Here is a 57,671-nt window from a genome sequence, read left to right on the forward strand (position 1 = left end):
TTTTCTATGTTCTTGTTCTTATAAGTTCCTAGTAAGTAAACTATTTTATTTGATGTTTCAGGCTAAAAAATTTGCCCCATTTTACGCTAAAGTTTATTGCCCTCGAACAATTTTACATGCATTTCCTTTGCATTACCTTAAATAACTTGCGAAAAACAAGTAATATATTGCGTTTTTATCTTTAACAGATGTATAATACAGGTAAATTTATGCGTTTTATTGTAGTTCTCTATTTTTGAACATATGGAATTCTATACAGTCCACAGGATATGAAATTTTTTCTCGGGAGGTTTGGCATGCAGATCATAACCAATCAGTTTCAAAAAGAATTAAAACAGCACGGCAATGAACAGTTTCCATTCCTGGTCAGCTACCAGAAACTTTCAGAATATGAGTCTGGTTCCTTTATGTGGCACTGGCACCCGGAAATAGAGATTACTTATGTGCAAAAAGGCACTATGTGCTACAAGGTCAACCATATGGTTTACCACTTAAAAGAAGGAGATATTGTATTTAACAACTCCGGTGCCCTTCACTCTGGCACAATGGAAAATCAGAAGGACTGCGCTTATATTCCTGTAACCTTTGATTCCAGGCTGATTTATGGATTTTTCCAAAGCACTGTCAACAGCAAATATGTAGATCCTGTCATTCAGGATTCTATGCTCCCTGCCATCTGTATCGACCAGAGTGAGCCCTGGCACAAGCCTTTTCGCGAATATCTTCTCCGCATTATTGATCTGGATGAAAAGAAACCGGATTTTTATGAGCTGGACATTACCATCTGCCTGCAATCCATGTGGCGGCTTCTTCTGGAGCATATTACCTACGAACCCCAGGCTTCCAGGGAAAACTCTCTGGAATACGACCGAATCAAGAAGATTCTGTCCTACATAGAAGAAAATTATCAAAATAAGATCACCTTAAATGACATCGCCGGACACATCCACCTGTGTGAAAGCGAATGTACCCGGCTTTTTAAACGTCATATGAATACTACCTTGTTTGCCTTTTTGCAGGAATATCGGATCGAGCGCAGCCTGGAGTTTTTGCAGGATGACCAGCCTGTCAGCGCGGTAGCTGACAAGGCTGGATTTTCAGACCCCAATTATTATTCCAAAGTTTTTGCCAAAATAAAGGGATGCAGTCCCCGGGAATATCGAAATCATAGATTTTAAGTTGAACTGGTGGTTGCTAACTTATTTTCCAATTATTGCACTAATATCTGATATAATATGATCGGTGAACCGTCGGTGGGGATTCCGGATGCCCAGGCGGTTCCGGATTTAACCCTCTGTCTGTTAAAGCAGTACATTTCTTTAATACCGTAATTTACATAAGCAACATACCATATAAAAATTCCCATCCAGATAACAGGAAAATCTGAATGGGAATTTTTTATAGCATATTCTCTTTTTCTTCCGGATAAGCCACTCCCTCTGGAAGAGGATCCCACTCGTTCAGACCAAGCTCTGTTTGAATTTCGCCTGTTCCAATGTAAGCTTCGGGGTATCCTCCTGCAGATATTCCATCAACTCATCAATTCCCTCTCTGGTCACATTATTCACCATAAAAATGCGTTCACATCCAGCGTTGATCAGCCATTGTCTCACCATAGGGATATTGGCATATGGTGAATCAATTTTTGTGATAATGCCAATAAGAGGACGAAGGATAAAAGAGCGGCAGCTTGCACCAAACAGATTAAATGGCTCATCTGCAGCCTGCACAATTGCCACCACATCTGCCTCAAAGGAAAAACATGCAAGTCCTACACTGAATCTTTTTGACTCTGCATACTCCCCCGGAGAGTCAATGGTATCGTCATTGGAATTGGTATATTGTGTTTTTATATAATGAAGCTCCTCGCCTTTTAGTGCCTGCGTCAGTGAGGTCTTGCCGGCCTCACTTCTTCCCATCAAAAAAATTTTCTTCATCGAATTGTATTTCCCCTGTTTTCAATAAACCTTACTTGTAAAAATACAGCAGTGCAGTATTTTTACATTTGCATATCATAATATCGTATCCATAAGCTGCTATTCCCGCAGCCATAAGGTATCTGTCAGCTTCTGTGAACCGCACATGTTTTAAAGCCTAACTCTCTGTCAAAGAAACGTACGACCTCTTCCACAGCAGTCTGCACCTGGGACAATCCTCCTGTAATGATCAGAGAACCGCAAAAACGATCCATAAACCCGATCTGTACATCTGCACTCTTCATGGCAACATCTGCAGCTACCACAACCGCTTCCCAGGGAGTAAAACGGATCAGACCAATGGATTCTCCTGTGTGGTCTTCCCCCTCATGAACTCCAATATGCAGTCCCAGATTTTCATAAATACAAGATTGGGAAGGACTGATCACATGGGCAAGACAAACTTCCTTTCCCGGTACACGCACACGAGTCATACGAAGCTTCTTCCCCTTCAGATGTTCATAATCATCATGGAATAGCATTTCCAGCAGCTCTTCCTTCGTTATTCGCTCCATGCTTCTACTTCCTATCGTTTCGTAATATTGCAGACCACATATCCCAGAGAATCCCGGAAATAATTTACGATCTCAGTCATTGCAGACATTACATCAGAAATCTCTCCTGTAATGATCAAAGTCCCTGTAAACCGGTCTGCAAATCCAAGATAAACATTACCGCTCTTCACCGCAATATCAGAAGCGATAACTGCGGATTCCGGAGGTGTCATATTCATGATTCCAATTGCAGAGGAACGATAATCCAGCTGCGGATTCAACCCAAGCTTCTGATAAATGATCGGTGCCGGTCCTCCCATTACATGGGCAAAAGTAATCTCCTTACCAGCCACAGTCTCCTGCACGATTCTGATCTGTTCTCCATGTTCATTCGCCATTTATATGAATGCCTCTCTTTCAAAAAAATATCTTCACGTTATATTTGATTTTACCATTTATGAGAGCAAATAGCAAGCAAAACCAACATATCAGTCAAAATTCCTAAACATTTTTCGAGAAAAAGTGTGGTTTCTTGAACATTATGGCATTAAATGCCTTTAAAATAGTCAAAAATAAAATAGTGACAGATAATCCGCAGTGTGATAAAATAATTTTCGCTTCCAGAGTATGTAAAAAAATGCAATCTGCAAAATGTGCGTTATATTTTGTGGGAATGATTTTTCAAACAGACTCTGACACACTCTAATATGTAAGTAATTTAGTAACACTTTTTATTTACGATTTCTATATTTCTCAATAAGGAGTTTTTTATGGAAAAAGATATGACAAAAGGCCGGCCTTTGCCGGTAATCCTGAAATTTATGCTTCCTCTTATTATTGGAAACATTTTTCAGCAGCTCTATAATATGGCAGATACGATTATTGTAGGACGCTATGTAGGCGCGGATGCCCTTGCGGCAGTCGGATCCACCGGAACGATCATGTTTCTTACTGTGGGCTTCTCGCAGGGAATCACAGCTGGTTTCTCCGTACTCACCGCTCAGCGCTTCGGAGCCAAAGATACCGAAGGGGTAAAGATCAGTGTAGCTAACGGAATTCTTCTTTCCCTGATTTTTACCGTAATCATCAGTTCTTTAAGTTTGCTGGGCATGCGCCCTCTTCTGAAGCTGATGAACACACCTGACAACATTTTTCAGGATGCATATACCTACATTATGATCATCAGCGCCGGAATCATCGCCACTATTTTTTACAACCTGTTTTCCTCTTACCTGCGTGCAGTTGGAAACAGTAAGATTCCGCTGGTATTTCTTGTATTTTCCGCAGCTTTAAATGTAATTCTGGATCTGGTACTGATTATCAATTTTAAAATGGGCGTTGCCGGAGCAGCATGGGCAACCATTATTTCTCAGGGCGTTTCCGCAATACTCTGTTTGGTCTACATCTATATACGTATGCCTTCTCTTGCCCCAAACAGAAGACATTGGAGGCTTCACGGCCAGGAGAGCCGTAACCAGCTGGCTATGGGAATTCCTATGGCATTGCAGTTTGCAATTACAGCTTCCGGTACTATGGTCATGCAATCTGCCATCAATCTTTTCGGTTCCGATGCCGTTGCCTCTTTTACGGCAGCCAGCAAGGTGCAGAACCTGGTAACCCAGGGAATGATGGCTATGGGACAGACTATGGCGACATATAGTGGACAGAACTTCGGAAAGGGTGATATCAAGAGAATCCGCCAGGGTGTTAAAGCGTCTCTGGAAGCTTCTGTTGTATATGCTCTTGCAGCAGCCGTGCTGGTTTGTATTCTTCTGAAACCAGCTCTTGGACTTTTCTTCACTGGAAATGTGGATATGAACAGCATGCTTCCATGGGCAAAAACTTACATTTATATGAGTGTGATCTTTTACATTCCTTTAAGCAGTATTTTCGTATTCCGAAATACCATGCAGGGCTGCGGATATGGATTCCTGCCTATGATGGGTGGTGTTTCTGAATTGGTTGCACGTCTGGTTGTAGCAATGATTTCCATGGCGGTAGGAAGTTATGCACTTGCATGCTTCTGTGACCCGGCAGCGTGGGTTACAGCAGCAGTATTTACCGGTGTTTCCTATCTTTTTGTCATGAAAGATATCCGCAGGAAATACGAAAGACCGGAAACTGCTACTTCCGAAAAATAATCATTTCGGATGCGCATGGCAATCTTCTATGCGTTTCGTAAACGCCAAAAAACAAATCATATACTAAAAGGAGATGTTTCGATTATTTCGGACATCTCCTTTTATGGTTACCGGCCAGCTTTCTCCGGTAATTATTTTACAAAAGCTCACCTGCAAACAATAACATTTAATTGTCTAATGAAAATATATATTCCAATGGAAGCAAATGTATTTCCTCATATACTGCCTTTTTATCCTCTTCAACGCCTCTTCCATTTCCGCTTTGAGCTGGTACTTTAATACGAAATGCCGGCTGTTTTTTCGTTTGAATATAGTATTGTTCCGGGGTTCCCATTCCCTTAAATTTTTCCCTGGCCGATTCGGTCATCTGTTCCCTTTCCAGATGATAGGAAGAAGATTTCTGCATATGTCTTGCCAGCCGGTAGGATTTCGGAAGACTTCCCACTCCCTGCTGACAGTGATAATAAATGATTTCCCTTCCGGATTGAGCAAACGTCAAAAGTCCTCTTCCATCATATTCCTGAATGATCCGGATCAATGCCTTTGTCTCATTCTCGCTGGCTGGTTCCTCTCCCATACGTGAACGGATATAATGAACCGTTGGAAAATTATGTGAAATATCCATTCCACGGGCATTATATCCAAAATCCTCAGCAGGAATGCTTTGCATACGAAGCATTTGACGGTAAACTGGATTTCGAATAGCACCAAAGCCATTCTGGCGGATTTCATAACCATCCGGGTTTAAAATCGGAATCAGACAGATCCTTATTTTATCAAGGAGTTTTTTCACTTCATAAAATTCATCCAGCTTCCAGCCGCATTCGTAGGCCCTGCAGTATTCTCCTGCCATTTTCAGAAGAAGTTCCGGCAAAAGAGCCTGAGTTCCATTAATTCCAGCCACACAGAAGATCATCTGTGCGCCGGTGCCAACTTCCAGCATTGGGATCATTCTCTCGTCATGACTGTTTCCAATCACGCGAAACTGGCAAAAGCTGCTGTAGCGTCCAGCTATTTCCCATAAAGAATAATATATGTTTTCAAATGACAGCGATGTTTGTACCATATCTGCATCTGTCGGTTGTACTTTCTTTTGTATATTTACTTTCGGCATGTCACTGACAGCCGTTTTATTCTGTGGGAACAATTCTTTTCTGACTGACAATACGCTTTCTGACAACATATTTTACCTCCTGCAGCAGGAAAAAACTCAGGCGGCATTTCATCTCTAGAGCGTGTTTGAAAAATCATTCCAACAAAGTGTAACGTACATCTTGCAGAAGGCCTTTTTTTACACGCTATAGCCTGTCCCCCCGCTGCCTGTATTATTATATGCAAAAAGGCAGGTCAAAAGACCTGCCTAATGTATGTTTCTTATTATTTTGCTGTCAGAAAAACTTCTGATCAAAATGCATGGTTATTCATATGCCATAGATTTTCTTAGATTTCTTTTTTTCTCTTTCTGACGATAACATAACCTCCAGCTACCAGAGAAAGACTTGCAAGCATCATCATAGTGGCAATCGGAGAGTTATCGGCTGTTCTCGCGTTTGTTGCAGATGTAGAACCGGTATCGCTGTCTGTTCCGTCATGGTTCTCTGCATCATCGCCATCTGTTCCATCTCCATCGCCGCTACCTGTTCCGTTATAATCATAACCGCCGGAACCAGAACCGGCTGTTGCAGTTGGCGTGATTGTGCCGGATGGAGTTACTGTGAAGTCGATTGCCTTGGACTTAAATTCTGTAGGGAGAGCTTCCTTCACGCCGGTAGCTTCCCATTCGGATCCATTGTATATGTACTTCTGGAAGAAGATATACATTCTAAAGGTCTTCGCCTGCTTGATACCATTTACATTTCCGATAGACCAGCTCTTCTGATATCCGGTGTCAATGTTCTTCGCGGACATGCTCCAGCCATACGGGATCCACTTGGTATCACCTTTGATCGGGTTTGTATTGTCAGTTCCGGCGCCAGTTACTGTGAAATTGTACATCTGCTTCGGGTAGAATGCCAGTGCTTTTTCAAGACCTGTTACCTTGCTTTCGCTGACAGACGGGTTAATGGTTGCACGAGTAGTTGGCGTCGGTGTAGTAGTAATCGGAGTTTCTGTGGGAGTGCTTGCTTTCGCCTTTAATGTAAGTACAAGTGGCGCAACTGCTTCAAGTCCCTTGGAATCCTCAGCATATACAACTACTTTAATGGCTGTATCATAAGCTACATCTGTCAACTGTACACTTGCAGAGCTTGCAATATCTCCAGAGCTCTTATAATTGCTCTTTACTGCTTCGAATCCAGGTGTAGAATCAGATTTCTTCACCCAGGTCACATAATATCTTCCTCCAACACCAGCATCATTGGTATGGAAGGTCAGATCAACAGTATGCTCATACGCCTTATTCCAGGAAATAGAATCTGCGGTCAGCGTCATAGTACTAACAGGAGCTGTAACAGACTCAAGTGCTCCAGTCTGGTTGTTAATGGTATACTCTGTAGTGTCCAGATAATGAACATGTGCCAGAATATTCTCCATAGTAGTAAGTGCAGTACCATTCGCATCCGTACCGACCTTTACAATAATCTTTCCGGCAGCTGCGTCACTTCTTCTTACCTGAAGGTCTGCTGTTTCAGCAAGCTGGCCAATTGCTGCGATACATGCGTTATCACCGCCTAAAACAATACTGTTATCATTAAGACCATCGTCCTTGTTATCCTTTACAATTACGGCGCCGGAAACACGGATCTCGCCCAGACTGTAAATAGCTCCACCTGTAATTTCAGCAGCTTCATTTACAATACCTTCAGACTGGTTTCCTGTGATAGTACCACCTGCCAGTCCGATGCTTCCGCCAGAATTACAGATTGCAGCTCCCGGCGCACTGGTTCTGTTTCCTGTCAGGGTTACACCATCGGACAATCCGAAGTAACCGCCCTCCACAGAAATAATGGAGCCTGTTGCATCCCCCTGGTCAAGTGCTCCTGTTACAGTCAGACTTAAAACAGTCTCACCCTCCTTGCCTGTACCAAACTGGAAAGAAGTGGACTCATCTTTTACTTTAAACATATCTCCTAAAAATCCGGCTGCACGTTTAATAGTAGTTCCATCCGCAGCTGCTGCAATAGAGATATTCTTATTCTGATCGATCACAACAGTCTCACTGATCTCTACAGTTCCGGTTACAAGGATCTGGGTAACTTCACCATCCTTGCCAATATTAACCGGGGCTGCCGCAATTGCCTCTGCTAATGTGGAATAGGATGTCTGGGTTCCATCTGCTGCCTTCAGGATAATCTGACCAGTGGTCTCAGGAGTAGGGGTAGCACTCTCCTCTTCCTCCAAAGTCAGCTCAGCAGTATCTCCGCTGTTAAAGCCATCATCCACAACCGCATCCGCTGCCTGAGCTGGTTCTGCTGCCGGTGTGTCTGCAGCTGCCTGGGTTGGTTCTGCTGCCGGTGTATCTGCAGCTGCCTGGGTTGGTTCTGCAGTCGGCGTATCTGCTGCCTGTGCAGGTTCTTCCACAGGTGTATCTGCTGCGGCATCTGAAATATCCTGCACTGGTTCAGCTGCTGCTTCTCCTTCTTCTGACTCTGCGGCAACAGCTACTGTGTCCTCTATTGTCACGGTCTGGGTATCTGCCTCTGCAAATGCCATTGTCACCGGAGACATTCCGGCTGCAAGGCTTCCCGCCATAATGAATACCAAAAGTTGCTTTTTCTTCATTTTAAAAAGTCCTCCTTATAAATGAGTCCCCCATATTAAATATTAACATCGAAGTCTAGTATAACATATCTCGGTTCAAAAATCAAACCTAAGGACGAATCTGTCCGTTTCCATAAATGATATATTTTGTGGAAGTAAGTGCCAGAAGTCCCATGGGGCCACGGGCATGAAGCTTCTGGGTGCTGATTCCGATCTCGGCACCAAAACCAAACTCAAAACCATCCGTAAATCTTGTAGAAGCATTCACATATACAGCAGCTGCATCTACTTCATCCAGGAATTTCTGGGCATTGTTGTAATCTCTGGTAATAATTGCCTCTGAATGGCCTGTATTGTAGCGATTGATGTGGCGAATCGCTTCATCTGCAGATCCAACTACTTTTATAGAAAGTATATAGTCCAGATATTCTGTACCCCAGTCTTCCTCAGTGGCAGTGACTGCGTCTGGGATCAAAGCCTTCGCTTCCTCGTCAGCACGCATCTCCACATTCTTTGTCCGAAGGCGCTCTGCAAGAACCGGAAGGAAAGCATCCTTCACTTTCTCATGCACCAGAAGAGACTCACAGGCATTGCAGACACCCACCCGCTGTGTCTTGGCATTCATCACAATGTCTGCCGCCATCTGAAGATCTGCGCTCTCATCCACATAAATATGGCAGTTTCCGGTACCAGTTTCGATTACAGGAATCGTGCTGTTATTTACTACTGCTTTAATAAGACCTTTGCCTCCTCGTGGAATCAGTACATCCACATATTCATTCATCTTCATGAATTCTCCGGCAGTCTCTCTTGAAGTATCAGAGATCAGCTGGATCGCATCTTTCGTAATTCCATTCTCATCCAGGGTTCTGCGGATGCAATCCACAATAGCAGTATTGGAATGGATGGCATCACTACCACCCTTTAAGATCACCACGTTGCCAGTTTTAAAGCAAAGGGCAAAAGCATCTGCTGTCACATTTGGTCTTGCCTCGTAGATGATTCCGATCACTCCAAGAGGGACTCTCTTCTGTCCAATGAGAAGTCCGTTGGGACGTTTTTTCATCCCGGTCACTTCCCCGATAGGATCTTCCAGTGCCACAACCTGACGAAGCCCCTCTGCCATGCTTGCAATTCTGGCTTCTGTCAACATCAGACGGTCCACCAGTCCTTCTGGCATCTGATTCTTCCAGCCATTCTCTACATCAATGGCATTTGCTGTAAGAAGTGCTTTCGAATCTGCAACAAGGCTGTCTGCAACAGCCTCCAGAACCTGATTTTTCTTAGCTGTATCAAGGTTTCGAAGAACGATTTCTGCCTCTTTGGCATTCCTGCCAAGAGTTTCCAGCATTTCATTCATTTATAAGTCCTCCCTCCGGTAAACTTTACTCTGTGTCACAATGATCTGAGGACAAATGTCCGTAGGTTCTGTGGGCACCAGATCAAGGATCTGAAAATCAAAAGCCACTGCCAGTCTGGTAATATCAGGATGTTTTTCTAAAAAGCGGTCATAAAAGCCGCCGCCATATCCCACTCTGTTGTTCTCAGGATCAAAAGCTACACCAGGCATGACCATAAGAGCATCCTCCCACTTCACGATCTCGCCTCTGACAGGCTCCGGAATTCCAAAATATCCAGGCTCTAGCTGAGAAAAATCAGTAAGGCGGTAAAAAACCATATCCTTTCCCACAACCTTCGGGACTGCCACTTCTTTTCCTGCTTTCCAGGCTTCCTCAATGATATATCTGGTCATTACTTCATGATTGTAATCTGCATAAGCCAGAATATGCTTAGCCTTCACAAACTCTGAGAGTTTCAGCACCTGATCTGTAATCTGATGGCTCCATTCTTCTACCTGCGCATCGCTGCACTGCTTTCTGGCTGCAAAAATCTGCTTTCTAATGAGTCTTTTTTCTTCCATATCTTTCTCCAAGATTCACAACCGTACCATCGGCTTCCTTTACATCAATATTATCCAGCTGATTTCTAAGGTTCATCTTAATGGTGGCAATATACTCCTTGCGCAGCTCTGCCTGTTCTTTTTTCTCTTCTTCTGTAAGGCCTACACTCTGTGCCTTATGGTGAAGGGTGTTGATTCTGTCGATTTTTGTGCTGTCCATAATATACTCCTCCTGAGAATGTTCTGTGTAATTTTAATTTATACAAAAACTTAAAGCAATTGTAACTGTGAAGATACTGAACAGTTACAGCAATTTTTCAATATAATCGATCAGGAAAAACTCTTCCTTTTTCTTTCCAACAAACAATGTACCGCAGGGGTCGCCCTCCACAATGCGGTGAATATTATGAAAATCGCCGCCATTGGCAATTACCATGTCGGTACCGGCAGCTGTGGCAATTCTGGCAGCTGTAAGCTTGGTAGCCATTCCTCCAGTGCCCACTTTGCTTCCGGAGGAGCATTTTCCCATGTTAAGAAGTTCATCGTCCAATGTTTCTACCGTGTCAATAAATTTCGCATCTGGATTTGTATTCGGATCATCTGTAAAAAGTCCGTCTATGTCTGACATAAGGATCAGAAGATCTGCCCCTATAAGAGCAGCTACCACTGCAGAAAGGGTATCGTTGTCTCCGAATTTTTCCAGAGACTGAAGCTCATAGGTGGAAATAGAGTCATTCTCATTAACAATAGGGATCACACCCATGGATAAAAGCTCATTAAACGTGTTCTCTGCATTTTTGCGGTTGGCGTTGTTTACCATGGTATTTTTGGTCATCAGGATCTGACCTGCCATCTGATTGTATTCTCCAAACAGCTTCTGGTAAATCATCATAAGTCTGGCCTGTCCAACCGCTGCACACGCCTGCTTCTGACGAGGCTCCTGTGGCTTCTCTTTAAATCCAAGAGCTGCTGCTCCAACAGCGATGGCTCCTGAAGATACCAGAACCACATCCTTACCCTGATTTCGAAGATCGCCCAATTCCCTTACCAGAATCTCCAGTTTCCGAAGATTCAGCTTGCCAGTTTCAGCATGGGTAAGAGAGGAACTTCCAATCTTGATTACAATACGTTTTTTATCTTTCAGTCTTTCCCGATCATTCATTTTATTTGTCAACTCCGTTATTATGTTTCCATGTAGTTTTTCATACATATCAATTTCTTATCTTACATCATTTTTTTCATTTCGTCCATGGTTTCAGGTAAACAGTTCTCAATTTCAGAAAAATTTCACATTTTAACGTGTAGAATTATTGTTTCTGTAAGATATTGCATAGTCTGAAAGAGCTCTACCGTGTTTTGATCGTCCTATCACTTTTGCAAATCAAGTCAAAACGCGTTCTTTTGCATCATGCGCTGGTGCAGACAGGCTCTAGCGCATGTTTTTCACGTAAATACAAAAGAGGAACGCCTTATCTTATGACGTCCCTCTCCATTTTTAATTTATTTTACTGTAAAGACACAGAACCTACAGAATCATTCAGCACGATCTCGACCCATGTTTTTCCAGGATTCAGCTGAATCTCCTGATTATTGGAATCATAATAATGAGTGATTCCCCACTGGGAATCCTTTGTCCAGTGGATGTCGATTGCCTTGCCTCTGGTGATGTATTTGCCCTCACCTCCGGACTGGGTATCTACGTTCAGATAACCATTTGGATCATATGGAACATAGTTGGAATACTGTAAAATAATATTCTCACATGTCAGCTGATTACCTGTGTTCTGGTCAATATGCGGTGCATTAAACTGGAAGCGGCTGTACTCCTTAGTCTCTGCATTGTACTCAAACCACGGATGGTTATAGGCGAAATTATCAAGCTTCACAACATTTGCAGAAACTCCGTCATCCAGGGTTGTCTCAGTTCCTTCCGGTGCAAACTGGAAATGACCATTATAGTCCTCTTTATAATCCTGGCTATAGCCCTGGCTCTGGATTCCTGCCTGAAGATGGGAGAAATCAGTGTAAGCATTGTGCGGTGCTACACGGTCAGTGCTGCGATAGTAAGCATTTCCAAGGGTAAGTCCGTTCAGATTGTCGATCAGGTGCTGGTCCAGATACTGAAGTGCATATACAGCCTGTCCATAATGAGAATAGATGGCATCATACTCATTTGCATAGAACAGGAAGTAATCACGGCAGCTTCGCACAGAACCGATCCTTGGAATATTGTCATAGTCCTCGATGATCGCCATGAGACGGGTGATGCTTCCCTCTACCGGTGCTTCATAAATGACTCCTGCGTTCTCAGTTCCGCTCTGTGGAGCGCCATTGGTATCGTTGCCAAGCATAACTGCGATGGGACGTCTGTGGCCAATGCCGACAGATACATCCTCTCCGGTAAGATAACTCTTCACGGTATCTGTCCCGGCTTCCTCTGCCTGTACCGCTACTGTGGATCCTGCAAGTGCGCAGGAAAGCAACATTCCTGTGAGAAGTTTAAATATTTTTTTCTTCATGTCTTCTCCTCCTTATGCATATATATTTAACCTTCTAACTGAACAGAAACTGCAGAAACCGCCACTTATAAATACATCCGGAATGGTAATGCCACCTGCTGATGACATCACCTTATATGAAAATCAGTCGCTTTGCAACTGCCATCCGGAACTTTCATAGTAACTTATTCACGGCAAACGTTACTGTTCACTCCGTTCACAGTAACGCGCTTCGCGATGCACAGAAATCATGCTTTGCATGATTTCGCGCCGCAACTCTCGGGTTTTCTGTGAACTTTGTTCACAAAAAACACCTCGCGGAACGTTACCAGTGAACAGTAACCGGCAAACAGCAAAAGCCTCTCCAGCTATAGGGTCATGCACAAAAAAATTTAACGGGTAATTCCAAGTTCCTCCAGTGCCTTCGCCTGGCGTGCTTCCATATCTGCGGCTTCCTCCGGAGTCATGTGATCGTATCCCAGAAGGTGTAGCATACTATGTGCAACTAGGAAGCAAAATTCCCTCTTTACACTGTGTCCATACTCTTCTGCCTGGGCAGCAGCACGTTCTGCAGAAATCATAATATCTCCCAGAAGAAGCTCTCCACTGTCAAGATCAAAGCAGGACTCATCATCTTCAGCCACAGAATAATCTGCCGGTGTTTCAAATGGCAGCATTGGAAAAGAAAGAACATCAGTAGCTCTCTCAATGCCACGGAACTCTGTATTTACCCTTTTAATCTCTTCATTATCTGTGAGAACCAGATTTACCTGTGCATCCCATGGACATTTCTCCATGTCAAGCACCTTCTCTGCAACCATCTTCGCAAGCGCCGGACAGTCAAGTCCAAGGTCAAAATCGGTCTCGCATTCGTATTCTATTGTTACCAAAACTTATTCCTCCTGTATGACATCTGCCTGATTTCTCAAACAGGCGACACCATATGTTCAATTTTACTATTTTGTTTGAATTATTCTGTAAAATTCACATTTCAGTTTCAAATTAATCTTCCCACAGGATATTGATTGTCATTTACTGAAAATTTTGTCCTGGCTTCCCAATTACCGGCTTGTCCGCCGAACTGCCCGCTTCTGGGTCTTTTCCTGGGCTTTCGCTTCCTCTTTCTCAAATGCTTTAACAATGTCCTTCACGATCTTGCAGCGGACAACATCACGGTTCGTCAGGGAAATAGTAGCAATATCGTCTACATTTTTCAAAATAGAAGCACACTTCTGAAGTCCGGAATCCGTCTCTTTGGAAAGGTCGATCTGTGTTACATCGCCGGTAAGAATCATCTTAGAACCAGTACCAATACGGGTAAGTGCCATTTTCAAAATAGGAAGTGTGGCATTCTGGCTCTCATCAATGATGATCATACTGTTATTCAAAGTACGGCCTCGCATATATGCAAGAGGTGCAACCTCAATGATTCCCCGTTCTCTTAACTTCGCAGCCTGATCCGGCCCGAATACGTCATTTAGTGCATCGTAAAGTGGCTTCAGATAAGGATCAACCTTCTCCTGTAAATCTCCCGGGAGGAAACCAAGCTTCTCGCCCGCTTCAATGGCCGGACGGCTGAGAATGATTCTCTCAATCTCGTCATTCCGGTACAGCTCTGCCGCATAAGCAACTGCCAGGTATGTTTTACCTGTACCGGCAGGTCCGATACAGATAGTAACCGTATTGTTCTTCAAAGCAGTGATATAATTTTTCTGTCCGATTGTCTTAGTTCGAATTGGAATATTCTTATAATTCAAAGTCACTGCATCCCCCAGCACCTTGCGGGTGCTGTCTGCAATATCCTCCTCGCTGTCATCCTCTTCCTCGGTCTCATCCAGAAAACGATGGATCATATCCACGGAAAGCTGCTGCTGTTTTTCAAGAGCTTCCTTCATGGCTTCAATAATATTCACAGCTGAATGTATCCTGCCGTCATTAGTCCCACTTACGGTAATGCAGGAATTTCTCTGGGTAATGGATACGCCAAGACGATTCTCAATCACCTTGATCAGCTTATCATTGATTCCAAAAAGCTCCTGTAAAATATCTAATGAGTCAATCTCTATATTCGTGGATTTCAAAAACTGCTCCTCCTTGTGTCTGTTCAAAAATATCTCTGGGTAAAAGTATACCACTCTAAAGATTGTTTTTCAACACTTATGATTCCTGACTGAATTCTATATTCTGCTTCTTTCCGCTTTTTTCGTCTACTGTCAATGTACCCTGCACAGTACAATTTGTACTGTCAAATGTGACTGACAACCGAGAATCTGCAATCCGGATTCCTTTATTCAGAAGTTTTTGTTCATATATTCTCAGCTGCTGTACTGCTTTCTTCTGAGCCTGTTCTTTCGTGTAAACTGTGCTCTGTATCTTATAAGGTGTTCGGGTGATTTTTCCCAGGGAAAAAGGAAGGACGAAATTCTCGGTAAGTTTCCAAGGGATTTCTTCCGTTGAGGTTATATATCTGGATTTTTTTCCTGTATCTGCGCCAAAAACGAAGTCACCAACACGAAAATACCAGCTGGTTTTTGAAGTGCCGCTTTGAACCTTTTTTTCATAGGAAAGGGGGACCTCCTGATAATAGGCAATCTGATGACGCACATAGATGTCTGCGTCTGCCGGAACGTATTCCACACGTACAACTTCCTGACTGTCGTTCAGGATCGGCACCTCGCCAGATACCAGAATATCACCCTGTTTGCAAATGTCTCCAGTTTTAACAAGTGGAGTTCCATTTCTGATAACCATATTCACAATTTTTCCATCCAGGTCGGAAATCAGATTGCATGGGGAGTTGGTTTGCTGGATATCTTCTGTGAGGTTTTCTTCCTGAATGGTAAGAAGAAGCCGGGTACCCTGAACCCTGGCAGAAACAAAAGTAATATCCGGGTAGTTTTTCCTGAGAAGGTCGGCAATCCGGGTACAGTTAACCTGATTTTTACGGATCCCATGAGTAATTCCCTGCTGGTCCAGAAATTCCAGAAGCTGAGGGGTGGAATTTTTTACATTTCCATCAATGTGGATATTCCAGATGTGGCCAGAGAGCCAGAGCAGCAAGACCACACAGAGAAGGAACCCGGCTGTAAAGCACTTGCGTTTTTGGATTCTGAGCAGCAAAAACGGCAAACCTATTTTTTTCAGAATATGGATACGGACTCTGGTCTTTCTATGTATGGGAAGGAGTTTTCGGAAATCATTTATGGAAATGCGAGTTGTTATGTTTTTTTCTGACAGATAACGGATTCTTTCCAAAGAGACAGCTCTGGCGTGGCACAAATTCAGGAAGCGTTCCAGCTGGTCACCGGATACTGAAAGTTCTAAAAATCCATGGAGTATTTTTTCGGGGTTATTCATTTTAATCTCGCCTCCATTTATATTGGATTTACGATGTACTGCCGGACGGCAACCGAATTTAGGTGAAATATACCGCAAACCGGAGCTTGCAGACTGCGGGAATGATTTTTCAAACACGCTCTAACATTACCGACAAAATCTGCCCTTTTATTTCCATTTCCCAAGTAGTGTAATGAAATATTTCCAGATTTTTCCCTTGAAGGATCACGCGTCCCTGGCAGGTAACCACGATTAATTTCTCGCTTGTATAGGATAAGATGCTTTTATAATTTTCAATCTGTACCTGCGACGGTCCGGTAATCGTTATAATAGGGGCTTTACAGGACAGGTCACCAGGAAGTTCCATAGCTGTCATAAAACGTTCTGATACAGACATAAAAAAAGCCTCCCGGTCTTTATCTCTAGCTTATGCGGGAGGTTTTCTTTTCATTCTGATTTACAGTTAACAGATCACGCTCTCTGGCGAAAAAGCACCAGAGAAAACCACAGAATGGTATTTCCGCCAAGATTATATTCCATGGAATGATGCTCTACCAGCTCATTTACCACTACACCGTGACTTTCCAGGCAGGGATGCATTTTCTCAGGGAAGCGACAGGGCTTTCCGTCTAAATAGGCACAATGCTCGCAAAGATCGCAGGATTCAGTGGACAGGGTAAATGTCTCAAATCCCTCCCCTTTTAAAAATCCGGCTACCTCTGTAGTCAGCTCCTCGTGAGCATCTCGGGTGGCAAGCATTTCCGCCATGTTCATCACATCAGAAACCTCTGCCACACTGGAAAAAAGAATTCCATTTGGATAACTGTGGATTCGCTTCCCACATTCTTCCAGGCTGCCCACAGCAGGGGGACAAGCCCAGGTGGTGCCATAGCGCTCACACTCCTGTTTGCAGATGATCCGCACCCGCTCCCTTACCTCTATTTCAGCAGTATCCACAAGGCGGTATTCATAAATGGGATACTGAGATATAAATTCTTCAAAACGATCGGTATTTAACATGTTATTCCTCTTTCGAATTATTTATTGCTATTTAGCCCGCCAAGGGGGATCCTTTCAGCGTTCTAAATATCCAAAATACTTAATCTATCAAATCCTGCTCTGCAAATAAACTGGATACCACAGACGAATACTCTGACAGATGCTGGGATTTCTTGATTTTCTTGGCATATTTCTCATAATTTGTAAAATTAACGGCCATATAGCTCCATAATTCTTTCATACGGAACAGCACATTCCGTTCGCCGGAAAGAAGTTCCCGATACTCTTCGAAAAGACAATCATGGAATTCTCTTACTGTCTTTTTATTCGGACGAATGCCTTCCCGGATCTCAGTTACCAGCCCCGGATTCGTGATCAGCCCTCTTCCATACATGAAGCAGCAAGTGTCTGGAAAACGCTCTGTAATCCGCTTATAATCAGCTGCAGAAAACAGATTCCCATTATAGCAAAGTGGCATTTTCAGACGGTTTACAGCCTTCTCATAAGCTCCGAGCCGCGGCACTCCGCGATACATATCTGTCTGAATCCTTGGGTGGATGATCAGTTCATGAATGGGATATTTTTCATAAATGGCCAGCAGATACTCCCAGTCTTCCTCGTAGTGAGTTCCAATTCTGGTCTTTATGGAAATTTTCATATCAAGTTTCGAAAAAATCTGATCCAGGAACTGATCCAGCTTCTGGGGCTCTGCCAGAAATCCGGCACCCTTTCCCTTCGCTGTAACTGTTCCAGAAGGACAACCAAGATTCAGGTTCACTTCCTGGTGTCCGTAATCATCTTTCAAAAGCTGGGCAGTACGGATAAAATCATCTGCATTGCAGGTCAGGATCTGGGGAACCACGTACATTCCCTCATTCCGCTCCGGTGACACCTCGCAAATTTCCTGGAAGCTCAGGTTTTTCTTCGGCTTGGCAGAAATAAACGGAGTAAAATATTTATCCATGGGATGATAAAACCGGTGATAAGTCCGGCGGTATACAAAGTTTGTCACGCCCTCCATAGGGGCCATGTAGTCTTTCATTTATATCCTCGCATGTCTTTTTATTCAAATCAAGGGGGGGATTTTCTCAGCTGCTTTATTCAGAGCTTTCACCATGCAAAAAATCCCTTAAATTCTTCGAGAAACTTCTTCATTTTCTTTTCCTCCCTTGGTTTGATATAGCCAATTATACACGTTTCTCTATTTTTAGACAATGCCCTCTTAAGTGTCTGCTGCTATTTTTTTCTAAAATTTATACAAAAAAGAACTTTACCCCTAAATCTGGCAGTGCACGGCAGCCATCCATTTTCGTTTGCTATTAGCAATACAAATGTCTTTCCCGAAAATACATTTTTGTCTTGCACTCTGTTGTAGTACTGTGATAAAATAAACAGGATTTTAGCATAAACCTATTGGTTTGGCATTTTGAGAGAAAGAAGGCTTACTTACGATGAATTTTTCCAAAAGACTGAATTTATTTGGAGATGAAATTTTTGCCGCGCTCAATGAAAGGCGGCTTGAACTTGAGAAACAGGGAAAGAAGATCTACAACATGAGTGTTGGAACGCCGGATTTCCATACACCGGATCATATTAAGAAAGCACTGATGGAAGCTGCTGCTGACGATCAGAACTGGCGTTACAGTCTCCGCGATCTGCCTGAGCTTCTGGATGCGGTCTGTGCATATTACAAGAAGCGCTTCCATGTGGAAATCACACCGGATATGGTAATGTCCGTTTATGGCAGTCAGGAAGGCATGGGACATCTTGGCATGACTTTATGCGACGAGGGAGACGTGGTTCTTCTTCCAGATCCGTGCTATCCGGTTTTCGCAGCAGGAAGCAAATTAGGAGGCGCGGTTCCTTACTACTATCCGCTTGTAGCAGAGCATGATTTCCTGCCATATGTAAAGAATATTCCGGAAGATGTGGCTCGCAAGGCCCGTTACATGGTAGTCTCTCTTCCATCCAACCCGGTAGGCAGCATTGCTACACCAGGACTTTATGAAGAAATTGTTGCATTTGCAAAAAAATACGATATTTTAATTATCCATGACAATGCATACAGCGACATTATCTTTGATGGCGTGGAAGGTGGAAGTTTTCTTGCCACTCCTGGTGCGCGGGAGGTTGGTGTTGAATTTTTCAGCCTTTCCAAATCCTTTAACGTAACCGGCGCCAGAATCAGCTTTCTCATTGGAAATCCAGAAATCATCTCTGCTCTTAAAAAGCTTCGCAGCCAGATCGATTTCGGTATGTTCCTGCCAATCCAGAAAGCTGCTATCGCTGCCCTGGAGGGACCTCTGGACAGCGTAAAAGAACAATGCAGACAATACCAGGCACGCCGTGATGCTCTATGCGACGGACTTGCTTCCATTGGCTGGGAGAAGCCAAACGGCAAAGGAACTATGTTCGTATGGGCAAAGCTTCCGGGAAAACGCACGGACAGCATGGCATTCTGTATGGAATTAATGGAAAAAGCCGGTGTCATCGTTACTCCTGGCGCAAGCTTTGGTCCTCATGGGGAAGGATATGTGCGCTTCGCGCTGGTACTTCCACCAGAGAAAATCAAAGAGGCTGTGGAATCTATCCGTACAAGTGGAATTTAAGTACCACTTCCAAATTTATCTTCAAATATATTGCAAGCTTTAACAAACCGTACACCACACGTTTTGCGCGTTATGGCAGCAATCACCAGAAACTTACACAAACGTCGGCTTTAGGTTTTGACTGATTGCTCGTGTAAACTAATAAACTCCCGGATGTTAGCTGCCTCGAACATGCTCTAACATCTGGGAGTTCTTGTGTCTGTAATTATCATTTATGGAACTTTACAAAAATGAAATCTCATTATTTATGATAAGGCTCATGATTCATAATCCGATATCCCCTGTAAATTTGTTCCAACAGAATCATCTGCATCAATTGATGCGGAAACGTCATTCTTGAAAAACTGAGCTTATAATCTGCCCGTTTCAAAACAGCATCAGAAAGCCCAAGTGATCCTCCGATCACAAAGGCAATGCTGCTTTTTCCCTGAACGCCTAATCTGGCAATCAGGTCAGAAAGCTCTACAGAATCCAGCATTTTACCCTCTATAGCAAGTGCAATCACATAATCTGTATCGCGAATATGGCTAAGAAGCCGATTGCCCTCCGTCTCTTTGATCTGACGGTTCAGCGCATCGGAAGCTTTATCCGGAGTCTTCTCATCTGGCACCTGGATAAAATTCAACTTACAGTAGCGGCCAAGGCGCTTGGCGTACTCTGCAATTCCATCATTCAGGTATTTCTCTTTAATTTTTCCAACTGTGATAATACGAATTTCCATTTACACCTCAAAGTCCATTGCTACACGGTCGCATACATTTGGTCTTACGTAAGTGTCCGCAACATGAACATGATTCGGATTTACTGCATAGGCAGCCAGTGCCTCAGCGCTCTCCAGCTCAGTGATCAGGCACAAATCACGTGTGCTGGATGGAAGAAGGTCTGTAACAACCTCTGCCTTAATGAGCCCTGGCACAACACCAACCAGACCTTCAAGATGTTCTTTGATCTGTGCTTTTAATTCAGGCTTCTTCTCCTCAGGAATCTCTTCTTTAAATGACCACATTACCATATGTTTTACCATTTTTATTGTCTCCTTTACATGTATTATATTTTCTTAACTATTACTCCAATTCATACTTCTGATAATCCGTCCTCATAGTTTATTTTAAACGTATTTAGACAGGCTCTGTGCTATTATTCATATACAAATTTTCATAACATGAATTAATTTCCTATAAATGTTCTTCCACATATGTCTGGAATTCCTCCATAGACATAAGTACCTTACGTGGCTTGGTGCCCTCTTCCGGTCCTACAACCCCTGCATCGCACAGCTGGTCCATAATACGGGCTGCGCGGTTAAATCCAATCTTATACATTCTCTGCAGCATACCGATGGAAGCCTTTTCCTTCTCAATAATGAACTTACCCGCCTGCTCGAAATAGACATCCCGCTCATTGCCGCCGGAGCTTCCGCCAGCTGTAAGAACCGCATTGTTCATCTGCTGTTCAATCTTATTGTCGTAATCTGTCCGTGGATTTTTATCTGCAAGGAAATCCACAATATTACTGACTTCGTCATCTGAAACAAAGGCTCCCTGCAGTCTGGCAGGCTTCTGGTAGCCCTGCGGATAAAACAGCATATCTCCTTTACCAAGAAGCTTCTCTGCGCCGTTCATATCCAGAATGGTTCTGGAATCCACACCGGAAGTAACTGCAAAGGCAATACGTGACGGCATGTTCGCTTTAATAAGACCGGTAATAACATTGACAGACGGTCTCTGGGTAGCAATAACCAGATGGATGCCTGCAGCACGGGCCAGCTGGGCCAGACGACAAATAGCGTCCTCCACATCCCCTGGTGCAACCATCATAAGGTCTGCAAGCTCATCTACGATAATGACGATCTGACACATTTTCTCAGGGCGCTGCTCTCCCTCCGGGAACTTCATCTTCTCAATCTTGCGGTTAAACTCTTCCAGATTTCGTACCCCATACTCTGCAAAAGTATTGTAACGGTTACTCATCTCATTTACTGCCCAGTTCAGAGCCCCCGCAGCTTTCTTCGGATCTGTGACAACCGGAATGAACAGATGCGGGATACCATTATAAACACTAAGCTCTACCACTTTCGGGTCAATCATGATCAGCTTAACCTCGTCTGGCTTGGCTTTATATAAAATACTGATAATAAGTGTATTGATACAAACAGATTTACCAGATCCGGTGGAACCTGCGATCAGAAGGTGGGGCATCTTGGCAATATCTGCCACGATCGTCTTACCCTCAATATCTTTACCAGCAGCAAAAGCCAGCTTGGATTTGGCATTCATAAACTCCGGGCTCTGGATCAGATCACGGAGCATAACCGCACTGTGTTCTTTATTTGGTACCTCGATACCTACAGCTGCTTTACCCGGGATCGGAGCTTCGATACGGATATCCGGCGCGGCAAGATTCAGCTTGATATCATCAGAGAGACCTACGATCTTGCTTACCTTTACACCCATTTCCGGCTGCAGCTCATACCTGGTAACTGTAGGTCCGCAGCTTACGTTTGTAACCTTGGCATTTACTCCGAAATTATACAGGATTTCCTGTAATTTCTGAGCTGTCTTTCGAAGATGGGAATCAGAATCTCCCTGGGATTTCCCATTTCCACGTTTCAGAAGATTCACAGGCGGATACTGATATTCCTTTTTCAGCGCCGCTTCCTGGGTTTTGATCTCATGCTGGATATTTACAATTCCGTTGGCAATCTCCTGCCTGGAAGACTTAGGATTCTTCGCCGACTGACGGGAAGTAGTTTCATCCGAAACTCCATTCCCCGCTGCCATTTCGTCAGAAGCTTCAGAAGAGTGGAAGCCAGAAGTTGCCGGAGATCCATGGGCAGCGCCACCTGCTGCGCCAGAAGTATCTCTCGTCAAAGCAACTGCATTCTGCATGGTAGCCATAGCTTCATTAAAATCCACTCCATCATAACTGTTTTCTTCTTCCTCTGCCTCAGCTGGTTGGTCACTGCTAACTGGATTTTTCATATAGACAGTACCGTCCTCTTCCGTGGTATCCTTTTCCATAGAATATGACGGTACAGGATCATCTTGTCCAGAGGAGGCGCTCGTATTCAGATCTGGCTCGTCTGACTGCTCTGGCTCAGAACGGTGAATTGCAAACTGCAGCTGTGTTTCCTCCTGTGATTCTCTGTCATCAATTGACAGATCATCATCCTGGACCCGATACTCACTGATATCCACATACTTTCCTGTATTAATCGGAAGATTCTGAGCAGAAGCACTCTCGGAAAATTCTCCATTCACTGTAGTCATATTCTCCAGTGATCCTGCATCTCCCGGATTCATGGCATTCTCTGGATTTAAAGGAAATTCCTGATCCACAGATTCCCCGCTTTCCTCGGAATTTCTATCTTCAAATAAATCTGTCCCTGCAAGAAAGCTTGTAGAATCCAGGTTTTCTCCTCTTCTGCCCCGGGTCTGGTTATTTCCACGCATTCTCATCCGGGAATTTGCCCTGGAATCATTTCCAGCTGTCCTGGAAGCCTTTTTCCCTTTCTGTTTGGCTGCCTTTTTCTCAAAACGGGATGGTTCTTCCACCATATCTGAAGCAATCCCTTCTTCGGCAAGTGCAGCCTCCAGCTCCTGCATCCTTTTCTCACGGCGCTCCTGGGCTGCCAGCTGGCGCTGCTGGACTTTCAGCTGCTTCTTCAGCTGACGCTCCGGTGCTCCCTCCTGATAGAGCGCCTGCTGCCCCTTCACAGCTTCCAGGATCTTATCATAAACCTTATACAAAAATCCCAGGAAAGAATGCTGCGTGATCAGGATCAAACATACCAGGATCACAAGTACAATGATCACATAAGCACCGATGGTTCCAAATGCGGAGATTGTAGAAATACAGATTGCGCCTCCAATGGCTCCGCCACCAGTACGATACTCAGAACTGATCCTGTAATATTCTGCAAGAGTTGTACTTTCTGTATAGCCTTCTGTAAAAAGTTGTGCCAGTCCACAGCAGATCAGAAACAGAACTGCGGCGGCGGCTGTTTTTTTATAAGCAAGCACATTTCCCTTATTGGAGATCAGAAATGCTGCCATAATAAAAAGTACAACGGGAAAAATATAAGCCATCAGTCCCATTACTCCCATGAGTACCTTGCTGATGCTTCCTCCGACATTTCCACCAAGTCCGACACAACTTACCATAAGAATGATCGCTGCCGCCATCAGCACCAGAAGTATGATTTCCGTCTGAAAACCGCTGGATATTGACTGCTTTCCTGCTGTATTCTTTTTAGACTGAGTACGTGCGGAAGATTTTTTCTTCGCGGATGTACCACGTTTGGTTGTTGATTTCTTCGGCGTATTAGACGCTGCCATTAAAAAGTTCCCCCTTCATCAGGCAAATTTGTAACCGATCCGTGTTTCTGTAAGCTTTCCTGCCGGACAGTTATGCAAAATTGCTAATAAGCGCTATGGCTCCTGCCACAAAACAGTAAAATGCGAAATAGCGCAGTTTCGCATGCTGCAAAATGCGGAGCAGATTGCGTATCATAAAATATCCAACTACTCCCGCCACGATCATACCAAAGACATAGGTAAATCCAAGAGACACACTCATCTTTGGCGTGGTAAACTGTCCAAGCTCCAGAAAAAGAGAGCCCAGAACTGCCGGAATGCTGATAAGATAAGAATATTTCACTGCAAATTTCCTGCTGAAACCGCATAATAAGCCTGCACAAATCGTCATTCCACATCTGGATATACCTGGAAATACGGAAATCCCCTGACAAATTCCAATCCACATGGCATTGTCATAAGTCACATCTTTCGGTGTCTTGATTCCACCGATATTACTGAGGTCTGTCACAAGAAGAAACACTCCTGTCACAAGGATACATGCTCCTGGAAGAAGCGGGGAAATCGCCGCTCTTGTCACCAGTCTTCTGCAAATGTATCCAAGCAATGCTGTGGGAATAAATGATACAGCCATAATCGCTGTAAATTTACGGTATGTTCCGTGCACCACTCTGGCATAGTGGAGATTCTCACCGGTTTTCCTGTTGTGAAAATAGATATTTACATTCCCGATTATATCCATGATCATGCCCAGAAGCTCCTCTCCGATCCGGCGAAGATCCTCATGGAATGCAAAAAAAACTGCCACCATCGTGCCTATGTGAAGAAGCACTTCAAAAAGGACTGCAGTGTTTCGTGTAATTCCCATTGCATTTTCTATGGCTGCCAGATGTCCGAAACTGCTCACAGGAAGAAACTCCGTGATTCCCTGAACAATTCCTAATAAAATCGCCTGTAAAACTGACATATTCAATATTTCCTTTTCTTTGGGATAAGACGGGCCGCAAAAACCCGTCAAGCGTACCTATTATACCACAAAGCAGGCAAAGATACAACTTTAATCGAACGACTGTTTTGTCTGCAGATTGCAGGAATGATTTTTCAAACACGCTATAATATATAGAAAAAACCCTGCCTGAGATTTCAAACCGAAATCCCAGACAGGGAACTCATACCTTCTTACTTCTCAGAAAAAAGGTGCATATATTTGTTACTGTCCATTTTGAGGCCAGCAGCTTTTATTTTGCATATTTGCTCTTAATATACTCATCGATGCCGCGTGCACCTGCTTTACCTGCTCCCATAGCAAGGATAACAGTGGCAGCACCTGTAACAGCATCTCCACCAGCATATACGCCTTCTTTTGAAGTCTTACCAAACTCTTCGTCAGCAATGATACATTTTCTCTTGTTTACATCAAGACCGATGGTTGTAGAAGAAATCAGCGGGTTCGGGCTTGTACCAAGGGACATGATAACAGTATCAACATCGATGGTAAACTCAGAACCAGGAATCTCAACAGGGCGTCTTCTTCCGGAAGCGTCCGGCTCGCCAAGCTCCATACGGATACATTTAATACCGGTTACCCAGTCTTTGTCATCTGTAAGGATCTCAACAGGATTGCAGAGAAGATCAAACTGTACGCCCTCTTCTTTTGCGTGATGAACTTCCTCTTTACGTGCAGGAAGCTCTGCTTCTGAACGACGATAAATAATATGTACCTCTGCGCCAAGACGAAGTGCAGTTCTTGCAGCGTCCATAGCAACGTTACCACCACCAACAACAGCAACCTTCTTGCCATGTGCGATCGGAGTATCATAATCCTCACGGAATGCTTTCATAAGGTTGTTACGTGTCAGGTACTCGTTAGCGGAGAATACACCGTTAGCCTGCTCACCCGGGATTCCCATGAACATAGGAAGTCCGGCACCGGATCCGATAAATACAGCCTCAAAGCCCTCATCTTTAAGAAGCTCGTCGATTGTTACGGATTTACCAATGATAACGTTGGTCTCAATCTTAACACCCAGAGATTTTACGTTCTCAACCTCTGCTGCAACTACTTTGTCTTTTGGAAGACGGAATTCCGGAATACCATAAACAAGAACTCCACCAGCTTTGTGAAGTGCCTCGAAGATTGTTACATCGTAACCCATCTTTGCAAGATCTCCGGCGCAGGTAAGTCCGGAAGGACCGGAACCGATCACTGCAACTTTATGTCCGTTCTTCTGTGTAGCCGGAACTGGTTTGATACCATTCTCCTTCGCCCAGTCAGCAACGAAACGCTCCAGTTTACCAATGGAAACAGCTTCCCCTTTCAGACCGCGGATACATTTACCCTCGCACTGTGTCTCCTGAGGACATACACGTCCGCAAACAGCCGGAAGAGCACTGGACTCACCGATGATCTGGTAAGCTTTTTCAAAGTTTCCTTCTTTTACTTCATGAACGAAGCCTGGGATATTGATAGATACCGGGCATCCTTCCATACATTTTGCTTTCTTACAGCCAAGGCATCTGTTTGCTTCTTCCATTGCCTCTTCTTTATTGTAACCAAGGCAAACCTCTTCAAAGTTAGTAGCACGAACCTTAGGAGCCTGCTCTCTGACTGGTACTTTCTTTAATACATCTGCCATTATTTGTCACCTCCACAATGTCCGCATCCGCCGTGATGGGTATCGCCTTCCTGAAGCTTCAGAAGAGCACGTCCCTCTTCGGTCTTATACATCTGCTGTCTCTTCATGGCAAGGTCGAAATCAACTTTATGTCCATCAAATTCCGGTCCGTCTACGCAGGCAAATTTCACTTCGCCGCCAACCATTAAACGACAGGCTCCGCACATACCGGTTCCGTCTACCATGATCGGGTTCATGCTGACAACTGTAGGAATGTTCAGTTCTTTTGTTAACAGGCAGACAAATTTCATCATGATCATCGGTCCGATTGCAACGCAGAGATCATACTCTTTGCCCTGATTCTGCACAAGGTCACGAAGTACATCTGTACCCATACCTTTACGTACATAAGAACCATCATCTGTAGTAACATACAGATTACATACTTCTTTCATCTTGTCCTCAAGAATAAGGAGATCCTTTGTCTTGGCACCAACAATCGCATCAGCGGTAATGCCATGCTCGTGAAGCCATTTCACCTGAGGATATACAGGAGCTGTACCAACACCACCTGCTACGAAAACGATTTTTTTCTTCTTAAGCTCTTCGAGATCTTCATGGCAAAGCTCAGATGGCTGTCCCAGAGGTCCAACAAAATCTTCGAAGTAATCGCCTGCTTTCAGCTGGGCCATTCTGGTTGTTGAAGCTCCAGCCGGCTGGAAAACGATTGTTACAGTACCTTTCTCTGCATCATAATCGCAGATTGTAAGCGGAATTCTCTCTCCTACTTCGTCCATTTTCACGATGACGAACTGGCCAGGCAGACAATGCTTAGCCACACGAGGAGCTTCCACATCCATAAGAAAAACATTTGCAGAAAGTTTCTCTGCGTTGAGTATCTTATACATAGTTCCCTCCTGAAGTACTATATTTGTTGCTGCTCACTCCGCGGGCAGTAACCTATATTTAACCGTCACTTCATGTATATGTCCGCTGTATGGACACTTGTGTCGGTCATATCCTATAACACTATAGCACAAAAAGACAGGTTAGTAAAATAAAATTCTCCTGTTTTTCTTATATTTTTTCCAAAAAATGTATAATTTTTCATTTTTCAGGGGATTTGCTTTTCTCTTTCCCAATTAAATCATATAATTTCCCAAGAGCTTCTTTCATTCCTCCAACTTCATCGATTAGACCTTCTTTCACTGCCTCCGGACCTTCTAACATAGTTCCCACATCTTTTACCAGCTGCGTAGTGTCCAGCATTAGTTCTTCCAGTCTTTCCTGGGACATGTGAGTGTGACTGGAAATGAAGGTGGTGATCCGGTCCTGGATTTTCTCCATGTTGCGGTAGGACTGGGCGACGCCAATAAACATGCCATTTGTGCGAACAGGGTGGATCACCATGGTGGCACTGGGAACTACAAAAGAATAATCTGCAGATACAGCCATGGGAACACCAATGGAGTGACCGCCTCCAAGTACCAGGGATACTGTAGGCACGCTTAAAGAGGCGATCATCTCTGCAATGGCAAGGCCAGCTTCCACGTCACCGCCCACAGTATTAAGCAAAACCAGAAGCCCGTCCACAGACTTGTCATCCTCGATCATGGCAAGCTTTGGCAAAACATGCTCATATTTGGTAGTTTTGCTGTGAGACGGCGCCGATTCGTGCCCCTCTACCTCACCGATGATCGTCAGAAGTTCCACTTTGTATTTATTGGAATTCTCATTTAAAATAACCTGTCCCATATCACGGATCTGCTTATTTTGCTGTTCTTCTTTTTCTACAGATTCTTTTTTTTCACTTTCTGCTTCATTATCCTCTCTTTGCTGCATAAAAAATACCTCCACACAATCGTATGGAGGTAGTATCTGCAAATCTGATTAAATTATTCGTCCCAGTTATGCCATACATCTGTTACATCGTCGTCATCATCCAGAAGATCAAGGATTCTCTGGATATCCTTAAGGGATTTCTCATCTGTCAGTTCAACAGTTGTCTGCGGGATCATGGCAACCTGTGCCTCAAGAAGCGGAACACCTGCGGCCTCAAGAGCCTCGCGTACTGCACCTAAATCATCCGGAGCAGTGAGAACTTCATAGCTGTCCTCTTCTTCGTTGAAATCCTCAGCACCTGCATCAAGAGCGGTCATCATCAGTTCGTCAGCGTCCATCTCGCACTCTTCCTTGTCGATGATGATCTGACCCTTCTGATCGAACATATAGGATACACAGCCCTGGGTTCCAATGCTTCCGTTACCCTTTGTAAAAGCGTTTCTTACGTTGCTGGCTGTACGGTTCTTGTTATCAGTCAGAGTCTCAACGATGATGGCAACACCATTCGGACCATATCCTTCGTATACAGCTTTCTCATAACTGTCTGCGGAATCAGCACCGGCTGCTTTCTTAATACCACGCTCAATGGTATCGTTTGGCATGTTGTTTGCCTTTGCCTTTGCAATAACGTCACGAAGCTTACCATTGTTGTTCGGATCCGGACCACCTGCTTTAACAGCCATTACGATCTCACGACCGATGATGGTAAAGATTTTTCCTTTTTTAGCATCGTTTTTTTCTTTCTTGTGCTTTATGTTTGCGAATTTTGAATGTCCTGACATTTCTTATCCTCTCCTTTTGGTTCTTTTTTTATCTTTTCGGCCCGCACCTTTCCGATGGTTTTGTTGCCAAGGGAAAGAATTCTGAAACGGTAGCCGTTTACAACAATTTCTTTATCCAGATCATCTTCTGTGGGAATATGTCCAAGAAGATTCGTCAGATAACCATTTAAGGTCTCAAATTCCACTTTACCGAAATCAATTCCAAGCTCTTCCGCTACATCTTCCAGATACGCCAGTGCGTCAATGATCACACTGTTATCCTTCTGCGTCCGGAACGTACTGTCGTCTTCATCGTATTCATCCAGAATATCTCCTACGATTTCCTCCAGAATATCTTCCATTGAGACAATTCCTGAAGTCTGTCCATACTCGTCCACTACCACTGCCATATGAATTTTCTTCATCTGCATGGATTTGAAAAGATCACTGATTCCCCTTGTCTCCGGAATAAAAGAAGCTTCTCTGATCAATCCCGGCAGATCCTTAAGGGGTTTGAACTTCGCCCAGGAATTCCTGGTGAGAAATTTCAAAGCATCTTTATAATGAATAATTCCTACTATATTATCTATCGTCTCTCTAAATACAGGATAACGGGAATTTCCTTCCTCAAGCATGGTATCCACAATGGTCTGAAGATTGTCCTCCTCATCAAATGCGATCACATTCTTGCGATGCGTCATAATGTCCTTGGCTTCAGTGTCCGTAAACTCCATGATATTCTGGATCATCTCTGCTTCGTTCTCCTCAATGACACCCTGCTCATGGGCTTCATCTACAATGGAAATGATCTCTTCCTCCGTCACCGGATCCTCCGACTGATTAAAAGCAACACCAAATGGTCTTGCTGCCAGCTTGGCAATAAAGGTTACGCACATAGTAAAAGGGTACAGGATCCTGGTAAAAAATCCTACAATCTTCATATACCGATATGCATATTTCTCCGGGTGATAGGTTCCGATTCTCCTAAATGTAAGAATACCAAGAGACGCAAGCAGAATGATCACCAGTGCAAGCACCAGGATCAATGCAGCCAAATGCTTTATGTAGGGATGAAAGGTCTTGGTAGCCCATGGAACGATAAATGCTCCGAAACAGACTCCGGAAGCCATAACAATCAGCGGAATCGCATTGACGAATGAAACAGGATTGTTGATCAGGGAAAGAAGAAAGACTGCTTTCTTATCTCCTTCCTGCGCCCGTTTCTCCACTTCGTTTTCGCTCAGATTGTGCACTGCAGCTGAAAATCCATAAAAAATACCATTCAGCCACAAAAGCAATAATAAAATGACAAAGCCCGCCAGGGGCATACTACTGCCAGATTCCATATATTAAACCTTTGTTCCTCCTAGACAGCGTTACTGCTTATTACCTTCGCAGTAACGAAAACATACTGCTGCTTCCTTATTCCACAGCAGCACGAATGTGCAATTGCGGCAGTCAATGCCGCTGAGACTTTACAACTATATCACTAAAATTTCTTTTCGTCAAGAGAATGTAGCTCCAGGCTGATTTCAAGAGCATGGTTCACCTTGTCAAGCATAGGACCGTCCAGGTGACATACTTTATCTTTTAATCTTCTCTTGTCAATGGTGCGAAGCTGTTCTAACAAAATTACAGAATCTTTTTCAATTCCATAGGCCGATGCATCAATCTCAATATGGGTGGGCAGCTTCGCCTTGTTCATTTTGGATGTAATCGCTGCGCAGATCACGGTAGGACTATGTCTGTTGCCTACATCATTCTGAATAATAAGTACCGGTCGGATACCTCCCTGCTCGCTTCCCACCACGGGCCGAAGATCCGCATAAAAAATATCCCCTCTTTTAATTACCACACAATTCACACTCCGTTTTACTTTTACTTTTCTGAAAATAAGTATTTCCAACTTTTTTCATGTGTATACATGTGTGGTATTTTTCCCGTAATTCGTTACGGGTTCTTATAAAAGCCGGTAACGGAACCCTTTCCGTCTATATTGTTCTTACCTGACGCATACCTGCAAAAGGCTTTCCAAAGGATACGCGTCACAATTTGTCTGGGTATGCTCAGTCAAAATATGTCAGCTCGCCGCACTCTTTCCCATCGCGGATATAGATTCTTGGCACACGTTTGCTGATATTACATACAAATTCATAAGAAAAACGGCCGGACAAATCTCCCAGTGTATCTGCACTGATAACCTCATCCCCATCTTTTCCAAGCAGTGTCACTTCATCCCCTGTCTTTACATCCGGGATTTCTGTCACATCTACCATAAACTGATCCATACAGACTCTGCCACAGATCGGCGCTTTTTTTCCATGAATCAGAACCCAGCCTTTATTAGAAAGCATTCTTGGGTATCCATCTGCATATCCAACAGGAATCGTCGCCATCTTTGTAACATGATCTGTCGTGTAGGTTCCACCGTAGCTTACCTGAACCCCCGGCTCCACATCTTTCACGTAGGAAACATGACTCTTTAGGGACATTACAGGTTTCAGCATTACAATGTCTTTTTCCACTTCCTCAGAGGGATAAATTCCATAAATGGTAATTCCGGCACGGACAATGTTCAGGTTGGCTTCCGGTACACGGATTATTCCGGCACTATTGGAACAGTGATGCAGTGGAATATGGATTCCATTTTTTTCCAGAAGATCCGCAAAATCAAGATATCGTTTCAGCTGAACCATTGCCGGGGTACGGTCGTATTCATCTGCTCTTGCAAAGTGAGTGAATAAACCTTCAATTTCCACATTGGGAAGAGCTGCAATTCTGCGGATTTCCTCCAGACTCTCTTCGCTGTCCTTAAATCCGATCCTGGTCATGCCGGTATCCGCAGCCAGATGGATCAGACCTTTTTTGCCCGCTGCTTCAGCAGCTTTGTTAAACTTTCTGGCTGTCTCATAATCACAGACGGCCATGCGCACATCATTTTCGGCAAGTTTCTTATAATATTCTTCAAATACCAGTCCCAGGATCAGAATCGGTCTTGTGATCCCGGCTTTTCGAAGCTGTAATGCCTCCTGGGCTGTAGCCGCAGCAAATCCCCATATATAATCAAATTCCTCAAGCATTCTCGCAATAGGTACTGCACCGTGACCATATGCATCCGCTTTGATCACTGCGATGATCTTTGTTCCCTCTTTTATGTTCTTCTTCATCTGTTCAAAATTATATCTGATTGCATCAAGAGAAATCAATGCTTTGATTCTGCTGTATTTTTCCATAACATTTTCCTCGATTTTCTAAATTTATCAGAGCATGCCTCAAAAGGCGTTCTGCAAAATGTACGTCACAATTCTCATCCTTTACTCTGAACTTCTGCCAGTTTCAAAACTTCCGGCAGGGCTTCGATCATATCCTTCGCCGTCATGCCGTGAGATCCTTTTTTCTCTCTGGCAATATCACCGCAAAGACCGTGAATATACACCGCCATGGCAGCTTTATAGGAAAGCTCCCGTTCTTCCTCACAGCTTAAATACATGCAGAGAACAGATGCGATAATACCGGAAAGCACATCTCCGCTTCCTGCTGTGGCCATTCCCGAATTACCAGAAAGATTCAGATACAGCTTTTCATTCCGGTCAGTCACTACTGTACATGCGTCTTTCAGTACCAGAACACCGCCACTTTTCTCTGCATACTGATATGCACGGGCTACAGGGTCTTCCTTTAGTTCTGATACATCCAAGCCGCAAAGACGGCTCATCTCGCCCATGTGGGGTGTGAGAATGGTCTGTTCCCCTATGAATTTCATCCACTGTGGATGCATTGCCAGAATATTCAGACCATCTGCATCCAGTATAACAGGCTTTCCTGCTTTTGCTCCGTTTTCCAGGAACCAAAGCATTCTTTCCTTTCCTGAGCCTTCAGTTCCAAGCCCTGGACCGATCACCAGCACATCACACCAGTTTAAATTTTTCTTATTGGCTTCCTCATCAAATTCGCTGGTCAGCATTGCCTCAGGCAAAAGGCTCTGTAAAGGAATCCGGTTCTCTTCCACAGTCTGGATCTTCACCATTCCGGTGCCTCCATGAAGTGCTGCACTGGCACTCAGACAGGCTGCTCCGCACATTCCCTTTGAGCCCGCTACAAGAAGGACCTTGCCAAATGTTCCTTTATTTCCCCATGGTTTTCTTGCCGGAAGAGTTTTCACGTCAGATTTTTCTATATGCCAGGCAGCCTTGCTTGCAAGCTCACTGCCATCACGGTCCCGGTCATAAATTCCAATATCCGCCACCACAGTTCTGCCAGCATAAGCTCTTCCCGGATACAGACAAAGCCCACGTTTTTTATACGCAAATGTTACGGTAAGATTTGCCTCAAAAGCAGTTCCAAGAACAGCTCCCGTATCTCCATGAATGCCAGACGGAATATCCACCGCTGCTTTATACGCAGGAGCTTCATTCATATGGTCAATTATCTCTTTGTAATTCCCGGTAATCTCTCTGGAGAGTCCAACGCCGAAAATTCCGTCTACTATAACAGTATATTCATCCCATACAGGGTTATTCATTACCGGTACCTGGTAGCTCATGGCAATATCCCACTGATGTCGGGTTTCTTCTGTCATTTTATCCGGATTTCCTGCAAGATAAATCTCAGAACGGATTCCCGCCAGATGCAGAAGTCTTGCAATGGCAATGCCGTCACCTCCGTTATTGCCAGATCCGCAGACGGTCAGAATCCGTTCTTTTTTCAAATTAGCAGAACCGTTTTTCTTTTCCAGATATTTCCGGATCTCTTCTGCTGTGGCAAGTGCCGCCCTCTCCATGAGAACCAGGGAGGAAACATGCATATTATGAATAGTGCCATGGTCAAGCAGCTTCATCTGACTGCAGGTTACAACTTTTTTCATAAGGCCACTCCTAATGCAAAACTGCCGCCCGGTCTCCTGTAAATCCTTCAGCGAGACAAGCAGCAGTCCTCTTTGACTTTTATTCTTTGTTTTCTTTATGTTCGTTACGATACTGGCTTAAGTTGTAAGACAGAGCCATCAGGCTCTCGGACAGATGAACATTCTCCACGATCACATCCTCCGGGGCATCAAGATCTGTATGGGCAAAATTCCAGATTGCCTTGATTCCATTGTCAATAAGAACCTTCGCCATCTCCTTGGCCTTATTCTTCGGCAGGGTCAGAATGGCAATCTCCACCTGATTCTCCCTGATAAATTCCGGGAGACTGCTAACCATCTGAATCTCAATCCCGCGAACGGAAATCCCCTCCAAAACCGGGTTTACGTCAAAAATCCCTACCAGGCGGAAGCCACGTTTTTCGAAGTCTCCATAATTGGCAAGTGCCTGTCCCAGATTACCTGCACCCAGGATGATCATGGGATGAATAGTGTCCAGTCCCAGTATTTTACCAATTTCTGTATAAAGATATTCTACATTATATCCATATCCCTGCTGTCCAAAACCGCCGAAATTATTTAAATCCTGTCGGATCTGCGAAGCAGTCACATGCATTTTTTTACTCAAGTCGTTGGAAGATATACGTTCCACCTTCTCTTCCATCAGCTCCCCCAGATAGCGATAATATCTTGGCAATCTCTTAATTACCGCCTTTGAGATCTCTTTTGCATCCAAAATGTTCCCCTCCTTGTTTCCGCTGCCTGTATTTTTCCGCTAAAAACGCATCGCGGAACATTACCTGTAAACGGCAGCCCGCGTAACACTATGTCAATTATACCGAAATGTTATTTTCTTGTCAATTAAAGTTGTGCAGAATTACAAATTTTTGCAAATTTTTTTGTGATTTGACAATTATTCTTTCAAAAAATAAATTTTTCAAGTATAATATACTATTGAACATTCTAATAATGCTGTTTCTGTGTATACAGAACCGCCTTTTTAAGGAGGAACTTATGATTTTATCATGTCAGAGCATCTGCAAATCTTTTGGGGAAAAGGTGATCCTGCAGGATGCTTCTTTTCACATAGAAGAACGGGAAAAGGCCGCTCTCATCGGCAATAACGGTGCGGGGAAAACAACTCTTCTTCGTATTATCATGGAGGAGATTTCCGCGGATTCCGGTCAGGTGGTCATTGCCAAGGATAAGAAGATCGGTTATCTGGCCCAGTACCAGGATATCCACGGTCATCACACCATTTACGAAGAACTGATGACCACCAAGCAGTACATTTTGGATATGGAGGACAAGATCCGTTCTCTGGAGCAGGAAATGAAATACGTAGCAGGAGACAAACTTGAGAGCCTGATGAACAGCTACACCCGCCTGACTCACCAGTTTGAGCTGGAAAACGGCTACGCTTATAAAAGTGAAATCGTAGGTGTTTTAAAAGGTCTTGGATTTGAAGAAGAAGACTACGGCAAACAGATTGAGAACCTTTCCGGAGGTCAGAAAACCCGGGTTGCACTTGGCAAGCTTCTGATTTCCAAACCGGATATTCTTCTTCTGGACGAGCCTACCAACCATCTGGATATGGAGAGCATTGCATGGCTTGAGACCTATCTTCTCAACTACCCGGGCGCTGTATTTATCGTTTCTCATGACCGTTATTTTCTGGACAAGGTAGTTACCAAGATCGTGGAGATCGAGGCTGCCCAGATGAGAATGTACGAAGGCAACTATTCCGCTTATGCCCTGAAAAAAGCGCAGCTGCGTGACGCCCAGTACAAGGCTTACCTGAACCAGCAAAGAGAGATCAAACATCAGGAGGCTGTTATCACCAAGCTCCGCTCCTTTAACCGCGAGAAATCCATTAAGCGTGCTGAGAGCCGTGTAAAAATGCTGGACAAAATCCAGCGCATTGAGAAACCAATTGAAATTGATAACCAGATGCGTATTTCCCTAGAACCACGTTTTATCAGTGGAAATGATGTACTTACTGTAGAAGGACTTTCCAAGGCTTTCCCGGGACAGACTTTGTTTACAGATATTAATTTTGAAATCAAACGTGGGGAGCGTGTTGCCCTGATTGGCAACAATGGTACTGGTAAGACCACAATTTTGAAGATTCTCAATGGAATTGTGGATGCTGATGCAGGACGCTTTGCCTTGGGTTCCAAGGTTCAGATCGGATACTATGATCAGGAACACCATGTTCTGCATATGGAGAAAACTATTTTCCAGGAGATATCAGACACATATCCGACTCTCACTGAGACTGAAATCCGCAATATGCTGGCTGCTTTTCTTTTTACAGGAGATGATGTGTTTAAGCTGATCTCCTCTCTCTCTGGTGGTGAACGTGGCCGTGTTTCCCTGGCGAAGCTGATGCTCTCAGAAGCCAACTTCCTGATACTGGATGAGCCTACCAACCATCTGGATATTGCATCCAAGGAGATTCTGGAGGAAGCACTGAACAGCTACACAGGAACTGTCCTCTACGTTTCCCATGACCGTTATTTTATTAACCAGACTGCTACCCGCATTATGGATCTGACCAACCAGGCCATTGTCAATTATATCGGTGATTATGATTACTACCTGGAAAAGAAGGAGGAGATGACCCGGATTTATGCTCCTGTTCAGGAGACCGCCGCTCAGGAAGTTAAGGAAAACGTCTCTGAAACCAAACTCACCTGGCAGCAGCAGAAAGAGGAACAGGCTCTGAAGAGAAAACGGGAAAATGAGCTGAAGAAAGTGGAAGCACGGATTGAAGAACTGGAAACAAGGGATAAAGAAATTGATGAAACCATGGTTCTGCCAGATATCTGTACGAATGTGGCAGAATGCACGAAGCTCAGCCGGGAAAAAGCTGCTATAGCAGAAGAACTGGAAGGGCTTTATGAGAAATGGGAGGAGCTGGCATAAATTACCAGTAACCTGCTCTTTTGAGCCTTACATTTCATATTTATTTCAAAAACAGGAACGAATTTCGAATATAAATATCCGAAACCGTTCCTGTTTTTTATAACAATATTAACATTTTTACTTTAAACAACTTATTAAAGCTGTCTGTTTTATTACATGGCCTCAAGCTTCTCTCTGATTGCAAGAATAAACTCGCGGCTGTTAAGGACTTTTACATCTTTTAAAGAAGTAATCAGTGCCAGGTCTTTGGTCATCTGTCCGCCTTCGATAGTGGAAAGGGTTGCTTTCTCCAGTTTATCTGCGAACTCTATAAGCTCCTGATTCTGATCCAGCTCACCTCTTTTTCTCAGAGCACCGGTCCAGGCGAAGATTGTTGCTACAGAGTTGGTAGAGGTCTCCTCTCCTTTCAGATGACGATAGTAATGTCTCTGTACAGTTCCGTGAGCTGCCTCATACTCATAATATCCATCCGGAGAAACCAGTACAGAAGTCATCATTGCCAGAGAACCAAATGCAGAGGAAATCATGTCACTCATAACATCCCCGTCATAGTTCTTACAGCCCCAGATAAATCCGCCTTCTGCTTTCATTACACGGGCTACTACATCATCTATCAGACTATAGAAGAACGTAATGCCTGCGGCCTCAAATTTTTCCTTAAACTCAGCTTCATAAATATTATGGAAAATTTCTTTAAATTTGCCATCGTATGTTTTGGAAATGGTATCTTTGCCGCCAAACCACAGATCCTGTTTCGTATCTAAGGCATAATTAAAGCAGCATCTTGCAAAGCTGGTAATGGATTTGTCCAGGTTATGAACACCCTGGATCACGCCTGGAGTATCAAAGTGATGGATCAGCTCCGTTCTCTCCTCGCCGTCTTCTCCTTTGAATACCAGCATAGCATCTCCTGGTTTGTCAATGTACATCTCGGCATTCTTATATACATCGCCGTAAGCATGACGGGCAATGGTGATAGGTTTCTTCCAGTTCTTCACACATGGCTCGATTCCCTTTACCACAATGGGAGCACGAAAAACAGTTCCATCCAGGATTGCACGAATAGTTCCGTTAGGGCTTTTGTACATTTTCTTCAGATTGTACTCAGACATTCTGGCTTTATTCGGGGTAATGGTGGCACATTTAACAGCAACTCCGTATTTCTTGGTGGCTTCCGCTGCATCTATAGTTACCTGGTCATCAGTCTCATTTCTGTATTCCAGTCCAAGATCATAGTATTCTGTCTTCAGATCAATAAAAGGAAGAAGAAGCTCATCCTTGATCAACTGCCACAGAATTCTGGTCATCTCGTCCCCATCCATCTCAACAAGAGGGGTCTGCATTTGAATTTTACCCATTATTACCTCCTAGTATATGTTTTGTGGTAACTGTGAACTATGTCCGCAGCAACCCTATTTTAACGTAATTCCAAGTCTCTGGCAAGTCTCTGCTACAATTGCTTCAAGTTCTGTATCACAAAGCACAGTAACACGGCCATCCTCATACTGCTGGTCAACCCAGGACTTGATCATCTTTACAAGCTCGCTGTTCTTATCAACCTTCTGGTCGCCCTTCAGGCGATAATGGCTGTCGATCCAGTGTGCGATTCCGGCAGCTCCGGAAGTATTGGAAACGGCAACCTCAACCGGGCGGTTCAGGAATTTCTCGGTATCAAATACATTATAGATTTCCTCATTTTTCAGAAGTCCGTCGGCGTGGATACCAGCTCTTGTTACATTGAAGTTCTTTCCAACGAAGGGAGTTCTTTCCGGTATGTGGTAGCCAATCTCTTTCTCATAGTACTCAGCAAGCTCTGTGATAACCGTTGTATCCATACCACCAAGGTTTCCGCGAAGCTGTGCATATTCAAATACCATTGCCTCAAGAGGTGTATTTCCGGTACGCTCTCCGATACCAAACAAAGAAGTATTAACACCACACGCACCATACAGCCATGCTGTTGTGGAGTTGCTGACTGCCTTATAGAAGTCGTTATGTCCATGCCACTCGATCAGTTCAGAAGGAACGCCTGCATGAACCATAATACCATAAATAATACCAGGTACAGAACGAGGGATCACGGCACCAGGATAGTTAACACCGTAGCCCATGGTATCACAGCAGCGAACCTTAACCGGAATGCCGTACTGCTGGCGAAGCTTCATCAGCTCAAGGCAGAATGGGATAACATAGCCATAAATATCAGCTCGTGTAATGTCTTCAAGATGGCAACGGACAGAAACACCGATTTCCAGACATTCTTTTACAATGCTTAAATAATGCTCCATCGCCTGTTTACGTGTCATTTTCATCTTATAAAAAATATGATAATCGGAACAGCTTACCAGGATACCGGTCTCTCTCATACCCATATCGCGGACAAGCTGGAAGTCCTTCTTATTTGCACGGATCCAGCTGGTAACCTCAGGGAACTCATAGCCTCTCTCCATACATTTCTCAACAGCATCACGGTCTTTCTTACTGTAAAGGAAAAATTCAGAAGCACGAATCCTTCCTTCCGGTCCGCCCAGCTTATGAAGGTAATCATAAATCCTTACGATCTGCTCAGTGCTGTATGGTGCTCTGGACTGCTGGCCATCACGGAATGTCGTGTCGGTGATCCAGATGTCATCTGGCATATGATGTGGAACGACTCGGTCGTTGAATGCAATCTTCGGTACTTCAGAATATGGAAAAAGATTTCGGAATACATTGGGAGTTGCAACATCCACAAGCGGATACATATGCTCCTCTAACTGAAGCAGGTTTGTGTGGCGATTCATAGAAACACGTCTGTTTTCCATAGATATTTCCTCCTCATCTCTTGGAACTCTTGCTGTCCATTTTACTCACTTAAAGCGACTTCGTCAAGTGCTTTTATACTGTAAAGTGATAATTCTTTATCAAAGTTTGTGTATTCTTTTTCGTACATTTCTTCAAATCACTTAAGCAGAAATCCTTTTCACACAATTGGCTGCTTTTACATTTTCAGAAACTTTCTGCGGTTAAATTTCCCCCACCCTTGCAGGTTTTGAGGCAGTCCCATATCCTCTGCGCTATTCATCAGCATAGTTTTGATATCCGTATTGGTAAGTGCAGGATTTTTTTCCAAAGCACAAGCAATAGCACCTGTCACCAGAGGCGTAGACATAGAGGTGCCGCTTTTCACACCATAAGAATAAGGTTTTCCAGGCACGCAGGACATGATCTTATTTCCAGGCGCCACAATATCCGGCTTGCACACGCATTCCGCCGTTGGTCCTCTCCCTGAAATAGCACTGCGCCCTTCCAACAAATCGCTGGAGCCCACTGTGATCACTTTTTTGCTGCTTCCCGGAGCTGTGATACTGCCCGGCCTTGGTCCCTGGTTTCCGGCAGCTGTGACCACTACCACTCCTTCATCCCACAGCTGCTCCACACTTTCCAGAAGCCTGGCATGGTTTCTTTTTGAGTTACAGGTAGTTCCCACAGAAATATTTACCACCCGGATCCTGTACTGCTGCCTGTATTCCCGAATCCACCGAAGAGCCCGAAGCACGTCATCCTGGCTTCCATTTCCATAACGGTCAAGCACTTTCAGGGCAATGATTCCGCAGCCAGGTGCTGCGCCTCTGTATTTTCCCATGGAAGCAGTGCCATCTCCTGCCACCAGTCCGGCTACATGGGTGCCATGTCCATTATCGTCATAAGGCCGCCTTTTAAAAGCCAGGAAATCATAAAAAGCCCAGATCCTGCCAGTAAAATCTATATGCTCATAAATCCCGGTATCCAGAATACACACACCGATTCCTTTTCCGGTATAAAAGGATTTTTCCATTATTTTCCCCGATAAAAAGAAACTTATAATAAATTATGTTTCCATTTTCCAATCTGCTTTAAAATTATAGACAATTTTTGAAATTCTCAAAAATTTTTGTCGCTTTTTCTGAGCGTATATAGTATAATGAAAATACGCATAAATTCGTATTTATAAAAGGAATTTTCCAGTAATATCAAACAATTATTTCAAGTGACAAAATGTAGTAAGTCACAACTATACATGAGAGGACGAAAATAATATGGAAAAAGACAACAGGCAGACTCCGGAGGACAAATTTCACTATTACTCCGGAGCTATCAGACGTGACATGGGGAACCTGCTTAAGTGGCTGCTTCTGGCAGTGGTGGTAGGATGTATAGCGGGAGCTTTCAGTACTTTGTTTTCTTTTGTGCTGAAGGCAGTGACCGGTTACCGCAAGGCACATCTGTGGACCTTTTTTCTCCTGCCCCTGTTCGGACTTTGCATCGTATTTCTTTATGAGAAATTCGGAAAAGACGATGGCGGCACGAATCAAGTCCTTTCTACAGTCCGTTCCCAGGATGATGTGCCCTGGAGATCTGGTCCGCTGATTTTTATTTCGACTGCATTGACACATCTTGCCGGTGGTTCAGCAGGACGTGAGGGTGCAGCTATTCAGCTTGGTGGCAGCATTGCCAATCTTCTTGGCAGATGGATCCATCTTGATGAGGAAGACCGTCATGTGATCGTTATGTGTGGTATGAGTGCTGCTTTCTCTGCACTATTTGGCACACCAATGGCTGCAGCTGTTTTTTCCTTGGAAGTGGTCAGTGTAGGGGTTATGTATTATACAGCTCTTATGCCTTGTATGATCGCATCTTTGATCGCATCCCGTTTTGCGGCTGGTATGGGCGTTACGCCAGAAGCTTTTCACGTAGTAAATATTCCTGCACTTTCCCTGGAAACAGGGCTGAAAATGAGCGTGGTAGCCCTTGGATGTGCAGTGATCAGTATTGTCTTCTGTATTATTTTAAATGAGACAGCCAGATTCTACGGCCGGTTTTTTTCTAATAAATATGCACGGGTAGTGGCCGGTGCCGTTCTGGTTATTTTTATTACACTGATTCTTGGAACTACGGATTACATGGGAGCCGGTGCTGAGCTTATTGAGAAAGCAGTGGAGACCGGAGACACCGATTATATGGCTTTCTTCTGGAAAATGCTCCTTACCGCACTGACTATGAAGGCTGGTTTTCGCGGAGGCGAAATCGTTCCGTCTTTCTGCGTAGGCGCCACTTTCGGATGCATGGCAGGACAGCTGATAGGGCTTTCTCCCTCCCTTTGCGCAGCCTGCGGAATGGCGGCTGTTTTCTGTGGTGTGACGAACTGCCCGATTACTTCTATTCTGATTGCCTTTGAAATGTTTGGCTTTAAGGGAGTGTCCTTCTATCTGATCGCCGTTTCTATCAGCTATGCGGCTTCCGGATATTATGGACTGTATAAAGATCAGACAATTGTATATTCTAAATACAAAGCCAAATATATAAACAAACACACAAAGATGTGACAAGCCCTAGAGCGTGTTCATTTTGCAGAGATTTTTTTCGAAACTCCATCCTCTGTCAAATGTTTACTACCTGAAATTTGCAGGAATCCGCGTTGCGGGCGTGGCAAAGCAACATCCAAAACATTCCTGTAAAATATAAAAACCGGCACACAAGCTGCCGTAAAAAGAAGGGGGTACATTTATGAACCTTGAAAAACTTTTTCACCTGAAGGAAAACCACACTGACGTGAAGACCGAAATCATGGCCGGTATTACCACATTCATGACCATGGCTTACATCCTCGCTGTCAATCCCAACATCCTTTCTGCTGCCGGAATGGACCGCGGTGCAGTCTTTACTGCTACTGCACTTTCATCCTTCATTGCAACCTGCCTGATGGCACTGTTATCCAATTACCCGTTTGTCCTGGCACCCGGTATGGGACTGAATGCATACTTTGCATATACCGTAGTTCTTGGAATGGGTTATTCCTGGCAGCAGGCTCTGGTTGCTGTATTTGTGGAAGGTATCATCTTTATCCTGCTTTCCCTTACCAATGTACGTGAAGCAATCTTTAACTCCATTCCTATGACACTGAAACACGCAGTTTCTGTTGGAATTGGCCTTTTCATCGCATTTATTGGTCTGCAGAATGCAAAGATCGTTGTAAACAATGATTCCACACTGGTAAGCATGTTCTCCTTTAAGGGCTCCATGTCAGATGGTTCTTTCAATTATCTTGGAATCACTGTTCTTCTTGCCCTGATTGGCGTACTGGTTACCGGCATTCTTCTTGTAAAGAATGTAAAAGGCGGTATCCTGTGGGGCATCCTTATTACATGGGCGCTTGGAATCCTCTGTCAGTTTGTGGGGCTTTATGTTCCAAATCCGGATGCAGGTTTCTACAGTCTTCTCCCGGATTTTTCCAATGGAATTTCCGTACCGAGTATGGCTCCTACCTTTATGAAAATGGATTTCGCAGGAGTTTTCTCACTTGACTTTATCGTTATCATGTTTGCATTCTTATTTGTAGATATGTTTGATACTCTGGGAACTCTGATCGGTGTTGCTTCCAAGGCAGACATGCTGGACAAAGACGGTAAGCTTCCAAAAATCAAAGGTGCTCTTCTTTCCGATGCTGTTGGTACTACTGTAGGTGCTATGTGCGGTACTTCTACTGTTACCACATTTGTTGAGAGCGCTTCCGGTGTTGCAGAGGGCGGACGTACAGGTCTTACTTCACTTGTTTCCGCTATTTTGTTCGCACTTTCCCTGTTCCTTTCCCCGATCTTCCTGGCGATTCCTTCCTTCGCCACAGCTCCGGCTCTGATCGTGGTTGGATTCCTTATGCTGACCTCTGTTACCAAGATCGACTTTGACGACCTTACAGAAGCGATTCCGGCATTTATCGCAATCATTGCAATGCCGTTCCTGTACAGCATTTCCGAGGTATTGCACTTGGTGTTATCTCTTATGTTATAATCAATGTCTGTACCGGAAAAGCTAAGGACAAAAAGATCAGTCCGCTTATGTATGCACTGGCTGTTATCTTTGTTCTGAAATATGTGTTCCTGTAAAAACAGAATGAAATAATTGTACGGTTTGCAGTAACATTATTCACGGAACATCACCTGTAAATCGCAATAAATAATCCTAAAAATCCCCCTGCCATGGAACCACGCTTTCCTGGCAGGGGAATCTTTCTATAACACTACTTAAGGGGGTATAAGGTAGATTACATCTGTGAAATCATCTCGTAAATCTGTTACTGTTCACTTTGCAGTCAGTAACCGCTTCGCGGAACATTAGCGTTTTACATTGAATGCGCTCATTCCCGGATATACTGCTGCATCTCCAAGCTCTTCCTCGATGCGGAGCAGCTGATTGTATTTTGCAACACGCTCTGTTCTGGACGGAGCACCGGTCTTGATCTGGCAGGTATTTAATGCTACTGCAAGGTCAGCAATCGTAGTATCCTCTGTCTCACCTGAACGATGGGAAGAAATTGCTGTATAGCCAGCCTTATGAGCCATCTTGATTGCCTCAAGAGTCTCTGATACAGATCCGATCTGGTTCAGCTTGATTAGGATGGAATTGCCGCATCCAAGAGAAATACCTTTGGAAAGTCTCTCTGTATTTGTTACAAACAGGTCATCACCTACCAACTGCACTTTATCTCCCAGTTCTTTGGTAAGCTTCTTCCATCCTTCCCAGTCTTCCTCATCAAGCGCATCCTCGATGGAGATGATCGGATACTTGTCAACCAGCTTTTTCCAGTGGTCGATCAGCTCGTCAGATGTGTAAACAGTGCCGGCCTTTGGAAGCTTGTACTCGCCAAGTTTACCAGTCTTCCACTCAGAAGAAGCTGCGTCCATAGCGATCATAAAATCTTTTCCTGGCTCATAGCCTGCATTCTTAACAGCCTCAAGAATTGTCTCAATTGCTTCTTCGTCAGATTTCAGAGCTGGTGCAAAACCACCCTCATCACCAACAGAGGTTGCAAGTCCTCTTGATTTCAGAATAGCTGCAAGAGCATGGAAAACTTCTGCACACCATCTTAAGCACTCTTTGAAGCTTGGTGCTCCAACTGGCATGATCATGAACTCCTGCACATCAAGTCCTGAGGAAAGTGCATGGCAGCCGCCGTTTACAATGTTCATCATCGGTACTGGCATACGGTTTCCGGAAATACCACCGAGGAAACGATAAAGCGGGATATCAAGGGATGTTGCAGCTGCACGGCAGCATGCGATGGAAACAGCCAGGATTGCATTTGCACCAAAGTTTGATTTGTCCTTGGTTCCGTCAGCTTTGATCATCGCCTTGTCAATTGCATAAATATCGGATGCATCCATTCCTGAGATTGTGTCGTTGATGGATGTATTAATGTTCTCTACAGCCTTTGTAACACCTTTTCCAAGGTATCTGCCCTTATCATTATCTCTAAGCTCCAGAGCCTCAAATTCGCCTGTAGAAGCACCGCTGGGAGCAGCTCCCCTGCCGATAGTTCCATCTACCAGATAAACCTCCGCTTCTACTGTGGGATTTCCTCTGGAATCCATAATTTCTCTTCCAATAACTTTCTCAATTTCTAAGTAATCCATGGTATGTATACTCCTTTCATTTTCAAAGGAACTCCTTTTATTATGCCAGCGGTCTTTCTGCCATAATAAAGGAGTCCAAATGATTTACACTGTTAGGTTAGCTATTCCTAACTATATTGATTAGTATACACTAACCATCATGGGATTGCAAGAAGATTACATGATAATATTTTTCAGTAGTTGTCTGTTCTAAAGCGTATTTGAAAAATACTCTAGAAAATTACCACAAGAAGCATTTTAAATTTCTCTTTTCCCATAACTGCGTGAGGATGCTTCGCAGGCATTACAATAGACTCACCTTCATGTAATTCGTACTTCACACCATCAATAGTGATTTCCCCCACACCATCCAGACAGGTAACAAATGCATCTCCGCCAGACTCATGTGTACTGATCTCCTCCCCTTTATCAAATGAGAAAAGGGTAACACTCACTGCCGCATTCTGTGCAAGTGTGCGGCTCACAACCTGTCCCTCCTGGTAAGCTACCTGGTCCTTTAATACCAGCACTTCTGCTTTACTTATATTTTTCATCTTATCCATGATAAAAAGCCTCCTGCTATAACTATTTTTCGTAACTATACTATAAATTTTCGTGATATTCAGTTATTATAACAACAAATCTGTTTTTTATTGCATTTTTTCACATCCGTAGTATAATATGCAAGAATCAACATGACAGGAGGCTTTTCACTTGAATACACAAACTACACAAAAATCTCTCCCAATCTACCGGGGAGAGCTTGCACTTCTTCTTGCGGTTGCCATCAACAGCTTCGGCGTTGTCCTTATGCTCTATTCCGGGACAGGAATTTCCGCTATTTCCAGTGTTCCCTACGCTTTTTCCTGCGTCTTTCCGAAGATAAGCCTTGGAACATGGACCTACATATTTCAGGGACTTCTGGTACTGGCGCTGATGATCCTGCGGAAAAAATTCGTAGTCCAGTATCTATTCAGCTTCGTAGTAGGATTCGTTTTCGGGGAGCTGCTTGATGTACATGAATTATGGATAAATGTTCTTCCTACAGCAATTGGCTGGAGAATTTTTTATTTTATTGCAAGCTACATTTTGATCTGTATTGGAATCGCTATTTCCAACCGCTGCAAAATGCCTATTGTCCCTACTGACCTTTTCCCAAGGGAACTGTCCCAGATCACTTCTGTGGCATATCCAAAAATCAAGATCAGCTTCGATGTAATCTGCCTGATTATCACTGCTGCCCTCACCGGATTCGGTCTCGGGCATATCAAAGGACTTGGAATTGGTACCGTTGTAGCCGCCTTTACTATGGGAAAAGGCGTCGGAATCGCAGGGAACTGGTTGGATAAACATATGGACTTTACCTCGTTTCTTGCGAAATAGCAGGATTTTATACATACTAATTTAATTCAGGCGCTCATATACCATACCGGATATTTCCTTTATCCCATTAATTCCTGTATATTCGCCAACTTGTGCAAACACAACAATCACATAATCTGTCTTTTTTCCATATACAATCGCCGCATCATGCTGATAGCTGTCTGTCTCCCCGGTCTTATTTCCAGACTTAACGCCTGAGGGGAGACCTGCAGGAATTTTATACCGCCTTTCCTGCGCCAGCAGAAGATTTAGCATCTGGTTCGAATACTTACGCGAAACTGCCCTGTCCTACAGTCCGAACCAACTCATTGTAGCTCTCATTGTCACTGGTTGTTATCATGCTGTCCAAAAGACCGTTCACATAGCTGTTAAGACTGATTTTTTCTCTGCAGCACCGGCATAAACAGCTTCCATCACAAAAAGCTTGATCACACTTGCCGGATACATGCTGGTCTCATTTATGGAAAGGACATCTCCTGTTTTTAAATCTTTCACATAAACAGACCAGTTCCCACTGTATCCTTTCAGTTTTTCATTTATTTTTATTCTCAGTTTGCTTAACTTTACCTCTTCCTTCGCGCATTTTTTCCCTTCTGCATCTACATACAAGGTGCCGGAAATCTTGCGGTTTGTGGCAATTGTGCCATGCTCCGTCAGATAATAACCTTTGTACCAGCGGTTTGTATACAATTTTCCATTTTTGTTCAGGGCGAGCTTCTTTCCCTTAAACACAATCCAACCAGCCGTCTGTTTCAGCCGTCCGGCTGTTTTCCCAAAATAATAAGAGCCTTTAAAGCGTGTAGTCCCAATTTTCGTATCAAGAGCATGAAATTTTTTCCTTTTGTCTATTCGTCCATCTGTCCAAAAATAATAATAACCACTGGCAAGTCCCACATTGGATGGAATTGAAAGATATGCGATTCTTTCCGTCCCTTTCTTATTCTTCATCTGAATGGATGTAGACTGAAGATACCATTGATCTTTCTTTTTTACAAGTTTAGCCTTGTACTCGTTATTTACTTTTACTGTCCAGCTGTTCTTTGTGGCAGCCTCTGTCTGTAATGTTGGTGAGATAATAAGAAGTCCACATGAAAAAGCAATTCGCACAACCCAGACTTTCCATTTATGTATTACCATTCTCTTTCCCATTTTTCTTTTCCCCTGTAACTTCAATGCAAAACAATTAATGCAGAAAGTAATTTTCGCGTCTGCACACCCCAATTTATTAACAAATTTGTCTGAACGCTCTCATCAAGTTGCAGCCTAATGAATTTTTGTATACGCAAAGAGCGGAAAAGAAATAATGCATATCTTCTCTTCCGCTCTACATGATGTCAGATATTTAATTATTCAAAGCCCTCTTCAAAATGCTTCACATTTCGCCGATGTGACGTATCCGTCAATTATGACGCAAATCTCACAATGCTCTTAATCTGATGATTGATGTCGTAGCTGCCGCTTCCGTATACACCTCTGTACCATCCTGCAAACTGTGCCTCCGGATCATAGTAGCATCCGTCAATAATGACCCAGCCATGACTGGTAAGGCCATCTGCTGCACCATCTCTGGTACCGGATACACGTCCAAGAACTACATAAGGATTATAGCCAATCTCTCTTGCCATTGCAGCAAAGGTGCAGGCAAAGCCATAACAGTCACCGCCACCTGAAACCAGCATATTGTATGCTACCTCTCGCTGCCAGCCTTTTTTATTAAAGTCTGGCCAGTAGCCGGAATAGTAGAAATTACTGCTGCTGGTAAGATAACACCAGCAGGCATACAGTTTCTGGGATTTACTCATCCCCGGATTGGTGATCCTGGAAATAACATTCATAAGCTCTATTTTTAGCTTTGCATTTACATCGTTATCTGCATATCCCTTGCGGTTAAAGGTAACATTGGAAACTGTTTTATTCTTGGTAAGACGACCTTTTACATCGCCCCGGTAAAGACGGTTTCCAAGTTTAAAGAATCCAACATATGCATGACCCTTTGTGTCTACATAATAGGATGTCTTTCCTACTTTTACAATTTTGGCCTTAGTGGGACGAATCAGTTTGCCTTCCAGATTAAATACATATATGTATTTACCAATTCTTTTCCCACCTGTAACCGCCTTTCCGTTCGCGTCAAAATAGTAACGGTTTTTGTGAATGGTTTTCCATTTATTTTTCAGTTTATTACCCTTTTTGTCGTAATAAACATATTTCTTTCCTTCTTTTACAAGGCCTTTCTTTCTAGTCGGTGCTGCCGTAGGCTGAACTGGAACTGCAGTCACAGTTGGAGCTGCAGTCACCTCTGGGGTAATTTCAGAAGCCTGGGCAGGTACGCATACAGCCATAATACTGATTGCTATAACTGCCAGAAATTTGCTTATCTTTCGCATACTCTTTCTCTCCCAATAAATCAGTCTCTTGTAATCAGCCCTTCAGACGGCAAACCATCTCCCAAAGGGCTGCTGCTGAGTTAAAGTTCTCCGGTACGATATCAGCCGGTGTAATAGTGATATCAAACTCGTCCTGAAGCTCACTGACAATAGATAAAATTGCGAAGGAATCAAGAATCCCATCATCGATCAGTGTCTCACAGGTTTCATAATCCGCATCTGGCTGGATTTCCTCAAGAATTTCAATTAATTTGTCCATTTTTCATTTCCTCTCTTTCCGAATTAAATTCATCTGTGTGTAATGCCTCCCGAACCAAAGTAAGATTTCCCTTATGCCAGAAATAAATTCTTGGCATCGGTCTGCTCAGGAATAAATAAATCCCCTCTGTCACAGAATATGCACCTACACGTTCAAATATGAGCATATCACTAATCTGTGGTTTTTTCAATGGAAAAAGCTTTACGATCACATCACTTACAGTACAAAGAGAACCGCATAAATTCCACTGTTCCTCATCACCCTCCATGCGTATATTTCCCGTATTATCGGTCTGTGTACAATGAGGCCGCTTCATAGCCATCGCCTGGCCATAATAATTCAGATGATTAATACCGCCATCCACAATAGCATAATTCAGACCATGATTCACCTTCATATCCACGATAGAAGTAATATAATAACCACACAGATAGGTAAGATATCGTCCCATCTCCAGTATTACATTTCCCCCAAAGGTAAGATTATCCAGAAGCCTTCCAAATCCACCCAGAAGCTCCTCAACAGACTCCTCCTTATCCTTCACAAAATAAGGTGCAAACAATCCTGGTCCGTACTCAAGCTCCTCTGCCTGATACCCATAATCCTTCTTAAGGTCTCCCAGAAAGGCATCCAGACTCTGAAGCTCCCTTTCCATCTGAGAAAGATTTTTCTTCTGAGTACCTGAATAGAACTGAAGTCCCAGAATGTGAAGTGCAGTATACTCCTGTCTCCTGGAAATAATCTTGCGAATATCTTCTTCATCCACACCAAACTGATTACCACTGGTCACACGAAGCAGCACATCAATAGTCAGCCCCAGTTCACCCGCAATCCTCTGCAAATGCTTCAGATGCTCCAGAGATTCTACTGTATATACACCCTTTCCACCGTATGTTTCAAGTACATATCGGATATCAGAAGGATTTTTATATACACCTGAAAGCACGATTTTCTCCATTGGAACAGAGACACGCTCACAAATACGAAATTCTCCCGGAGAGCATACTTCGAAAAGATCTACATGCTTCATCATTGGTCTTGTAAGAAAAGGATTGGCCTTCATAGCATAGCAGACTCTTGCTTTTCCTACAAGCAGCTCCTTAATCTTATTTACATGTACAGCCAAAGCATCCAGATCAAATACATAGGAAGGCGTAGGATTCTTATCTTCTATAAATTTCTGCAAAAAATTATAATCCGCCATTTATCTTCCCTCCTGATATCTGGCTGTCAGCTCTTTCCTGTCAATCTTGCCATTCTTTGTAAGAGGCATGGTATCCACTTGGACAAATACATTCGGCACCATAAAGTTTGGTACATATTTCACAAGGGAACGTGACAGCTGCTTACGATCGATATCACCCTCATAAAAAGCAACGATTTTATTTTTTGCCTGATCGTAAATACACAGACTTCTTCGAATCTCAGGAAGTTTATCCATTGCTGTCTCAATCTCACCAAGCTCAATTCTATGTCCCATATGCTTAATCTGGAAGTCCTTACGTGTAGCGAAGCAAAGCTCCCCGTTTTCATTGTAGAAAGCAAGGTCTCCTGTACGGTAAATAGGCTCCAGATATCTGTCATTCAAAGGGTTCTGAACAAATGCCTTCTTTGTCTGTTCAGGATTTCTATAATAGCCAAGTGCAAGCGCACTACCTGCCACACAAATCTCACCGTTTATCCTCTTTTCTGTAACCAGATGATCTTCTTCATCCAGAAGGAAGACTTTTTCGTTAGGAAAGGCTTTCCCCATTGGAAGCACATCTCCCGGTTCAAAGTCTCTGTCAACAATATAATATGTACAATTACAGGTAATCTCTGTAGGACCATAAATATTTACAAACATAGTATCTGGAAGATATTTTCTCCAGATATTAAGATGCTTAATAGGCATAACCTCTCCAGAGAACAAAACCTTTTTAATCTTGTCTGGCACCTTATAGGTAAAACCATTCAGGGTACTGATAATGCACATAGCAGACACAGCCCATACGATCGTGGTAACCTCTCTCTCAACCAGAAAATCAAGAAGATTCTTAGGAATAGAAAAATACTGTTTGGGAATGATCTGCACAGTGGCCCCGGTTTTCAGGCCTGAATAAATATCCTTTACAGAAACATCAAAGTCCCATGGTGCCTGATTTCCCATTACATCTTCGCCTGTAATATGAAACAGCTCTGTAAAACAGTCAATAAAATCAATTACAGAACGATGCCCCACAACAACACCCTTTGGAACTCCTGTGGATCCCGATGTAAAAATGCCGTAAAGCGGATCTGTATCTAATGCCTGATCTCGAATACTCTTCAGAACAAAACTGTCTTCTGGTGTTTTTTCCAGTTCCTCAGTAAGAAGAATTGTTCCCTTAAATTCCAGCTTTTCCAGATCCTTCTGGTACTTACTGGAAGTAACAATCACATTACTGTCAAGAATATCCAGAATCTGCGAAATTCTTGCAGCCGGCTGCTTAGTATCAAGAAGCACATAGAAACATCCAGCATAAACAGCCCCCATAAACATACCTATGGTATCCACACTTTTTTCCATAAAAACCGGCACCGGATTTCTCGGAGCAAAATGTTCTGCAAGGGCAGTCCCAACTCTTCTTGCCCGGAGGCGTAATTCCTCAAATGTACATGTAGCGTCAAGATCTGCAAATGCTGTTTTGTCCGGATATCTGGAAGCAGAACTTTCAAGATATTCCAAAATACTTGTTATCATACACCCTCTCCTTTCAGAATATTAGCCAGAACCTTAGAATACTCCTTTGCAGCATTTCCATTCATATGACCATCAAAATCCGTATAGTCTGAAAGATCATGGGAAAATGCTTTAAAATACTGGGTATTAAAGTTCAGATATGTTACTTCATGCTCATCAAAATACTGTCCAAAGTATTTCCATGCAGCATTATAGTTATCACTATATGCCTGTAAGGTATTAATAGGAATCGGCGTAGTTACTGCGACAAACTGGATATCATTTTCCTTGCAAAAATCGATCAGCCGTCCAAGATATTCCATATTCTGAGAGTTTACCTGTTCTTCCTCAAAGAGCTTCAAATCCTTCATTTTCAGCTTGGTAGTATCCACCGGATACCTCTCTATAAGACCGCTTTCGTGGTATTCCTGGGTATCACTTTTCAGATGGGCAATATCGTAATCCTTATTCCATTTCTGAGTGAAGGTTTCTTTCACCTTGCTAAGCTCATATCCAAGAGAATACTCATACCAGGGAAACAAAACAGTGCGGAAATTGCATTTTGCAATAGAATTCCAGAAGTATTCAACCTTAGCTTTTGAAAATGGAAACTCATGATAAAATAATAGATAGTTATTTCCCTCTTCTTTCTCAGAAACAAAATATCCCGGATCTACCTCATAAATGATTCTTGCAGGCTTCTGTTTCTCTGCAATCAGTCTGGCAATATAATAGGCATCAATTCCATATTCTCCCCCTACGCATACATTATGACCGCTTCTGCCTGTGATTTCCTCCATCACTGCCGGATCGATATCTGTCATTCCATGGGATGTTCCAAGAATAATGTCATCATATTGGTTACTTACCACTGCATGAATGTCATTTCTCATAAAGGTACAAGGATAAAGAGCCATATCCAATCCAGCAAGAAGCGTCACACACACAGCAACCACTACTATCGTTTTTATAATTTTCTTAAAATTGTGCATAAATAAAACCTCTCACTACTGCTGTGGAACCGAACAAACCTATGGATACCAGCATGCAGAAATAAATGGCAACTGTAACAGGAAGAGGAAGCCTGGCAAGAGATTCCCGAATCTTTACGCCACGTTCCTGAAGAACACTTATCACAAATAAAATCACACAGCCAACAACTATGATCACAAGCGCATATGGAGTAAAAGAAGTGCCCTGTTTACCTGCCGGGATCAAAAGCAGCTGGGCCGGAGCAAATTGTGTGATAGACTGCTTCATCATATGAAATGCCTGTCTAACGCTGTCTGCCCTATCAAAGTACATACTGATCACAACCAATACAAAAGTACGGATTACAGTGAACAGATAATACCAGGTTTCCTTACCGGAAATGTGAAGCTTCTTTTTCCATTTACGGTAATTCTCTGCCATAAGTCCGCTGAAGGCAATAATAATACCATTATACATACCGTATACAATATATTTCCACGCAGCGCCATGCCATACGCCTACAACGAAGAATACGATCAGATTGGCCACGCAGATAGGAAGGGTGCGGCCAATTTTCTTGCCAAACACCTTTTTGCCCCATTTTCCAAATTTACCCATCCAGCCGGATAAGGTCACCGGGTAAAAAACATAATCCTTCATCCAGGTTCCAAGAGTGATATGCCAGCGATGCCAGAAATCCGTGATAGATACAGCAAAAAATGGGCGCTTGAAGTTTTCATCCAGTTCAATTCCAAACATAGAGGCAATACCGATCACAACATCCATTCCTCCAGAGAAATCTGCGTAAAGCTGGATCGTATAAAACAAAACTCCAAGAAGTGCCACCCCGTTATACTTTGCCGGATCTTCAAAAATAGCATCTGCAAAAACAGCGGCCCAGTCCGCAAGGATCATTTTCTTAAAAAAGCCCCAGAGAATCCGCTCAAAACCTCTGATTATATTATTTCCCTCAAACCTGTGTTCAGCATAAAGCTGATCTGCCAGGCGGCTATATCTGCCGATAGGTCCCTGCAGAATCTGAGGGAAAAAGGATACGAACAATGCGTATTTCAACGGGTGTCTCTCTGCCTTGCATCTTTTCCAGTATACATCAAGAAGATAGCCTGAGGACTGGAATGTATAGAAGGAAATTCCAAGGGGTAGCAATAGCTGTATCCCTCTCAGATTCAAATGCAACAATGCATTGATATTTTCTACTGCAAAGTTGGTGTACTTGACGATTCCAAGCATACCAAAGTTAAAAATCAGACCAAGAATCAGAAGTTTCCTGGCACCCTTATGATTTCCATTTATTTCTGTTTTTTCAATAAGAAGAGCCATCAGCCAGGTGACAAGGGTGGAAAAAAGAATAAAGACAACATAACGCGGACCACCTGCTATGTAATAGATATAACTGAAAATAAGAAGAACGATCCACTGAAATTTACGAGGCACTATATAGTAGACCAATACACTTGCCATCACAAAAAGTAAAAACAGGTTAGATACTAACGACATATTTTTCTCCTAAATCGGACAAGAGCTCTCCACTGCTTTTCTCAGTGCAAGAGCCCTGTCCTGTATATAGTTTCTAAACGTATACATTGCCTACCGGCAACATCACTATATGAAAGTTTAATTTAAAAGCCCATCATCCAGACAGCCATCTCCGCCGCCATCGTCATCACCACTGTAGTCATCACCACCGCTGTAATCTTCTCCACTGTAATCATAGGAGTAATCATTGGTGTCATAAGATTCAGTCGGCTGGGAAGCTGCTGCCTGAGCTGCTGCATCTGCTGCGGCCTGATCAGCAATTGCTTTCTCTGTATCGTAGGTAGTCTTCTTTTCTTTTGTGCTTTTCAGCTTATAAGTACCATATGCGATTCCGTCCTTCTCACGTATCGTAAGTGTTCTGAGATCCTCCAGAACGATTCCGTGAACATCTGCTGTTGTTCCATCCTCAAAAGTAATACGCATATCATATGTAGGAGCTTTATCCTCTGCGGTCTCGTCAGTATTCTCTTCTGCATTCTCCGCAGTTTTCTTAGAAAAATAGATTCTCTTTTTTTCTTTTAATTCAAAGAAATCATCCGCTTCCATCATATTTTCTGGAAAGTCTGTCTCATCAGCAGTCTTGATTGCAAGTCCTGTAATCTTTCTGGAGGTAGAGTTTTTTAATTTGAATGTAATGCATCCCTCTTTCTCCTCCCCGACTGTCTTTAACTCATCCGTTTTCTCCGCAGAAGCATCCTTATCTTCTGACTCTGCTTCATCAGATTCCTCTGCTTCGTCAACTACGGCTGTATCTGAGCTCTCTGTAGTCTCCTCAGCGGCAAAACAGCTTACTGGAGCTGCTACAGCTAATGTTCCTGCTAATAAAGCCATTAATAATTTTTTCTTCATGATAATTATTTCTCCTTATGTCTTTCTTTTCCGTAATCAGATAAAATTAATTAATTCAGAAGCTTATTCTGGTTTTCTCTTTATTATATCTGTATGTTCCCTTTGTACCATATTTAAACTTGTATCCGCTGTGAGCTTTGGGATTATTGCGGAAGGAATATGCAAAGTTCGGATCATATACATATCTTGTCTTTCCGAATTTAATCTCACACCATGCGTGTGCACCATTTTTTCCATTGGCCTGAGGTACGGAGCCTTTTACAAATTTCACATTTTTAAGACCTTTTACCTTCGCCATCATACAGAAGGTTGCGGCCATAACATAGCAGTCGCCTTTACCATTCTTAAAGCCGTAGGTTGCATAATATTCAACCTGATTCTGTCCTTTTTTCGGTTTTCCTACGCTACCCCAATATTTAATCTTGGTAGAACTCCACTTGAAAGCCTTCTTAAGGTCTCCTCCACACTTATCAAGGCGTGCACCAGCCAGTCCTTCTGCTGTGGATACTAAAGTAGCAACACCTTTTTTGTCGATGCGGTAATAATTCTTTTTGACTTTATAACCATATTTATTCTTAACCAGCTTGCCGTTCTTATAGCAATAGGTTTTACCCTCATTTACAAACAGTCCATTCTTCGGAGGCTGAGCCGGAGCTGGAGTAGGGGTAACTACCTCAGTTGTCTGTGCTGGTGTTGTGTTGGTTTCGCCCTCTGCAAATACAGGGGTAACCATTGTAAGTGTCATAGTAAGGGACAGCACTGCTGCCATTGTTTTAGTAAACTTTCTCATACTTATCTTCTCCTGATATTTTATCGTGCCTGAATGCCGTATACGATTTCGCCGCCAGTTGTCTTCTTTCCAAGCTGTACGAAAATGTTAGCATAGGTTAATTTAAGATCTTTACTGATACCTATATTACAGCTGGAAAGTGTTTTGGTTTTGGAAGGTCTGCCAAGAAGCTTACGAAGAACTGCTCCATCTGCCTTGTTCTTGCTTGCTGCCTTCAGCTGGTTACTTTTCTTGGCAACACGGACACCCTTCTTGTCAAAGTAGTAAGGAGTACCCTTAGCATCTGCATATACGCCTTTTTTCACTTTAAAGCCATTTCTGTCAAATCCGTAGTATTTCTTTCCAATCTTTTTTACTACAATATTCTTCTTACAGCCAGATACCTTCGGGGCAGCGTAAGCAACGCCATTCTTACCAAAATACTGCTTTTTGTCTGGACTCCAGCAATTCTTCTGCATCACACCATTCTTATAAAAATAAGTCCTGGAGCCTTTCTTAACGATACCATCCAGAAGTGCTGGTGTAGGAGTAGCAACCGGAGTTTCAACAGCAGATGTCACATTATTACTGCTGTCTACAGCCTCGGCATTTACAATTACCGGTATCTGGAGCATAAATGCACACATGGCTGGAAGAAGTAATTTTTTCCATTTTCTCATTTCTTGATTCTCCTTTTATAAATATTATATTTTTAAAGCAGACAGACTGCCTTAAAACTTCACCTTTGATCGCACTGAATAAGCGAAATGTGTAGAAGCACCAAACAGTGGTCCCATGTTATCATAATATAATCCGTCGATCATTACGAATCCATGGTCTCCTGTAGTGGCGATCACATAAGGCTCATAGCTCAATACCCTGGCACATGCTGCTACTGCACTTGCAATTCCATAACAGCTTCCGGCAAGATTATTATCGAACATATAGATTGCCGACTGATATGGCCAGGTCTGAGTCTTAAACTCTGCATCTGTAGGATTGATCCATGGTTTAAAATCAGTATATCCCATCAAATAGTTAAAGCAGATTCTAAACTTCTGACTATTGGACATATTAGGGGAGGTATGCTTTTCAACAAATTTTTTCGCCTTACGCATACATTCTGCTTTCAGAGAAGAAACCCTTATTGCAACACCATCTGAATTGATCTCGTACTCTTTGCCTTTAATCTTATAGCTTATTTTATTCCTGATCAAAACACCCTTGGAATTAAAATAGTATTTCTTATTATGGATAGTCTTCAGACCAGTTACACGATAACCCTTTTTGCCTATATAGTATTTCCGTCCTTTTACTGTCAACCATCTGCCAGCTGGTACAGGCGTACCATTCTTACGTATATAGTAAAACTGTCCATTATCCTTTACCCATCGTTTCGAGGCAAGGACAC

At 43.4% G+C, this 57,671-nt stretch carries 51 protein-coding genes and 2 pseudogenes (1 of these 53 running past the window's edge); 7 read left to right on the forward strand and 46 right to left on the reverse strand.

The window, feature by feature from the left end; translation table 11 throughout:
• The first annotated feature begins 296 nt into the window (after positions 1-296).
• Complete coding sequence (locus DW904_RS05180; protein WP_118578380.1) at positions 297-1,178, forward strand: AraC family transcriptional regulator; 882 nt, start codon at positions 297-299, stop codon at positions 1,176-1,178.
• Positions 1,179-1,460: 282 nt separating this feature from the next.
• On the opposite strand, the gene DW904_RS05185 is transcribed toward DW904_RS05180, so the two are convergent.
• From DW904_RS05185 to DW904_RS05195, 3 genes are all read right to left on the reverse strand, one after another.
• Positions 1,461-1,937 (reverse strand): EutP/PduV family microcompartment system protein, encoded by a 477-nt coding sequence (locus DW904_RS05185; RefSeq protein WP_347562028.1) that lies wholly within the window; start codon positions 1,935-1,937, stop codon positions 1,461-1,463.
• Between the two features lie 125 nt (positions 1,938-2,062).
• Positions 2,063-2,491, reverse strand: coding sequence for a BMC domain-containing protein (locus DW904_RS05190; protein ID WP_118578381.1), 429 nt, complete (start codon positions 2,489-2,491; stop codon positions 2,063-2,065).
• Positions 2,492-2,502: 11 nt separating this feature from the next.
• Positions 2,503-2,868: a BMC domain-containing protein gene (locus DW904_RS05195; RefSeq protein ID WP_118578382.1), complete on the reverse strand. Its 366-nt coding sequence runs from the start codon at positions 2,866-2,868 to the stop codon at positions 2,503-2,505.
• Between the two features lie 372 nt (positions 2,869-3,240).
• On the opposite strand from DW904_RS05195, the gene DW904_RS05200 reads away from it, so the two are divergent.
• On the forward strand, positions 3,241-4,611 hold the full coding sequence (locus DW904_RS05200) for an MATE family efflux transporter (RefSeq protein ID WP_118578383.1): 1,371 nt from the start codon (positions 3,241-3,243) through the stop codon (positions 4,609-4,611).
• A gap of 166 nt (positions 4,612-4,777) precedes the next feature.
• Here DW904_RS05200 and DW904_RS05205 read toward each other — a convergent pair whose 3' ends face one another.
• From DW904_RS05205 to DW904_RS05265, 13 genes are all read right to left on the reverse strand, one after another.
• Positions 4,778-5,794 (reverse strand): M14 family zinc carboxypeptidase, encoded by a 1,017-nt coding sequence (locus DW904_RS05205; protein ID WP_226814801.1) that lies wholly within the window; start codon positions 5,792-5,794, stop codon positions 4,778-4,780.
• 257 nt (positions 5,795-6,051) lie between these two features.
• Positions 6,052-8,331: a hypothetical protein gene (locus tag DW904_RS05210; protein ID WP_118578384.1), complete on the reverse strand. Its 2,280-nt coding sequence runs from the start codon at positions 8,329-8,331 to the stop codon at positions 6,052-6,054.
• A gap of 88 nt (positions 8,332-8,419) precedes the next feature.
• Complete coding sequence (locus DW904_RS05215) at positions 8,420-9,670, reverse strand: glutamate-5-semialdehyde dehydrogenase (RefSeq protein WP_187565669.1); 1,251 nt, start codon at positions 9,668-9,670, stop codon at positions 8,420-8,422.
• Positions 9,671-10,231: a 5-formyltetrahydrofolate cyclo-ligase gene (locus tag DW904_RS05220; RefSeq protein ID WP_118578385.1), complete on the reverse strand. Its 561-nt coding sequence runs from the start codon at positions 10,229-10,231 to the stop codon at positions 9,671-9,673. It lies immediately after the preceding gene.
• Complete coding sequence (locus DW904_RS05225; RefSeq protein ID WP_118578386.1) at positions 10,209-10,430, reverse strand: DUF896 domain-containing protein; 222 nt, start codon at positions 10,428-10,430, stop codon at positions 10,209-10,211. The genes DW904_RS05220 and DW904_RS05225 overlap by 23 nt, the downstream gene beginning before the upstream one ends.
• Before the next feature lie 84 nt (positions 10,431-10,514).
• A complete protein-coding gene (gene proB / locus DW904_RS05230) occupies positions 10,515-11,372 on the reverse strand; it encodes a glutamate 5-kinase (protein ID WP_118578387.1) in 858 nt (285 codons plus the stop codon).
• Positions 11,373-11,715: 343 nt separating this feature from the next.
• Positions 11,716-12,729: a DUF3048 domain-containing protein gene (locus DW904_RS05235; RefSeq protein WP_226814800.1), complete on the reverse strand. Its 1,014-nt coding sequence runs from the start codon at positions 12,727-12,729 to the stop codon at positions 11,716-11,718.
• 371 nt (positions 12,730-13,100) lie between these two features.
• Entirely contained in the window at positions 13,101-13,598 is a 498-nt protein-coding gene (gene ybeY, locus DW904_RS05240) for an rRNA maturation RNase YbeY (RefSeq protein WP_226840922.1), read from the reverse strand.
• Between the two features lie 171 nt (positions 13,599-13,769).
• Positions 13,770-14,789 carry a PhoH family protein gene (locus tag DW904_RS05245; RefSeq protein WP_118578388.1) on the reverse strand — a complete coding sequence of 340 codons (1,020 nt, stop codon included), beginning with the start codon at positions 14,787-14,789 and terminating at the stop codon, positions 13,770-13,772.
• Positions 14,790-14,865: 76 nt separating this feature from the next.
• The gene (locus DW904_RS05250; protein WP_118578389.1) at positions 14,866-16,065 is read right to left on the reverse strand and encodes a sporulation protein YqfD; all 1,200 of its coding nucleotides are present in this window, start codon (positions 16,063-16,065) and stop codon (positions 14,866-14,868) included.
• A 109-nt stretch (positions 16,066-16,174) separates the two neighbouring features.
• On the reverse strand, positions 16,175-16,441 hold the full coding sequence (locus tag DW904_RS05255; RefSeq protein WP_118578390.1) for a YabP/YqfC family sporulation protein: 267 nt from the start codon (positions 16,439-16,441) through the stop codon (positions 16,175-16,177).
• Positions 16,442-16,515: 74 nt separating this feature from the next.
• On the reverse strand, positions 16,516-17,064 hold the full coding sequence (locus DW904_RS05260; RefSeq protein WP_118578391.1) for a DUF2284 domain-containing protein: 549 nt from the start codon (positions 17,062-17,064) through the stop codon (positions 16,516-16,518).
• Positions 17,065-17,143: 79 nt separating this feature from the next.
• Positions 17,144-18,085, reverse strand: a complete 942-nt coding sequence (locus DW904_RS05265) for a tRNA-dihydrouridine synthase family protein (protein ID WP_118578392.1) — start codon at positions 18,083-18,085, stop codon at positions 17,144-17,146.
• A 409-nt stretch (positions 18,086-18,494) separates the two neighbouring features.
• On the opposite strand from DW904_RS05265, the gene DW904_RS05270 reads away from it, so the two are divergent.
• Positions 18,495-19,652, forward strand: coding sequence for an aminotransferase class I/II-fold pyridoxal phosphate-dependent enzyme (locus tag DW904_RS05270; protein ID WP_118578393.1), 1,158 nt, complete (start codon positions 18,495-18,497; stop codon positions 19,650-19,652).
• 241 nt (positions 19,653-19,893) lie between these two features.
• Here DW904_RS05270 and rlmH read toward each other — a convergent pair whose 3' ends face one another.
• From rlmH to DW904_RS05335, 13 genes are all read right to left on the reverse strand, one after another.
• The gene (rlmH, locus tag DW904_RS05275; protein ID WP_118578394.1) at positions 19,894-20,373 is read right to left on the reverse strand and encodes a 23S rRNA (pseudouridine(1915)-N(3))-methyltransferase RlmH; all 480 of its coding nucleotides are present in this window, start codon (positions 20,371-20,373) and stop codon (positions 19,894-19,896) included.
• Positions 20,374-20,676 (reverse strand): Dabb family protein, encoded by a 303-nt coding sequence (locus DW904_RS05280; RefSeq protein ID WP_118578395.1) that lies wholly within the window; start codon positions 20,674-20,676, stop codon positions 20,374-20,376.
• Positions 20,677-20,827: 151 nt separating this feature from the next.
• The gene (locus DW904_RS05285) at positions 20,828-23,989 is read right to left on the reverse strand and encodes a DNA translocase FtsK (RefSeq protein WP_118578396.1); all 3,162 of its coding nucleotides are present in this window, start codon (positions 23,987-23,989) and stop codon (positions 20,828-20,830) included.
• Positions 23,990-24,059: 70 nt separating this feature from the next.
• The gene (locus DW904_RS05290) at positions 24,060-24,935 is read right to left on the reverse strand and encodes an undecaprenyl-diphosphate phosphatase (RefSeq protein ID WP_118578397.1); all 876 of its coding nucleotides are present in this window, start codon (positions 24,933-24,935) and stop codon (positions 24,060-24,062) included.
• 271 nt (positions 24,936-25,206) lie between these two features.
• Complete coding sequence (gltA, locus tag DW904_RS05295) at positions 25,207-26,604, reverse strand: NADPH-dependent glutamate synthase (protein ID WP_118578398.1); 1,398 nt, start codon at positions 26,602-26,604, stop codon at positions 25,207-25,209.
• Positions 26,604-27,491 carry a sulfide/dihydroorotate dehydrogenase-like FAD/NAD-binding protein gene (locus DW904_RS05300; protein ID WP_118578399.1) on the reverse strand — a complete coding sequence of 296 codons (888 nt, stop codon included), beginning with the start codon at positions 27,489-27,491 and terminating at the stop codon, positions 26,604-26,606. Before DW904_RS05300 ends, gltA begins: the two co-directional genes overlap by 1 nt.
• Before the next feature lie 199 nt (positions 27,492-27,690).
• Positions 27,691-28,425, reverse strand: coding sequence for an ATP-dependent Clp protease proteolytic subunit (locus tag DW904_RS05305; RefSeq protein WP_118578400.1), 735 nt, complete (start codon positions 28,423-28,425; stop codon positions 27,691-27,693).
• 53 nt (positions 28,426-28,478) lie between these two features.
• The gene (locus tag DW904_RS05310) at positions 28,479-29,207 is read right to left on the reverse strand and encodes a YebC/PmpR family DNA-binding transcriptional regulator (RefSeq protein ID WP_118578401.1); all 729 of its coding nucleotides are present in this window, start codon (positions 29,205-29,207) and stop codon (positions 28,479-28,481) included.
• A complete protein-coding gene (locus DW904_RS05315) occupies positions 29,177-30,532 on the reverse strand; it encodes a hemolysin family protein (RefSeq protein WP_118578402.1) in 1,356 nt (451 codons plus the stop codon). The genes DW904_RS05310 and DW904_RS05315 overlap by 31 nt, the downstream gene beginning before the upstream one ends.
• Before the next feature lie 143 nt (positions 30,533-30,675).
• Entirely contained in the window at positions 30,676-31,041 is a 366-nt protein-coding gene (locus DW904_RS05320; protein ID WP_118578403.1) for a type II toxin-antitoxin system PemK/MazF family toxin, read from the reverse strand.
• A 211-nt stretch (positions 31,042-31,252) separates the two neighbouring features.
• Positions 31,253-32,419: an alanine racemase gene (gene alr, locus DW904_RS05325; protein WP_118578404.1), complete on the reverse strand. Its 1,167-nt coding sequence runs from the start codon at positions 32,417-32,419 to the stop codon at positions 31,253-31,255.
• Positions 32,420-32,493: 74 nt separating this feature from the next.
• Positions 32,494-34,050, reverse strand: a complete 1,557-nt coding sequence (locus DW904_RS05330) for an NAD(P)H-hydrate dehydratase (protein ID WP_118578405.1) — start codon at positions 34,048-34,050, stop codon at positions 32,494-32,496.
• Between the two features lie 79 nt (positions 34,051-34,129).
• A complete protein-coding gene (locus DW904_RS05335) occupies positions 34,130-34,783 on the reverse strand; it encodes a redox-sensing transcriptional repressor Rex (protein ID WP_118578406.1) in 654 nt (217 codons plus the stop codon).
• A 278-nt stretch (positions 34,784-35,061) separates the two neighbouring features.
• On the opposite strand from DW904_RS05335, the gene DW904_RS05340 reads away from it, so the two are divergent.
• Positions 35,062-36,975 carry an ABC-F family ATP-binding cassette domain-containing protein gene (locus DW904_RS05340; RefSeq protein ID WP_118578407.1) on the forward strand — a complete coding sequence of 638 codons (1,914 nt, stop codon included), beginning with the start codon at positions 35,062-35,064 and terminating at the stop codon, positions 36,973-36,975.
• 152 nt (positions 36,976-37,127) lie between these two features.
• Here the strand turns inward: DW904_RS05340 and DW904_RS05345 are convergent, their stop codons facing one another.
• From DW904_RS05345 to DW904_RS05355, 3 genes are all read right to left on the reverse strand, one after another.
• Entirely contained in the window at positions 37,128-38,333 is a 1,206-nt protein-coding gene (locus DW904_RS05345; protein ID WP_118578408.1) for an NADP-dependent isocitrate dehydrogenase, read from the reverse strand.
• 54 nt (positions 38,334-38,387) lie between these two features.
• Positions 38,388-39,779: a 2-isopropylmalate synthase gene (locus DW904_RS05350; RefSeq protein ID WP_118578409.1), complete on the reverse strand. Its 1,392-nt coding sequence runs from the start codon at positions 39,777-39,779 to the stop codon at positions 38,388-38,390.
• 176 nt (positions 39,780-39,955) lie between these two features.
• Positions 39,956-40,792: a S8 family peptidase gene (locus DW904_RS05355; protein WP_118578410.1), complete on the reverse strand. Its 837-nt coding sequence runs from the start codon at positions 40,790-40,792 to the stop codon at positions 39,956-39,958.
• 241 nt (positions 40,793-41,033) lie between these two features.
• Between DW904_RS05355 and DW904_RS05360 the strand changes: the two genes are divergently transcribed.
• Positions 41,034-42,320, forward strand: coding sequence for a chloride channel protein (locus tag DW904_RS05360; RefSeq protein WP_118578411.1), 1,287 nt, complete (start codon positions 41,034-41,036; stop codon positions 42,318-42,320).
• Between the two features lie 181 nt (positions 42,321-42,501).
• A pseudogene (locus tag DW904_RS05365) lies at positions 42,502-43,877 on the forward strand (NCS2 family permease).
• 228 nt (positions 43,878-44,105) lie between these two features.
• Here DW904_RS05365 and eno read toward each other — a convergent pair.
• Both eno and DW904_RS05375 read right to left on the reverse strand, forming a co-directional pair.
• Positions 44,106-45,404, reverse strand: a complete 1,299-nt coding sequence (eno, locus tag DW904_RS05370; protein ID WP_118578412.1) for a phosphopyruvate hydratase — start codon at positions 45,402-45,404, stop codon at positions 44,106-44,108.
• A gap of 212 nt (positions 45,405-45,616) precedes the next feature.
• A complete protein-coding gene (locus DW904_RS05375) occupies positions 45,617-45,946 on the reverse strand; it encodes a cupin domain-containing protein (protein ID WP_173769113.1) in 330 nt (109 codons plus the stop codon).
• 151 nt (positions 45,947-46,097) lie between these two features.
• On the opposite strand from DW904_RS05375, the gene DW904_RS05380 reads away from it, so the two are divergent.
• Positions 46,098-46,766 carry a DUF6198 family protein gene (locus DW904_RS05380; RefSeq protein WP_118578414.1) on the forward strand — a complete coding sequence of 223 codons (669 nt, stop codon included), beginning with the start codon at positions 46,098-46,100 and terminating at the stop codon, positions 46,764-46,766.
• Positions 46,767-46,787: 21 nt separating this feature from the next.
• Here the strand turns inward: DW904_RS05380 and DW904_RS05385 are convergent.
• The 12 genes and pseudogenes from DW904_RS05385 to DW904_RS05440 all read right to left on the reverse strand — a co-directional run.
• A pseudogene (locus DW904_RS05385) lies at positions 46,788-47,039 on the reverse strand (serine hydrolase); the annotation flags it as partial.
• Between the two features lie 84 nt (positions 47,040-47,123).
• A complete protein-coding gene (locus DW904_RS05390) occupies positions 47,124-47,915 on the reverse strand; it encodes a serine hydrolase (RefSeq protein WP_118578416.1) in 792 nt (263 codons plus the stop codon).
• Positions 47,916-48,169: 254 nt separating this feature from the next.
• Positions 48,170-49,153 carry a transglutaminase domain-containing protein gene (locus DW904_RS05395; protein ID WP_118578417.1) on the reverse strand — a complete coding sequence of 328 codons (984 nt, stop codon included), beginning with the start codon at positions 49,151-49,153 and terminating at the stop codon, positions 48,170-48,172.
• Between the two features lie 34 nt (positions 49,154-49,187).
• Entirely contained in the window at positions 49,188-49,412 is a 225-nt protein-coding gene (locus tag DW904_RS05400) for an acyl carrier protein (protein WP_118578418.1), read from the reverse strand.
• A complete protein-coding gene (locus DW904_RS05405) occupies positions 49,396-50,616 on the reverse strand; it encodes an alanine racemase (protein ID WP_118578419.1) in 1,221 nt (406 codons plus the stop codon). Before DW904_RS05405 ends, DW904_RS05400 begins: the two co-directional genes overlap by 17 nt.
• Positions 50,617-52,134 (reverse strand): amino acid adenylation domain-containing protein, encoded by a 1,518-nt coding sequence (locus DW904_RS05410; protein WP_118578420.1) that lies wholly within the window; start codon positions 52,132-52,134, stop codon positions 50,617-50,619.
• Positions 52,131-53,105 carry a hypothetical protein gene (locus tag DW904_RS05415; protein WP_118578421.1) on the reverse strand — a complete coding sequence of 325 codons (975 nt, stop codon included), beginning with the start codon at positions 53,103-53,105 and terminating at the stop codon, positions 52,131-52,133. Before DW904_RS05415 ends, DW904_RS05410 begins: the two co-directional genes overlap by 4 nt.
• A complete protein-coding gene (locus DW904_RS05420) occupies positions 53,092-54,603 on the reverse strand; it encodes an MBOAT family O-acyltransferase (RefSeq protein WP_118578422.1) in 1,512 nt (503 codons plus the stop codon). Before DW904_RS05420 ends, DW904_RS05415 begins: the two co-directional genes overlap by 14 nt.
• Before the next feature lie 117 nt (positions 54,604-54,720).
• Positions 54,721-55,491 carry a hypothetical protein gene (locus tag DW904_RS05425; RefSeq protein ID WP_118578423.1) on the reverse strand — a complete coding sequence of 257 codons (771 nt, stop codon included), beginning with the start codon at positions 55,489-55,491 and terminating at the stop codon, positions 54,721-54,723.
• A gap of 55 nt (positions 55,492-55,546) precedes the next feature.
• Complete coding sequence (locus tag DW904_RS05430; RefSeq protein ID WP_226855308.1) at positions 55,547-56,281, reverse strand: transglutaminase domain-containing protein; 735 nt, start codon at positions 56,279-56,281, stop codon at positions 55,547-55,549.
• A 20-nt stretch (positions 56,282-56,301) separates the two neighbouring features.
• Positions 56,302-56,940: a hypothetical protein gene (locus DW904_RS05435; protein ID WP_118578425.1), complete on the reverse strand. Its 639-nt coding sequence runs from the start codon at positions 56,938-56,940 to the stop codon at positions 56,302-56,304.
• Positions 56,941-56,991: 51 nt separating this feature from the next.
• Positions 56,992-57,671, reverse strand: the 3' portion of a protein-coding gene (locus DW904_RS05440; RefSeq protein WP_202187674.1) for a hypothetical protein. The gene runs 346 nt beyond the window's last position; 680 of the gene's 1,026 nt are visible here — the last part of the coding sequence; its start codon lies beyond the right edge, outside the window; the stop codon is at positions 56,992-56,994.

The sequence above is a fragment of the Ruminococcus sp. AM42-11 genome, from assembly GCF_003480145.1.
GTDB classification, from domain to species: Bacteria; Bacillota; Clostridia; order Lachnospirales; family Lachnospiraceae; genus Blautia_A; species Blautia_A faecis.

Excerpts from the sequence above, each read along its gene's own strand:
- DW904_RS05255 (WP_118578390.1), bottom strand. The coding sequence starts at position 16,441 with ATGTCTGTATCAGAACGTTTTATGACAGCTATGGAACTTCCTGGTGAC.
- DW904_RS05205 (WP_226814801.1), bottom strand. The coding sequence starts at position 5,794 with ATGTTGTCAGAAAGCGTATTGTCAGTCAGAAAAGAATTGTTCCCACAG.
- DW904_RS05355 (WP_118578410.1), bottom strand. The coding sequence starts at position 40,792 with ATGGAAAAATCCTTTTATACCGGAAAAGGAATCGGTGTGTGTATTCTG.
- DW904_RS05235 (WP_226814800.1), bottom strand. The coding sequence starts at position 12,729 with ATGAAGAAAAAAATATTTAAACTTCTCACAGGAATGTTGCTTTCCTGC.
- DW904_RS05405 (WP_118578419.1), bottom strand. The coding sequence starts at position 50,616 with ATGGCGGATTATAATTTTTTGCAGAAATTTATAGAAGATAAGAATCCT.
- DW904_RS05285 (WP_118578396.1), bottom strand. The coding sequence starts at position 23,989 with ATGGCAGCGTCTAATACGCCGAAGAAATCAACAACCAAACGTGGTACA.
- DW904_RS05375 (WP_173769113.1), bottom strand. The coding sequence starts at position 45,946 with ATGGATAAGATGAAAAATATAAGTAAAGCAGAAGTGCTGGTATTAAAG.
- DW904_RS05315 (WP_118578402.1), bottom strand. The coding sequence starts at position 30,532 with ATGGAATCTGGCAGTAGTATGCCCCTGGCGGGCTTTGTCATTTTATTA.
- DW904_RS05180 (WP_118578380.1), top strand. The coding sequence starts at position 297 with ATGCAGATCATAACCAATCAGTTTCAAAAAGAATTAAAACAGCACGGC.
- DW904_RS05435 (WP_118578425.1), bottom strand. The coding sequence starts at position 56,940 with ATGAGAAAATGGAAAAAATTACTTCTTCCAGCCATGTGTGCATTTATG.
- DW904_RS05265 (WP_118578392.1), bottom strand. The coding sequence starts at position 18,085 with ATGAAAGACTACATGGCCCCTATGGAGGGCGTGACAAACTTTGTATAC.
- DW904_RS05300 (WP_118578399.1), bottom strand. The coding sequence starts at position 27,491 with ATGTATAAGATACTCAACGCAGAGAAACTTTCTGCAAATGTTTTTCTT.
- DW904_RS05280 (WP_118578395.1), bottom strand. The coding sequence starts at position 20,676 with ATGGTAAAACATATGGTAATGTGGTCATTTAAAGAAGAGATTCCTGAG.
- DW904_RS05185 (WP_347562028.1), bottom strand. The coding sequence starts at position 1,937 with ATGAAGAAAATTTTTTTGATGGGAAGAAGTGAGGCCGGCAAGACCTCA.
- DW904_RS05350 (WP_118578409.1), bottom strand. The coding sequence starts at position 39,779 with ATGGAAAACAGACGTGTTTCTATGAATCGCCACACAAACCTGCTTCAG.
- DW904_RS05215 (WP_187565669.1), bottom strand. The coding sequence starts at position 9,670 with ATGAATGAAATGCTGGAAACTCTTGGCAGGAATGCCAAAGAGGCAGAA.
- DW904_RS05270 (WP_118578393.1), top strand. The coding sequence starts at position 18,495 with ATGAATTTTTCCAAAAGACTGAATTTATTTGGAGATGAAATTTTTGCC.
- alr (WP_118578404.1), bottom strand. The coding sequence starts at position 32,419 with ATGGAAAAATACAGCAGAATCAAAGCATTGATTTCTCTTGATGCAATC.
- DW904_RS05225 (WP_118578386.1), bottom strand. The coding sequence starts at position 10,430 with ATGGACAGCACAAAAATCGACAGAATCAACACCCTTCACCATAAGGCA.
- DW904_RS05420 (WP_118578422.1), bottom strand. The coding sequence starts at position 54,603 with ATGTCGTTAGTATCTAACCTGTTTTTACTTTTTGTGATGGCAAGTGTA.
- DW904_RS05290 (WP_118578397.1), bottom strand. The coding sequence starts at position 24,935 with ATGTCAGTTTTACAGGCGATTTTATTAGGAATTGTTCAGGGAATCACG.
- DW904_RS05190 (WP_118578381.1), bottom strand. The coding sequence starts at position 2,491 with ATGGAGCGAATAACGAAGGAAGAGCTGCTGGAAATGCTATTCCATGAT.
- DW904_RS05400 (WP_118578418.1), bottom strand. The coding sequence starts at position 49,412 with ATGGACAAATTAATTGAAATTCTTGAGGAAATCCAGCCAGATGCGGAT.
- proB (WP_118578387.1), bottom strand. The coding sequence starts at position 11,372 with ATGAATGATCGGGAAAGACTGAAAGATAAAAAACGTATTGTAATCAAG.
- DW904_RS05425 (WP_118578423.1), bottom strand. The coding sequence starts at position 55,491 with ATGAAGAAAAAATTATTAATGGCTTTATTAGCAGGAACATTAGCTGTA.
- DW904_RS05195 (WP_118578382.1), bottom strand. The coding sequence starts at position 2,868 with ATGGCGAATGAACATGGAGAACAGATCAGAATCGTGCAGGAGACTGTG.
- DW904_RS05260 (WP_118578391.1), bottom strand. The coding sequence starts at position 17,064 with ATGTTAAATACCGATCGTTTTGAAGAATTTATATCTCAGTATCCCATT.
- eno (WP_118578412.1), bottom strand. The coding sequence starts at position 45,404 with ATGGATTACTTAGAAATTGAGAAAGTTATTGGAAGAGAAATTATGGAT.
- DW904_RS05430 (WP_226855308.1), bottom strand. The coding sequence starts at position 56,281 with ATGAGAAAGTTTACTAAAACAATGGCAGCAGTGCTGTCCCTTACTATG.
- DW904_RS05390 (WP_118578416.1), bottom strand. The coding sequence starts at position 47,915 with ATGGGAAAGAGAATGGTAATACATAAATGGAAAGTCTGGGTTGTGCGA.
- DW904_RS05410 (WP_118578420.1), bottom strand. The coding sequence starts at position 52,134 with ATGATAACAAGTATTTTGGAATATCTTGAAAGTTCTGCTTCCAGATAT.
- gltA (WP_118578398.1), bottom strand. The coding sequence starts at position 26,604 with ATGGCAGATGTATTAAAGAAAGTACCAGTCAGAGAGCAGGCTCCTAAG.
- DW904_RS05330 (WP_118578405.1), bottom strand. The coding sequence starts at position 34,050 with ATGAAAAAAGTTGTAACCTGCAGTCAGATGAAGCTGCTTGACCATGGC.
- DW904_RS05200 (WP_118578383.1), top strand. The coding sequence starts at position 3,241 with ATGGAAAAAGATATGACAAAAGGCCGGCCTTTGCCGGTAATCCTGAAA.
- DW904_RS05345 (WP_118578408.1), bottom strand. The coding sequence starts at position 38,333 with ATGGGTAAAATTCAAATGCAGACCCCTCTTGTTGAGATGGATGGGGAC.
- DW904_RS05250 (WP_118578389.1), bottom strand. The coding sequence starts at position 16,065 with ATGAATAACCCCGAAAAAATACTCCATGGATTTTTAGAACTTTCAGTA.
- DW904_RS05395 (WP_118578417.1), bottom strand. The coding sequence starts at position 49,153 with ATGCGAAAGATAAGCAAATTTCTGGCAGTTATAGCAATCAGTATTATG.
- DW904_RS05310 (WP_118578401.1), bottom strand. The coding sequence starts at position 29,207 with ATGTCAGGACATTCAAAATTCGCAAACATAAAGCACAAGAAAGAAAAA.
- DW904_RS05210 (WP_118578384.1), bottom strand. The coding sequence starts at position 8,331 with ATGAAGAAAAAGCAACTTTTGGTATTCATTATGGCGGGAAGCCTTGCA.
- DW904_RS05360 (WP_118578411.1), top strand. The coding sequence starts at position 41,034 with ATGGAAAAAGACAACAGGCAGACTCCGGAGGACAAATTTCACTATTAC.
- rlmH (WP_118578394.1), bottom strand. The coding sequence starts at position 20,373 with ATGGAAATTCGTATTATCACAGTTGGAAAAATTAAAGAGAAATACCTG.
- DW904_RS05305 (WP_118578400.1), bottom strand. The coding sequence starts at position 28,425 with ATGCAGCAAAGAGAGGATAATGAAGCAGAAAGTGAAAAAAAAGAATCT.
- DW904_RS05220 (WP_118578385.1), bottom strand. The coding sequence starts at position 10,231 with ATGGAAGAAAAAAGACTCATTAGAAAGCAGATTTTTGCAGCCAGAAAG.
- DW904_RS05340 (WP_118578407.1), top strand. The coding sequence starts at position 35,062 with ATGATTTTATCATGTCAGAGCATCTGCAAATCTTTTGGGGAAAAGGTG.
- DW904_RS05415 (WP_118578421.1), bottom strand. The coding sequence starts at position 53,105 with ATGCACAATTTTAAGAAAATTATAAAAACGATAGTAGTGGTTGCTGTG.